The following is a 56,384-nucleotide window of genomic DNA, read 5'->3' on the forward strand; positions in this document are numbered from 1 at the left end:
TCACCTTCCGCAACGGCGCGCCGCTGACGGCGCGCGACGCGGCTTTTACCCACAACCTGTTTCTCGAACAGGGCATCCGGTCTTACGCGCGTTCGGTGGCCGAACGCATCACAGGGGTCGAGGTGATCGACGACCTGACCTTGAAATACACCTTCGCCGACGGGATTTCCCGCCGCTCGCTGATCAGCCAGGTCGGCGGCACGCCGATCTTCTCCGAAGACTGGTACAAGGAAACCGCCGAACGGCTCGACGAGCCGTCCGTCGAAAGCCCGATGGCCTCGGGCCCCTACCAGGTCGGCGATTACGAGTTCAACCGCTACGTCGTCTATGAACGCAACCCCAATTACTGGGGCTGGGATCACCCGGCCAATGTCGGCCGCCACAACTTCGACCGCATCCGGATCGAGTATTTCGCCGACGAAACCGCCGAGTTCGAGGCGTTCAAGGCAGGCATCTTCAACTTCCACACCGAAGGCTCCACCAAACGCTGGGCCACGGGCTATGACTTCCCGGCGCTCAACGAGGGCGACGTGATCAAGGAGGCGATCCCCGATCAGACCGCGCCGAACAATTCCGGCATCATCTTCAACACCGCGCGGGCGCCGCTGGACAACCGCAACATCCGCCATGCGCTGTCGCTGGCCTTCAACTTTGAATGGGTGCGGGAGTCGCTGCAATATTCGCTGACCACCCAGCGCAATTCCTTTGCCGAAGGTCAGACGTGGGAGGCCAAGGGCGTGCCCGAAGGCGCGGAGCTGGAGCTGCTGAAGTCGCTTGGCGACGTGATCCCGCCCGAGATGCTGACCGAAGAGGCCGTGATGGCCCATACCTCGGACCCGTCCACCCCGATCGACCGCCGCAACAAGCGGCAGGCGCTGCGCCTGCTGGCGGACGAGGGCTGGACCATCAACGACCAAGGCCAGATGGTCAACGAGGCGGGCGAGCAGATGTCCTTCGACTTCCTCGTGATCGCGACATGGGACGATGTGCGCCTGTCGACCATCGACACCTACGCCCAGACGCTGCGCGACTGGGGCATCGCGGTCAATGCGGACAAGGTGGACAGCGCGCAGGGCCAGCAGCGCTTCCTCGACAAAGACTATGACATGATCTCCACCCGCATCCTGACCTTCTCCTCGGCGGGAACGGGGCTGAAACAACTGTTCGGCTCGGAAACGGCGGTGGTGTCCTCGTACAACCCCTCGGCGCTGCAAAGCCCGATGGTCGACGCGATCATCGAAGCGGCGCTGGCAACGACCACCCGCGAGGACGAGGTCGTGGCCCTGACCGCGCTGGATCGCGCCCTGCGCTGGGAGCGCGTCATGGCGCATTCCGGCTACGTGCCCGAATACTGGGTCGCCTATTACGACATGTTCGAACGGCCCGAGAACCTGCCGCCGCTGGCGCTGGGTGTGCTCGATTTCTGGTGGATCAACGAAGAAAAGGCCGAGGCCCTCAAGGCAGAGGGTGTGCTGAAATAATATGGGCGCGTATATTCTTCGCCGACTTCTGCTGATCATCCCGACGCTGCTCGGGATCATGATCATCAACTTCGCGCTGGTGCAATTCGTCCCCGGCGGTCCCGTCGAACAGGTTCTGGCCAAGATCCAGGGCGAGGGCGACGTGACCGCGGGCTTTACCGGCGGGTCTCAGGACCTTGGCGAGGAAACCTTTGGCTCCGACAGCGACTATGTCGGGGCCCGCGGCCTGCCCAAGGAATTCATCGAGGAACTGGAACGCGAGTTCGGCTTCGACAAGCCGCCTTTAGAACGGTTCCTGACGATGATGTGGAACTATATCCGCTTCGATTTCGGCGAGAGTTACTTCCGCTCGATTTCCGTCTTCGATCTGGTGCTGGAAAAGATGCCGGTGTCGATTTCGCTCGGACTTTGGTCGACGCTGATCGCCTATATCGTCTCGATCCCGCTGGGCATTCGCAAGGCGGTGCGCGATGGGACGAAGTTCGACACATGGACCTCCGGCATCATCATCGGGGCCTATGCCATCCCCGGCTTTCTCTTTGCCATCCTGCTGCTGGTGCTCTTTGCCGGGGGCAGCTATTGGCAGATATTCCCGCTGCGCGGGCTGACCTCCGACAATTTCGACGACCTCAGCCTGCTGGGCAAGATCGGCGACTATTTCTGGCACATCGCCCTGCCGGTCATCGCCTCGACCATCTCGGGCTTTGCCACGCTGACCCTGCTGACCAAGAACAGCTTCCTCGACGAGATCAAGAAGCAATATGTCATGACCGCCCGCGCCAAGGGCCTTTCGGAATCCGCCGTGCTGTACGGCCACATCTTCCGCAACGCCATGCTGATCGTGATCGCCGGTATGCCCGCCGTTTTCATCGGCGTGTTCTTTGGCGGCTCGATCATCATCGAGACGGTGTTCTCGCTCGATGGTCTGGGGCGCTTGGGGTTTGAGGCGGCGGTGCAGCGCGACTATCCGGTGATGTTCGGCACGCTGTTCTTCTTCAGCCTGATCGGGCTGGTGATCGGCATCATTTCCGACCTGATGTATGTGCTGATCGATCCGCGCATCGACTTTGAAAAGCGGGAGGGCTGAGACCATGGCGCATCCGCAACCGACCCACGAGATCGAACAGCCGACGCAGAACGTGCCCCCCGCCCCGGTGCGGCCCGGCCGCTTTGCCATGTCACCACTGAACAAGCGCCGCTGGCGCAATTTCAAGAAGAACCGTCGGGCTTACTGGTCGCTGTGGATCTTTCTCGTGCTGTTCGTGACCTCGCTCTTTGCCGAGTTCATCGCCAACGACAAACCGATCCTCGTGAACTATCGCGGCAGCTACTACATGCCGATCTTCAACTTCTACGCGGAGACGGAGTTTGGCGGGGATTTCCGGACCGAGGCCGCCTATCGCGACCCCGAAGTCAAATGCCTGATCACCACCGGCGGGCTGGACGCCTGTTTCGACACGCCTGAGGAGCTGGTCGAACAGGCTCAGTCAGGTGCTGTGCTTGAGGGCGATTTCGACAAGGGCTGGATGCTCTGGCCGCCGATCCCCTACAGCTATCGCACGCCCGTCGACCGCCCCGGTGCGGCCCCCCTGCCCCCCAGCCAATACAACTGGCTGGGCACGGATGATGGCAAGCGCGACGTGACCGCGCGGATCATCTACGGCTTCCGCCTGTCGATCCTGTTCACCATCATCGTCACAGGGATCAGCTCCATCGTCGGCATCGTCGCGGGCGCGATCCAAGGCTATTTCGGCGGCTGGATCGACCTGATCTTTCAGCGCATCATCGAAATCTGGTCCTCGACCCCCGGCATCTACGTGATCATCATCATGTTCGCCATCTTCGGGCGAAGTTTCTGGCTGCTGGTCTTCTTCTCGATCCTGTTCGGCTGGATGGGGCTGGTGGGACTGGTCCGGGCAGAGTTCCTGCGCGCCCGCAACCTCGAATATGTGCGCGCGGCCAAGGCCTTGGGCGTGTCGAACTGGACGATCATGTTCCGCCACATGCTGCCCAACGCGATGGTGGCCACGCTGACCTTCCTGCCGTTCATCATCACCGGCACCATCGGCGGGCTGGCGACGCTGGATTACCTCGGCTACGGGTTGCCCGCCTCGGCGCCGTCCCTGGGCGAGTTGACCCTGCAAGCCAAACGCAACCTGCAGGCCCCGTGGCTGGCCTTCACCGCGTTTACGGTGTTCGCTGTGATGCTGTCGCTGCTCGTCTTCATCTTTGAGGGGGTGCGCGACGCGTTCGACCCCAGAAAGACCTTCTCATGACCGCGCCCCTTTTGTCGGTGAACGACCTCAAGGTGTCCTTCCGTCAGGACGGCCAGACCAACCTCGCGGTCAAGGGCGTCTCCTTCGACGTCTATAAGGGCGAGACGGTGGCGCTGGTGGGCGAATCCGGCTCCGGCAAATCCGTCACCGCCCTGTCCACCGTGTCCCTGTTGGGCGATACGGCGACGGTCGAAGGGTCCGTGACCTATGCCGGGCAGGAAATGATCGGCGCGTCGAACGCCCGGCTGCGGCAGGTGCGCGGCAATGACATCTCGTTCATCTTCCAAGAGCCGATGACCTCGCTCAACCCGCTGCACACGCTGGAAAAGCAGCTGGCGGAGTCGATCGAGTTGCATCAGGGCCTGACCGGCGACGCGGTGCGCACCCGGATCATCGAATTGCTGACCAAGGTCGGCATCCGCGACCCCGAAACCCGGCTGGGGGCCTATCCGCACCAGCTGTCGGGCGGACAACGGCAACGTGTGATGATCGCCATGGCGCTGGCCAACGGGCCTGACCTGCTGATCGCGGACGAGCCCACCACGGCGCTGGACGTGACCATTCAGGCGCAGATTCTCGAACTTCTGGCCGGGCTGAAGCAGGAAGAGGATATGAGCCTGCTCTTCATCACCCACGATCTGGGCATCGTGCGCCGCATCGCCGACCGGGTCTGCGTGATGAAGGATGGCGAGATCGTCGAACAGGGCCGGACGACGGAGATCTTCGACAATCCGCAACACCCCTATACGCAAAAGCTGCTGTCGGCCGAAAGCACCGGCAAACCCGACCCCGTCCCCGACGGGGCCGAGGAAATCGCCCGCACCGACCAGTTGCGCATCTGGTTCCCGATCCAGCGCGGGCTACTGAAACGCACGGTCGGCTACGTCAAGGCGGTGAACGAGGCCACCTTGGCGGTGCGTGCCGGGGAAACCATCGGCATCGTCGGCGAAAGCGGATCGGGCAAGACGACGCTAGCGCTGGCGATCATGCGCCTGATCCAGTCCACGGGCGAGGTCCGCTATCGCGGTCAGGACATCCGGGCGTGGTCCACGCGTGAATTGCGCCGGCTCCGGTCCGAGATGCAGATTGTCTTTCAGGACCCGTATGGGTCGCTCAGCCCGCGCATGACCTGCGAACAGATCATCGCCGAGGGGTTGGGCGTGCATGGCTCACCCGATGGCAAACCCGCGCAACAGGCCGTGGCCGAAGTCATGACGGAGGTCGGGCTGGACCCGGCGACGATGCACCGCTACCCGCACGAGTTTTCGGGCGGTCAACGCCAGCGCATCGCCATCGCCCGCGCCATGGTCCTGCGGCCTCGATTGGTGGTGCTGGATGAACCGACATCGGCGCTGGACATGACGGTGCAGGTGCAGATCGTGGAATTGCTGCGCGACCTGCAACGCAAATACGACCTCGCCTACCTGTTCATCAGCCACGACCTGAAGGTGGTGCGGGCCATGAGCCACAAGGTCATGGTGATGAAGCAGGGCGATGTGGTCGAAAGCGGCACCGCCGAAGAGATCTTCGACAATCCTCAGACGGAGTATACGCGCACCCTGCTGGCCGCCGCCTTCGAGCCGGTCTAGGCGCACCACAAAAGGGATGGTGGGCGGGGCGCCTTCGAGCGTCAGCGAGAACAGCGTCCGGGCCAAAGGCCCGGCCCGCCCACATCCCTCAGATCGCGCTGGAATGCCCGGCCTTGTCCAACTCGTAGGCATCGAAGGCCCGCGCGATCAACCGCGTCAAGGGGCGTGCCCGGTCGGGGACGTACAATCCCTCCTCGGTCACCTCCAACAGCCCTTCGAACTGGGCATTGAGCACCCGAAACTGGTCAAAGAGCGCCTCCCGGGTGATCTCGTAGTCGCGCAGGATCTCCGCCGCGTCGATGCGGAAATCGCACATGACCGCTTCGATCAGACGCCCGCGCAGACGATCTTCCCCGGTGAAGGCATGCCCACGGGCGGTCGAAAACCGCCCCTCCCGGATCGCCTGCGTGTGCGCCGATGTGGCCGGAGCATTCTGCGCATAGCCTTGCGGAAAGCGCGATATGGACGACGCCCCGACCCCGATCAACACATCCGCAGTGTCATCCGTGTAGCCTTGGAAATTGCGCCGCAACCGCCCGGCCTTGCGGGCGACGGCCAACCCGTCCGAAGGGATCGCGAAATGGTCGATCCCGATTTCGTCATACCCGTCCCAGGCAAACAGCCGCCGCGCCGTGTCGAACAGATCGAGCCGCTCCTCCGGTGTCGGCAGCGACTCCGACGGGATCATTTGCTGGCGTTTGGCCATCCACGGCACATGCGCATAGCCGTACAGCGCCACCCGGTCCGGGCCGAAACTGAGCAGTTTCTGCACGGTCTCGGTGATCCGCGCGTTGGTCTGATGCGGCAGGCCATAGAGGATATCCGCGTTCAGGCTGGCCACGCCGCGTTCGCGGATCATGTCGACCGCGCGGCGCGTGACCTCGAACCCCTGCTCACGCCCGATGGTCCGCTGGATCTCGTCGTCGAAATCCTGCACGCCGATCGAGGCGCGGTTCATCCCGCCCTGGGCCAGCGCATCCAGCCGCGCCTCGTCGATCTCGTTCGGATCGATCTCGACCGAGAATTCAGCCCCCGGCGCAAACGCCGCCACGTCGCGAATCGCCGCCGTCAGGCGGCGCATCATGTCGGGCGACAGCAGGGTCGGCGTACCGCCCCCCCAATGCAGCCGCGACAGCATGACGCCCCCCGGCAAATGTGCCTTCAAAAGGTTGAGTTCCGCCAGAAGCGTCTCCACATAGGCCTCGACAGGGGATGCGGTGGCCGTGCCTTGCGTGCGGCAGGCGCAGAACCAGCAAAGCCTGCGGCAGAATGGAACATGCAGATACAGCGAAATGCGTCCATTCTCCGGAACAGCCTGTATCCACTCCGCAAATCGCCCCGGCCCGACGCCGCCGGCAAAGTGCGGCGCGGTCGGATACGAGGTATAACGCGGTACTTTGGCGTCAAAGAGCCCCAGCCGGGCGAGTTGTTTTTGGTGTGTCATGCGAGTACACCTAAAGGGGTGGGCGAAATGTACATTGACGCAGATCAACACAAGGCAGGATTCCTATGCTGAACGAAAGAAGCCTGGCAGCGCATCAGGACTGCAAAGACTGCCCGATCCGGCACAAGGCGGTCTGCGCACGCTGCGAATCCGACGAGTTGGAGCGCCTGGAAGAGATCAAGTATTACCGGCGCTTCGAAGCCGGGCAGACGGTTGTCTGGTCCGGGGACCGGATGGATTTCGTGGGCTCGGTCGTCTCCGGTATCGCCACGCTGACCCAGACGATGGAGGATGGCCGCACCCAGATGGTGGGCCTGTTGCTTCCCTCGGATTTCGTCGGGCGACCGGGGCGCAGCACCGCGGCCTATGACGTGGTTGCGACCACCGACCTCGTGATGTGCTGTTTCCGCAAGTCACCGTTCGAGGACATGATGGGGCGCACGCCCCACATCGCGCAGCGGCTCCTTGAAATGACGCTGGACGAACTCGACGCCGCGCGGGAATGGATGCTGGTCCTTGGGCGCAAGACGGCGCGGGAAAAGATCGCCTCGCTGATTTCCATCATCGCCCGCCGCGACGCGTCGCTGCATATGCGGACATCCGACGGGCCGTTGGCGTTCGACCTGCCGCTGACCCGCGAGGCGATGGCGGATTACCTCGGTTTGACCCTCGAAACCGTCAGCCGCCAAATATCGGCGCTGAAAAAGGACGGGGTGATCCATCTGGAGGGCAAGCGCCACGTGACGATCCCTGACATGGATCGCCTGATGGAGGAAGCGGGCGACGATGCAGATGGCGGCATGCTGGTCTGATCTTAAAGATCTGATCCGGTGGATCATCCGCGCTTTCCGGTGTCATGAATTCTGGGTGCTTAGGTTCTCGGAACGTGTGCCACTGCTCGGCCTTTTTGCTCTGGCAACGCTACTGCCATGGGGTTTGCCGCTGATCATCGGTTTGATTGCACTCATCGCATGGAGCCGGCCAATCCTGCCGGGACTGACGCCTCTGTTGGCGATAGGCGGGCTTGCAGCCATCGTTCCTTGGCTGTTTCGATGGTACATTCTCATTTTCGGATTGATGGTTGGCGATACCGCACGCGCCGATACCAAACGGCGGAAACTGCTCGAAACGTCACAGCGCCAAGAGATATAAGACACGGCTAGGTAGATCTGGGGGCAAGCCGCTTCGAAGCGGCTTGAGGCACGCGTTTTCGAAAACGCGTCCGATGCGCCTTGCAAGGCGCATGGAGGAAGGCTTTTCGAAAAGCCTTCCCCCGCCCGGTTCACACGATGGTCGCCTGGGTCGCGGCGCGCAGGTCGTCTTCGGTCACGCCCTCGGCGCATTCGACGATCCGCAGCCCGCCCTCGACCACGTCCAGCACGCCGAGATTGGTGATGATGCGGTCGACCACGCCCTTGCCCGTCAGCGGCAGGGTGCATTCCTTCAGCACCTTGCTCTCACCGTGCTTGTTGGTGTGATCCATCACCACGATCACCCGGCCGACACCGGCCACAAGGTCCATCGCACCGCCCATGCCCTTGACCAGCTTGCCCGGGATCATCCAGTTCGCCAGATCGCCGTTCTCGGCCACCTCCATCGCGCCCAGGATCGCCGCCGCGATCTTGCCGCCGCGGATCATCCCGAAGGACATCGCGCTGTCGAAATACGAGGTCCGCGCCAATTCGGTGATCGTCTGCTTACCCGCATTGATCAGGTCCGGGTCTTCCTCGCCCTCGAAAGGAAAGGGACCCATGCCCAGCATGCCGTTTTCCGACTGCAACGTGATGTCCTTGTCGCCCACATAGTTGGCGACCAGCGTCGGGATGCCGATCCCGAGGTTCACATACATCCCGTCTTCGAGTTCCTGAGCGGCCCGCGCCGCCATCTGGTTTCTGTCCCATGCCATGGTTCAGGCCTCCTCGCGCTTGCGGACGGTGCGCTGTTCGATGCGCTTTTCGTGGCTGCCCTGGATCAGGCGGTGCACGTAGATGCCCGGCAGGTGGATGTGATCGGGGTCGAGCGTGCCGGGTTCGACGATCTCCTCGACCTCCATCACGCAGACCTTGCCGCACATCGCGGCGGGCGGGTTGAAGTTGCGCGCGGTCTTGCGGAAGATGCAATTGCCGGTTGTGTCGGCCTTCCACGCCTTGACGATGGCCAGATCGGCAAAGATCCCCTCTTCGAGGATGTAATCCTCGCCGCCGAACTGCTTGACCTCCTTGCCCTCGGCAATCTGGGTGCCGACGCCGGTCTTGGTGTAGAAGCCGGGAATGCCCGCGCCACCGGCGCGCATCCGCTCGGCCAGGGTGCCCTGCGGGTTGAATTCCAGCTCCAGCTCGCCCGAGAGGTACTGGCGCATGAATTCGGCGTTCTCGCCCACATAGGACGACATCATCTTCTTGATCTGGCGGGTGTCGAGCAGCTTGCCCAAGCCAAACCCGTCGACGCCCGCATTGTTCGAGGCGACGGTCAGGTCCTTGACGCCGCTGTCGACGATGGCATCGATCAGCAATTCCGGAATACCGCAGAGGCCAAAGCCCCCGGCGGCGATCAGCATGCCGTCCTGCAGCAAGCCGTCCAGTGCCTCGGCAGCCGAGCCGTAGACTTTCTTCATGGAAATCTCCCCTGATTTCTGGATCAGGGGAGTTGTCGCCGCAGAGCAGCAAAGAGTCAATGCAAGCGCAACAATGACGGCGCTACCATTGGATCAGATCAGGCGGACCTGCGTGCCGATCTCGGTGATCGCGAACAATTCCGCGATCTTTTCATTGTAAAGGCCGATGCAGCCATCCGAAGACGGACGCCCGATCTTGCGCGTGTCATGGGTGCCGTGGATCAGGTAGGCAGGCCAGTCCAGATACATGGCATGGGTGCCCAGCGGGTTGTCCGGCGCGCCGCCTTCGACCGGTTTCCAGTCGGGGAAACGCTCCATCTGGCTGGCGGTGGGCGTCCAGCTGGGAGCTTCCTTCTTGCGCACGATCTCGCTGTAGCCGCGGCGGGTCAGCTCGTCGGTCTTGGGGACCGAGGTCGGGTAGACGCGGTAATCCGTGCCGTCGCCGGACCAGAAATGCAGCGCGCGGCTGGCGGTGTCGCAGACGATGCACCCTTTGCCCAATTCGCTGAAATGGTCGCGCCAGTCCTGACTGACAAAGGCGGATGCGTTGCGTCGTGCCGGGGCCGCCGTCTGGCGGTCCAGCGTCTGGGCGCGAACGGTGGCGGGCACAAGCAAGGTGGCTCCTGCGGCGCGCAGGAGGGTGCGGCGATTCATCATGGTATTTCCTTTCGCGAGAGGCGATTTGCGGGCAACCAAACATGTCGCCCGCAGGTTTGGAAATCACGCATGCGTGTGACGGCATGTGAGTGCCGATTTGCCACAGCGCGCCTCAGTCCTTCTTCGCCGCCTTCTTGGTCGTCTTCTTGGCGGCGGGTTTCTTGGCCGTGCTCTGCTTGGCGGCGGCCTTCTTCTTGCCGCCCTTCGAGGCCTTCTCGTTGACGAGATCGACCGCCTGCGCCAAGGTCAGGTCATCGGGGCTGACATCCTTGGGCAGGGTCGCGTTGACCTTTTCCCATTTGACATAAGGCCCGTAGCGCCCTTCGAACAGCTCGATCTTGCCGCCTTCGGGATGCTCGCCCACCTCTTTCAAGGCCTTGGCCGCAGCGCCCCTGCCCCGCCCGGGATTGGCGCGCTTTTCGGCCAGCAATTCGACTGAGCGGTTCATGCCGATCTCGAAAACGTCCTGAAATTCCTTCAGGTTGACGTAGACGGGTTTTTCTTCATCGGGCAGCTGGTGCATGATATAGGGGCCAAAGCGCCCCAGATTGGCGCTGACGACGCCGCCATCGGGATGCATCCCCACCTCGCGCGGCATGGTCAAAAGGGTCAGCGCCTTTTCCAGCGTCATGTCCTTCGGGTCCCAGCCGGGCAAGTATTCGCGATTTTTGCGCGGCAGCGAAGCGCGCGGCGGTTTCTTGTTCTCGGGCGTGGGTTCACCGCGCTGCACATAAGGCCCAAAGCGACCGGCCTTGAGCCAGATCTCGTCACCCTGATCCTCGCCCAGCAGTTTTTCCTCGCCCTCGGCACCCTCGCCCGCGATGGGGCGGGTATAGGTGCATTCGGGATAGTTGCCGCAGCCGACGAATCCGCCGGTGCGCGAGGTCTTCAGATGCAGCTGCCCCTGCCCGCATTTCGGGCAGATGCGCGGATCGGACCCGTCCTCGCGCGGGGGGTACAGTTGCGGCGCAAGCGCCTCGTCCAGAACGTCAAGCACCTCGGATATGCGCAGATCGGACGTTTCGGCAATCGCGGCCGAGAAATCACGCCAGAACTTCGCCAGAAGGTCCTTGTAATCCTCCTCGCCCGCGCTGACCTGATCCAACTCGTTTTCCAAAGCGGCGGTGAAATCGTATTCCACGTAGCGTTTGAAGAAATTGAGCAAGAAGATCGTCACGATCCGGCCCTTGTCCTCGGGGAACAGACGGTTCTGTTCCTTGCGGACGTATTCGCGGTCCTGAATCGTGGTGATGACCGAGGCGTAGGTCGAGGGGCGGCCAATGCCCAGCTCTTCCATCTTCTTCACCAAGGTCGCCTCGGTATAGCGCGGCGGCGGCTGGGTGTGGCTTTGCAGGGCCAGCGTCGCGCCATCCTGCGACAGGATCGCAGCCGGGTGACGCCGCGCGCCGCTGTCGATCACGTCGCCGTCACGGTCGGTGGCCTTGTCGAATTGCGCGGTCAGACCGCCCTGATCGAACCCGGCCTGTTCGCCTTCCATGATCTGCGGCAGGCGCTTGTCGTCGTCCTCGACCGGCTCGTCGCGGCCCTCTTCGTAGACCTTGAGGAAGCCGTCGAATGTCACGACCTGCCCGGTGGCGCGCAGGCCGACCTGCTTGTCATCCGATCCGATCTCGACCGTGGTGCGTTCCAGCCGGGCCGAGGACATCTGGCAGGCCAGCGTCCGCTTCCAGATCAGGTCATACAGGCGGCGCTGATCCGCATCGGACAGGCGCAGCGCCTCGACATCCTTGGTCATGTCGGTGGGGCGGATGCATTCATGCGCTTCCTGCGCGTTCTTGGCCTTGTTCTTGTAGATGCGGGGGCTGTCGGGAATGTATTTCGCGCCAAATCGGTCGGTGATCGCATCGCGGCAGGCGCTGACCGCCTCGGGGGCCATGTCGATGCCGTCGGTCCGCATATAGGTGATGTGCCCCGCCTCATAGAGCCGCTGCGCCGCGTTCATGCATTGCCGCGCGCCCATGCCGAATTTACGGCTGGCTTCCTGTTGCAAGGTCGAGGTCATGAAGGGCGCGGAAGGGTTGCGCGTGGCGGGCTTGGCCTCGACACTCGTCACCGTCAGGGCGCGTTTTGCGACCGCTTCCACGGCCATTTCGGCCTGCGTGGCGTTTTCCAGATCGAAGCGGTCGAGCTTTTTCCCGGCAAGGCTGACAAGGCGGGCGTCGTAGCTCTGGCCGCGCGGCGTGGTCAGCTGCGCCTTGACCTGCCAGTATTCGCGGGGCTTGAAAGCCTCGATCTCCATTTCGCGCTCGACGATCAGGCGAAGGCAGACCGACTGCACCCGCCCTGCGGAACGCGCGCCCGGCAGCTTGCGCCACAGAACCGGCGACAGGTTGAAGCCCACCAGATAGTCCAGCGCGCGGCGCGCCAGATAGGCCTCGACCAGCGGCGCGTCGATGTCGCGCGGGTTCTTCATCGCCTCGGTCACGGCCTGCTTGGTGATCGCGTTGAAGGTCACGCGGCTGACATGGGTCGATTTCTTGATCGAGCGGCGCTTGGTCAGCGCCTCTTTCAGGTGCCACGAAATCGCCTCGCCTTCGCGATCGGGGTCAGTCGCGAGGATCAATGCGTCGTCGGTCTTCAGCGCCTCGGCGATGGCGGCGACATGCTTGCGGGAATCATTCGCGATCTCCCATTTCATGTCGAAATCGTTCTCGGTATCGACCGATCCATCCTTTGGCGGTAGGTCGCGCACGTGTCCGTAAGAGGCAAGAACCGTGTAATCGGACCCCAAATACTTGTTGATTGTCTTGGCCTTGGCCGGGGATTCGACGACGACGACGGGCATATGGGCTGCACCTCAGACAGTGTTATTCGGACCTCTCACAGGGTCCGCGTATGGCGTTGAGATGTGGGGTGCAAGGGGGAATTGTCAATCCGCCTGCGCCTGTCCCATCGCCTGTGGCATTGCTTCGGGCCATGGCCAAAGCGACCGCACAAGGGGTTTCGGGCCGCCTGACAAGCGCGTGACATGGCAGAGTCCGACGGTCACGCGGCGTCCCGGATCAGCGCGCCCGGTCCGGGATCAGCGACAGCAGACCGCCGGAATGGCGCTGGATGCGGCCGTCGAGTTCCAGCTCGGTCAGGGCGGGCGACAGCGCGTGCGGCGTGGCCCCGAGGTCGCGGATCAGCTGATCCTCGGCCAGCGGCGAGGGCCCGAGCCGCGACAGGATCTGCGTGTGCAGATTAGCGGTCTGCGCCAGCGTGCGGCGTTGCGGCGGGGCGGGCGGGATCGCCGGGGCCTCGTCCAGTTCCAGTTTCAGTTGGCCGGGGGCGTCGCGTTCAGGCAGAGCCTCGACGATGTCGTCAACATTGCGCACCAGCCGCGCGCCATCGCGGATCAACATGTTGCAACCGCTGGCGCGGGCATCCAGCGGATGCCCCGGCACGGCCAGCACCTCGCGCCCCTGATCGAGCGCGTTCTTCGCGGTGATCAGCGAGCCGGACTTCGCCGCCGCCTCGACCACCACCGTGGCCTCGGACAGGCCCGAGATGATCCGGTTGCGCATCGGAAAATGCCGCGCCATCGGTTGCAGCCCCATCGGCATCTCGGACAGGCGCAGGCCGCCGGTCTCGACGATTTCCTCGGCCAGACGGGTGTTTTCGGAGGGGTAGAGCACATCGACGCCACCGGCCAGCACGGCCACGGTGCCGGTGGTCAGCGCGCTGTGATGGGCGGCGGTGTCGATGCCACGCGCCAGCCCGGAGGCCACAACGTACCCGGCATCGCCCAGCCCCTTCGCCAGCGTCTTGGCCATGCGCGTGCCCAGCGAGGAGGCATTGCGCGCGCCGACCAGCGCGATCATGTCACGGTCAAGGATATCGGTGTTGCCGATGGCCCAAAGCACCGGCGGCGCATCCGCGAGGTCCATCAATTGCTTGGGATAGCCCGGCGCACCAAAGCACAGCATGCGCGCGCCCTTCAACCGTGCCGCCTTCATCTCGGCCAGCACCACGCCCTCGGGGCAGATCTCGTATTTCTCGACCCCGGCTTCGCGGGCCACCTCGGGCAAGGCATCGAGCGCGGCGCGCGCGGTGCCATGTTCCCGGATCAATCTGTGGAAGGTCGTCGCCCCCACGCGACGCGAGCGCAAGAGACGGAGCCAGTCCACACGATGATCTTCCGTGGTGGGTGGGAGTGGGGGGTGAGTGGAAGAGTAGCTTTCGTCGCGCATCCTGTCCCCGTCGTCTTGCAAGGACATGTGTAGCGCGCAGGTGGTTAATCAGAGGTAAACCAAAAAGCGAAAAGCACCCGGAAAATTTGAAGCGCCTGATGTTACAGGATAATCTTCTCAATCTCCGGGTGCAGACTGTGTCACGCGCCAGAGCCGCCCACGGTCAGCCCGCCGATCATGACGGTCGGCTGGCCGACGCCCACCGGCACCCACTGCCCCTGCTTGCCGCAATTGCCAAGGCCGGGGTCCAGCGCCATGTCATTGCCGAGCGCGCGGATGCGGGTCAGCGCGCTGGCGCCATCGCCAATCAGCGTCGCGCCTTTGACCGGAGCGCCGACCTTGCCGTCCTTCACGCGGTAGGCCTCGGTGCAGCTGAACACGAACTTGCCGTTGGTGATGTCCACCTGCCCGCCACCAAAGCCCACGGCCCAGATGCCATCCTTCAGATCGGCGACGATATCGCCGGGGTCGGTCTCGCCGCCCAGCATGTAGGTGTTGGTCATGCGCGGCATCGGGATATGGGCATAGCTTTCGCGACGGCCGTTGCCCGTCGGCTCCACCCCCATCAGGCGCGCGTTCTGGCGGTCCTGCATGAAGCCCACCAGCTTGCCGTCCTCGATCAGCACGTTCCTGCCCGAAGGCGTGCCCTCGTCATCCACCGTCAGCGAGCCGCGCCGGTCGGGGATCGTGCCATCGTCCAGCACTGTGACGCCGGGCGCGGCGACCTGCTGCCCCATCAACCCGGCAAAAGCCGACGATCCCTTGCGGTTGAAATCGCCCTCCAGCCCGTGGCCGATGGCTTCGTGCAGCAGGATGCCGGGCCAGCCCGGCCCCAGCACCACGTCCATCACACCCGCAGGCGCGGCCTCGGCGGACAGGTTGACAAGCGCGATGCGCAGCGCCTCGCGCGCCTTGCCCTGCCAGTCGGACCTGTCCAGCAGCCCGTCCAGCGCAACGCGCCCCCCGCCCCCGGCGGTGCCGGATTCGCGGCGGCCGTTCTCCTCGACGATGACCGACACGTTCACGCGGGTCATCGGGCGCACATCGGTGACCAGCCCGCCCTCGGGGCGCAGGATGGCGACCTCTTGCAAAGACGCGCTGATCGAAGCCGTCACCTGCACCACCCGCTTGTCCAGATCACGGCAGAAGGCGTCGATCTCCCGCAGGGTTTCGACCTTCACCGGGAAGGAGGCGCCGTTGATCGGGTCGGCATCGGTATAAAGCGTGCGATTCGTGCCCGCGGGCGGCGGAGCCATGACGCCCCCGCCATCGCCGATGGCCAGACGCGCGGTTTCCGAGGCGCGTTTCAGCGCCGTCTCGCTGATCTCGGTGGAATGGGCATAGCCCGCCACCTCGCCCTTGACCGCGCGCAGACCGAATCCCTCGGCGGCGTCGTAGCTTGCGGTCTTTACCCGACCGTCATCCAGCACCAGCGATTCCGACCGGCGGCGTTCGAGGAACAATTCCCCGTCTTCCGCCCCGTCGAGGGCCGTTTTCAACGTAGACAGGGCCGCATCACGGTCCAGATGGGTCTCGAAAGGGCGGAAAGCGGCGTCAGACATGGGGGACCTCGGTTTGATCTGGATCAAAAAAGCGGCGCTTTGCCGCAAGGTGGGTTCTTTATTGGTTTGCCAGAATATGGTTTTAAGCACAGTTGAAAGCAATGGGAGGCACGCGCCCGCTCGGACTGTATGCGCAGGGATACAGGGCGAGGGCGACTTTCCCGTTTGCAGGACATTTTGGAATCGCAACCGATCAGGGTGAGACATGAAACTCAAGACGATGCTGACGGGCCTCATGGGCGCCTTCATCGCCGCGCAAGCCAATGCGCAGGAACTTACGATTGTGGGCAAGCCCCATGCCGGCGGTACCGGTTTTCAGCCGGCGGCGACCTCGCTGGCCGAGCGTCTGCAGAACCTTGACGGCATCGTGCTGGTCATCATCACGATCATCACCCTGTTCGTCATGGGCCTGATGGCGTGGTGCATCGTGCGCTTCAACCGCAAGGCCAACCCGACGCCGTCGTCCTTCACCCACAACACCCCGATCGAGGTGGCGTGGACCATCGGGCCGATCGTCATCCTGCTGTTCATCGGCGCCTATTCGCTGCCCGTCCTGTTCGAACAGCAGGAAATCCCCGAGGGTGACGTGACCATCAAGGTCACCGGCTACCAGTGGTACTGGGGCTACGAATACACGGGCGAGGATCTGGCCTATGACGGCAACATGATCGGCGCGCCCTTCACCGGCGGCGACTATCGCCTGAACGACGAGGTCGTGACCCAGCTCGAAGAGGCCGGTTTCACCCGCGACGAATTCCTGCTGGCCACCGACACCGCCGTGGTCGTGCCGACCGGCAAGACCATCGTGATGAACGTCACCGGCGGCGACGTGATCCACTCCTGGACCATCCCGGCCTTCGGCGTGAAGCAGGACGCCGTCCCGGGCCGCATCGCGCAGCTGTGGTTCGAGGTCGACGAGGGCAAGGAAGGTGTGTATTTCGGCCAGTGTTCCGAACTGTGCGGCATTGCCCATGCCTACATGCCGATCACCGTCATCGCGGTCCAGCAGGACACCTATGATGCATGGCTCGCGGCCTCCAAGGACGAGGGCGGCTATGTGGACGTCCGCAGCGTCCTGACCAACTGACCTCGGGCGGTGACGCCCCGTAGGCCGGGCCTTTGGCCCGGCTCCCCTCCTCAAGACCCCAAAGGGATCCGCAATGAGCGACGCAAGCTTCGACAGCCAAGCCTATGAGAACGAGGCACAGTTCGGCGATTATTTCGCCCTGCTGAAACCCCGTGTCATGACGCTGGTGGTCTTTACCGCGTTTGTCGGCCTCTTGGCCGCGCCCGTCGCCGTGCATCCCTTCATCGGCTTTTGTGCCGTGCTCTTCATTGCCGTGGGTGGCGGCGCGTCCGGCGCGCTGAACATGTGGTATGACAGCGATATCGACGCTGTGATGAAGCGCACCGCAAAGCGGCCGATCCCCGCTGGCAAGGTCACCCGGGACGAGGCGCTGGCCATCGGCCTGACCCTGTCGGTCTTTGCCTGCGTCTTCCTTGGTCTGGCGACCAACTGGCTGGCGGCGGGGCTGCTGGCCTTTACCATCTTCTTCTACGTCGTGATCTACACCATGTGGCTGAAGCGGATCACGCCCCAGAACATCGTCATCGGCGGCGCGGCGGGCGCCTTCCCCCCGATGATCGGCTGGGCGGCGGCGACCGGCGACATCTCGACCGCATCGGTGCTGATGTTCTGCCTGACCTTCCTGTGGACGCCCCCGCATTTCTGGGCGCTCGCGCTGTTCGTGCGCATGGATTACGACAACGCGACCGTGCCGATGCTGACCGTGACCCATGGCCGCCGCGCCACCCGCGTGCATATCCTCGTCTACACCGTGCTGCTGGCGCTGTTTGCCATCGGTCTGGGCTTCACCCAGGTCGGCGGGCCGGTCTACCTGACCGTGGCGCTGGTGCTGAACGCGTTGTTCCTGAAAGGTGCCGTGCAGATCTGGCGCCGGGACGAGGACGCGTCGGAGGCGGACAATTTCAAGGTCGAGAAGAGCTTCTTCAAGCTTTCGCTCCTGTATCTCTTCGCCCACTTTGGCGCGATCCTGATCGAGGCCGGTCTTGACCGGATGGGCTGGTAAGATGGGTCTGTCCAACGAACATGAAATGCATCGCCGCAGGCGTTCGCGCAATATCGGCGTCGCCGTGACGCTGGTGGCGTTCGTGGCGCTGGTTCTGGGCCTGACCATGGTCAAGGTCACGCGTGGCGATTTCGAGAAGCGTCCCCCCCAAGCGGAGGTTTCAAATGGCAATTGATCCAAAGACCAAAACCGTCGCCCAGACCTTGGGCGTCGTCATGACGATGGGCGCCTTGGCCTGGGCCTCGGTGCCGTTCTACGACTGGTTCTGCCGTGTCACCGGCTTTGGCGGCGTCACCGGCGTGGCCGAGGCCAGCAGCGGCGATATCCTCGACCAGACCATCAAGGTCGCCTTCGACGCCAATACCGAGCGCGGCATGGCGTGGGAATTCAAGCCCATGCAGCTGGAAATGGAGCTGCGCATCGGCGAAGAGGGCCTTGCCTTCTACGAGGCCTACAACCCGACCGACCGGCCCATCGCCGGTCAGGCATCGTATAACGTCGTGCCCTACGAGGCTGGCGGCTTCTTCGACAAGATCGAGTGCTTCTGCTTTACCGAGCAGGTGCTGATGCCGGGCGAGCGGGTCGAAATGCCGGTGGCCTTCTTCGTCGACCCCGAGATCGTCAATGATCGCGACGCGAAATACACCAAGAAGATCACGCTCTCCTACACCTTTTACGAGATCGACCTGCCCGACGATCAGCAGGCCGGTCTTGCAACCGAAACCGACGCACAAGCGTCTGTGAACTAACGCCTAACGAGGGAACGCCATGGCGCATGCAAAGAACCACGACTATCATATTCTGAACCCCTCTGTCTGGCCCTTCCTGGGCGCGGTCTTCGGCTTCGTCATGCTGTTCGGCGCCGTTGTCTGGATGGCGGGCGAGGTCACCATCCTGTGGCAGGCAATCACTCTGGGCGGCCCTTGGCTGTTCCTGATCGGCTTTGTCGGCGTACTCTACACTATGTTCGGCTGGTGGTCGGAAACCATCGCCGAGAACCAGGTGGGTGACCACACGCCGGTCGTTCTGATCGGCCTGCGCTACGGCTTCATCCTGTTCATCATGTCCGAGGTGATGTTCTTCTTCGCGTGGTTCTGGTCGTTCTTCAAGCACGCCATGTACCCCATGGGCCCGCAGAGCCCGGCGATCGACGGGCAGTTTGCCGCCGGGGTCGAGCTGTTCGACCCGTGGCACCTGCCGCTGATCAACACGCTAATCCTGCTGTGCTCGGGCGCGGCGGCCACTTGGGCGCACCATGCGCTGGTGCATGAGAACAACCGCAAGGACATCAAGTCCGGCCTGACCATCGCGATCCTGCTGGGCCTGATCTTCACCGTGTTTCAGGCGTATGAATACAGCCACGCGGCCTTCGGCTTCTCGGGCAACATCTATGGCGCGAACTTCTTCATGGCGACCGGCTTTCACGGGGCGCACGTGATCATCGGGACGATCTTCCTGTTCATCTGCCTGCTGCGTACCCTGCGCGGCCACTTCACCCCGGAAAACCATCTCGGGTTCGAGGCGGCGGCTTGGTACTGGCACTTCGTGGACGTGGTCTGGCTGTTCCTGTTCGCCGCCGTGTATGTCTGGGGCAACTCGATGGCTGGCTGAATTCGGGTAGGATGGGTGATCACCCATCCTACTTGCCGCAGATCGGGTGTTGCACCTGACAGGCCATAAGGTAAACCAAGGCGCGCCCTGCCCGGGCGCGCCTTTTCCATGACCGGAGTCGCCTTGAAACGTTTGCTTGCCCCCATCGTGATCGGACTGCTCGGCGCCGCGATCCTCGTGGCGCTCGGGGTCTGGCAGGTGCAACGACTGCACTGGAAAGAAGCGATTCTCGCCGAGATCGACGCCACCATCGCGGGCGAGGCCCAACCCTTGCCCCGGCTGATCTCTCCCGCCGACCAACGCTATATGCCGGTCGAGTTGGAGGGCCGCTTTGGCGATGGCGCGCTGTACGTGCTGGTCTCGACCCAAGGCGACGGCCCGGGCTGGCGCGTGATATCGGATTTCACGACCGAGGACGGTCGCCGCGTGCTCGTCGACCGGGGGTTCACCCCGGTTGCCCAGAAGGACGCGACCCGCCCGGAGGCGCAGGCCGCCATCACCGGCAACCTGCACTGGCCCGATGACCGCACCAGCGCGACGCCCGCGAATGACCCGGCTGGCAATATCTGGTACGCCCGCGACATCGCGGACATGGCGGACCGGCTCGACACCGAACCGCTGCTCGTCGTGGCTCGTGCCATCGACCCGGCCGATCCCGGCATCCGGCCCATGCCGGTCGACAGTTCGGGCATCCGCAACGATCACCTGCAATATGCCGGAACGTGGTTCTCGCTCGCCGCGGCCTGGCTTCTCATGACCGGCGTCTGGATCAGGCACCGGCTGCAAGGCAAGGACTGACCCCATGCGCTACATCTCTACCCGCGGGCAGGCCCCTGCCCTGACATTCGAAGAGGCGATGCTGTCCGGCCTCGCCCGCGATGGCGGGCTTTACGTGCCCGAGACCGTGCCGACCATGTCCCACGACGAGATCCGCGCACTGAACGGCCTCAGCTACGAGGACATCGCCTTTCGCGTCATGCGACCCTTCGTCGGCGACGGCTTCACCGACGAGGTGTTCGCCGACCTGATCGCCAAGGCCTATGCCGGGTTCGGCCACGGCGCGCGCGCCCCTCTGGTGCAGCTGGCCCCCAACCACTTCCTGCTGGAGCTGTTCCACGGGCCGACGCTGGCCTTCAAGGACTTCGCCATGCAGCTAATCGGACAGCTGTTCCAAGAGGCTTTGGAGCGGCGGGGCGAGCGTGTGACCATCGTCGGCGCGACCTCGGGCGATACCGGGTCGGCGGCCATCGAGGCTTTCAAGGGGCTCGACAATGTCGACGTCTTCATCCTGTTCCCGCATGGCCGCGTCTCCGAGGTGCAGCGCCGCCAGATGACCACGCCGTCCGAGGCAAACGTCCACGCGCTGGCGCTGGACGGTCATTTCGACGACTGCCAAGCGCGGCTCAAGGACATGTTCAACCATTTCGAGTTCCGCGATACGGTGCGCCTCGCCGGTGTGAACTCGATCAACTGGGCGCGCGTGCTGGCGCAGGTGGTCTATTATTTCTCCTCCGCCATGTCGCTCGGCGCACCGGACCGCAAGGTCAGCTTCACCGTGCCCACCGGCAATTTCGGTGACATCTTCGCGGGCTACATCGCGAAAAAGATGGGCCTGCCCATCGACCGGCTGATCGTGGCCACCAACCAGAACGACATCCTGCACCGCTGCCTGAGCGGCGGCGACTATCACACCTCCGAGGTTCATCCCTCGATCAGCCCCTCGATGGATATTCAGGTCTCGTCCAATTTCGAGCGCGCCCTGTTCGACGCCTACAACCGCGACGGTGGTGCCGTGGCGCAGTTGATGGACGAACTCAAGGCCGGGGGGTTCAGCGTCTCCCAGGGGGCGCTTCAGGCCCTGCGCGAACATTTCGACAGCGGCCGCGTGTCCGAGGACGAAACCCTTGCCACGATCCGGCAGGCCCAGACCACCATGGGCGAGCTGCTGTGCCCGCATTCCGCCGTGGGCGTGCGCGTCGCCGAGGACATGCGCGACCCGGCCACCCCTATGATCACGCTGGCCACCGCCCATCCGGCGAAATTCCCCGACGCGGTGGAAAAGGCGAGCCACATTCGCCCACCTCTTCCCAATCGCATGGCAGACCTGTATGAGCGCCCGGAACGGGTGACGCGGGTCCCGAACGACCTCACCCAACTCGAAGCCCTCATTCAGGAGCGCATCAACACGTGACCGTCCAATTCACCACCCTCTCCAATGGCCTTCGCATCGTCTCCGAGCGCATGCCCGGCCTGCAATCCGCTGCCCTCGGCCTTTGGGTCGGGGCCGGTGGCCGCCATGAGCGGCTGGAACAGAACGGGGTGGCGCATTTCCTCGAACACATGGCGTTCAAGGGGACCAAGACGCGCAGCGCCTTGCAGATCGCCGAGGAAATCGAGGATGTGGGCGGCTATATCAACGCCTACACCTCGCGCGAGGTGACCGCCTATTACGCCCGCGTGCTGGAGGCGGATACCGCCCTTGCGCTGGACGTGATCGCCGACATCCTGCGCAATCCGGTCTTCGACCAGAAGGAAATCGAGACCGAGCGTCACGTGATCCTGCAGGAAATCGGTCAGGCGCATGACACGCCGGATGATGTGATCTTCGACTGGTTGCAGGAAAAGGCCTACCCGGATCAGGCCATCGGCCGCACGATCCTTGGCGAAAGCGCGCGGGTGAAAACCTTTGGCCGCGACGATCTGTATACCTTCATCGAAGAACATTACGGCCCCGACCAGTTGATCCTGTCGGCGGCGGGTGCCGTGGATCACGATACGCTGGTTGCGCAAGCCGAAGGCCTGTTCGGCGACATGACACCGCGCGGGTCGACCGAACCGGACGCAGCCCGCTTTCACGGCGGCGAGGCACGCCGGGTCAAGGATCTCGAACAAGCGCATTTCGCACTGGCCTTTGAATCGCCCGGCTATCGCGACCCCGGTTTCTACACCGCACAGATCTATTCGATGGCACTTGGCGGCGGCATGTCCTCGCGCCTGTTCCAGAAGGTCCGCGAGGAACGCGGATTGTGCTACACGATCTTCGCCCAGAACGGCGCCTATGCCGATACCGGCATGACGACGATCTATGCTGGCACCAGCGGCGAGGAACTGCCGGAACTCGCCCGGATCACCATCGACGAGATGAAGCGCGCCGCCCAAGACATGTCACAGGCCGAAGTCGACCGCGCCCGCGCCCAGATGAAGGCCGGGCTGCTCATGGGGCTCGAAAGCCCGTCCTCGCGGGCAGAGCGCATGGCGCGCATGGTGCAGATCTGGGGCAAGGTGCCGCCGATCGAGGACACCGTGGCCAAGATCGATGCCGTCACCCTTGAAGGGGTCCAGCGTTTCGCCGCGCAACAGGCGCACGAAGCCGCACCGGCGCTGGCGCTCTACGGCCCGGTCGAGACCGCGCCCAACCTCGACCAGTTGCAGGCACAGCGGGCGGCGTGATGCTGGGGTTGCGGCGCAAGCTCAGGCTTGAGACAGAGCGCCTGACGCTCCGCCCCCCCGTGCATTCGGACTACACGCCGTGGGCGGCGCTGCGCCGCGACAGCCGCGACTTCCTGACCCCATGGGAACCCACTTGGTCCGCCGATCACCTGTCGCGCAAGGGGTTTACCAACCGCGTCTACTGGGCGTCGCGCTCGATCAATTCCGGCACGGCGATGCCGCTGTTCCTGATCCGGCGCGAGGATCAGGCGCTGGTGGGTGCGATCACGCTGGACAATATCCGCCGCGGCCCGGCTCAGGCCGGCACGGTGGGCTACTGGACGGGCGAGCCCTTTGCCCGGCACGGCTACATGTCCGAGGCGATTGCCGCCATCGTCCATCACAGCTTTGAAAAGCTGGGCCTCAGCCGGATCGAGGCCGCCTGCCTGCCGGAAAACGTCGCCTCGCGCGGGTTGCTGGAACGGTCGGGTTTCAAATACGAGGGCGTCGCGCAAAGCTATCTGCAGATCAACGGGCGCTGGCGGACGCATGTTTTATATGCAGCCTTGCGCATCGACCGGCGCGGCAGGACCTCGGTGGGCTGACCTCACGGGCTTGCGAGTTGGGCGGGCGCGAATCTGCGCTATCCTCCCCTCAAAAGGGAGAGGTCCATGATCCGACTTGCCGCCGCCGTGTTGATGTTCGCCACCGCCGCCGCCCAGACCCACGCGCAAGAGCAACGCCGCCCCAGCCATTGCATCGCCATCGCCGATGCGGCGCCGGGGCTGGAATATGTGCACAAGGCCAGTTGGCAGGCACCGATCCCCGACTATTCCGTCCGCATCCACTACATCGCGCACGCGGCCTTTCTGATAAAGACCCGCGGTGGGCTTGAGGCCGTCACGGATTTCAACGGCTATATCGGCAACACGACGCTGATCCCCGACATCGTCACCATGAACCACGCCCATGACACCCATTGGACCAATGCCATCGACCCGGCCATCCCGCATGTGCTGCGCGGCTGGGGCGAGGAATTCGGCGCAGGCATCGACCACTATCTCGACCTTGGCGAGATGCTGGTGCGCAATGTCTCGACCGATATCCGCTCGGGCATGGGGACCGAACCCGAGGGCAACTCGATCTTCGTCTTCGAGGTCGAGGGCCTGTGCATCGGCCATCTGGGCCACCTCCACCACGAACCCACGCCCCAGCAATACGCGGCGCTTGGCCGGATCGACGTGTTGATGGTGCCGGTCGATGGCGGCATGACGATCCCGCTCGACACCGTCATCACCATCGTCAACCGGCTGAAATCCTCGGTCGTGATCCCGATGCACTGGTTCTCGGGCTTTGCCCTCGAACGCTTCCTAGATGGCGTCTCGGGCGATTTCGCCATCGACCGCCGCGATGCACCCTCCATCGACGTCTCGCTGCGCGACCTGCCCTCGCGCCCCACCGTCGTGGTGCTGCAACCGGAATGGCTACGCGACGAAACGCCCTGACCTTCTTTGGTCCCCAAATACCTCGGGGAGCGCGAGGGGCAGCGCCCCTCGCACCCGCCCTCGAAACAAGCGCTACCCCTCCGCGTCGCGCGCCGCTAAAACGCGCGCAGGAGGACCGACATGACCCCAGCCGACGACGCCTTTGCCGACTGCCTCGCCCGTGACTTGCCCGCAGACACGCTGCGCCGGGCCGAGCCCCGGTATTCCGAGGAACCCCGTGGCAAATGGCGCGGGACGGCGCAGTGGGTCGCCCTGCCCCGCAGCACGCAAGAGGTTGCGCAGATCGTCACCGCCTGCAATGCCGCCCGCGTCGGCGTGATCCCCTATGGCGGCGGTACGGGGCTGGTCGCCGGGCAGGTCGCGCCCGAGGCGCACCTGATCCTGTCGCTGGAGCGCATGATGGCGATCCGGTCCATCCACCCCGAAGAAAACACCGCAGTGGTCGAGGCAGGCGCGATCCTTGCCGATGTGCAATCCGCCGTCGCCGAGGCCGACCGGCTTTTCCCGCTTTCGCTCGCCTCCGAAGGCTCTGCGCGGATCGGCGGCCTGTTGTCCACCAATGCGGGCGGCGTGAACACGCTGCGCTACGGCAATGCCCGCGATCAGGTGCTGGGGCTGGAAGCGGTGCTGCCGGACGGCCAGATCTGGCACGGGCTGAAACGGCTGCGCAAGGACAATACCGGCTACGACCTGCGCCACCTTCTGATCGGGGCCGAGGGCACTTTGGGCGTCATCACCGCCGCCGCGCTGAAGCTGTCGCCCCGCCCCGCCGCCACGGGCACAGCGCTGCTGACCGTGCCCTCCCCCGAGGCGGCGCTGGACCTGCTGACCCTTGCGCGCAGCCATGTGAGCGACGGGATCAGCGCCTTTGAACTGCTGTCGCGCACCGGCTTCGACTTCCTGCGCGAGAAACTCCCCGACATCCGCCAGCCTTGGGACGTGGCCCCCGACTGGGTGGTTCTGATCGAGCTTGGTTTGGGCCGCGATCAATCCCCGCAAGGCGCGCTGGAAGCGATCTTTGCCGAAGGGTTCGAGGCCGGGCTGGTCAGCGACGGGCTGATCGCGCAGTCCCAGACGCAGGCGCAGGACTTCTGGAACATGCGTGAGCATTTCCCCGAGGCCAACAAGCGCATCGGCTCGATTTCCTCGCAGGATATCTCTCTGCCGCTTGGCCAGATCGGGGCGTTCATCCGGCATGCCACCGACCTGCTGGCCGGGATGGGGGATTTCCGGATCAACTGTTTTGGCCATCTGGGCGACGGCAACTTGCATTTCAACGTCTTCCCCGCCGCCGGAAAGACCCGCGCCGATTACGACTGCGACGAGGCAGTGCAAGACGCGCTACACGGGCTGGTCGTCTCGATGGAGGGGTCGTTCAGCGCCGAGCACGGGCTCGGGCGGCTCAAGGTCGGCGATCTGGAACGCTATGGCGACCCGGTCAAGCTGGCCGCCATGCGCGCCATCAAGTCGGCGCTTGATCCGAATGGCATCATGAACCCCGGCGCGGTGCTGCGCTCAGTTCATCCGTAGCACACACGGGTCCGAGATCAGCTCGGGCCGGGTCATGCACAGGCCCCGCGCCACGTCGAAAGCCGCGAGCACCTTGGGCACGTAATCGCGGGTTTCGGCATAGGGCGGCACGCCGTCATTGGCGCCGATGGAATTCTCGCCCGCATTATAGCCCGCAAGGACAAGGATCGGGTCGCCGTCGAATTTCGTCATCAGGAAATCGAGGAAGGCCACGCCGCCCTTGATGTTCTGCGCCGCATCGAGGCTGTCACTGACGCCGAACCGCGTGGCCGTATCCGGCATCAGCTGCATCAGCCCTTGCGCACCCGCGCCGCTGACCGCATCCGCGCGCCCGGCGCTTTCGACCGCGATCACCGCAAGCGCCAGCGCAGGGGACACCTGCGTGCTGGCGGTTTCCAGCAACAGGCTGCGGCCATGGTTGGCGGCGATTTCCTGCAATAGTTGCAGGCGCGGCGCGGCGACGGCGGCTCCGGCGGGACCATTGCCAAGCGCGACCAGCGCCGGTTGCAGACGGCCCGGCCCGGTATCGGCCAGCTTCGGCGACACCGTGCTCCAGAACCACGTATATTTAGCCGGGGCCGGCAGGGCGGCCGTGGCCCCGGCGGCGACGGGCTGTGGCGCGGCCATCGTGGCCGGGGCGCGCGGCGGCGGTACTGCGGGGTTCGCACGGGGCGCGATCTGCACGGTGATGCGTTTTTCGCCCGTTTTCGGCGGTTTCACCCGCTTGGCCGAGAAATCCGCGAAAGGCGTGGGCGCGCCCTTCTCCTCGGCGATCGCGGGAGCTGCGGCAATCGCAAGTGCCATCAGGCAACTGATGATTCCATTTTTCATAAATTGCTGCTCGTTTCGTCGATCTTTGTTTTACTTGATCTTTGCACAATTTCGGCATTACGGCCAGCACCGTCGCCCAGACGGCGACAGTCGTGCCGCCGACCCGCCCGAAAGGACGTGGACCCATACGAAAGATATATGCGCAAACCATTGGTATCACTCACCAAACGCCGAATGTGCCGGGAAATTTCCGCACCCTCCGGATACGCCAAAAACAAACCATTGCTGCCCCAATGTCGCCACAGGTTCGGGTGATAAATCCTCATACCGACGACGGACAGGGGAAAGAGAGAGCCCCGCGACGATCCCGAGACGGTCAACCTGAGCAACCGAATACCTACCGGAGAGAGACCATGATCAAGTTCATCAAAAACTTCCGCAAAGACGAAGCTGGCGCCGTGACCGTTGACTGGGTGGTTCTGACCGCCGCCGTCGTGGGCCTGGCCATCGCCGCCTACACCACCATCCAGGACAACTCCTTCGCGCTGATCCAGACCGCGGCCGACGCCGTGAACGCAGAAGGCACCCAGTTCGGTCAGTACGGCAACTAAGCTGACCTGATCGGGTTTCCGATCTTTGCGGATGCGGCGGCAAAAGCCGCCGTATCCCGTCCCGCCGGTCCGCTTTTTCAAGGCTGGACATCCCCGGCAGGCTGTCTGGCCCGTCTGAACCTCGCCTGAAACAGCCGGTTCACGACCGTTTTCAAACATTTCTGCTGCGGGTGACCTGAACATGAAACGTTTTTTCAAAGATCAAGTTGGCGCCGTCACCATCGACTGGGTCGTCATCACCGCCGCCGTCGTTGGTTTTGCCATCGCCGCCTACAGCCTGATCTTCGACGAGGCGTTCAGCATCGCCATGATCGTGACCGATGCGCTGATAGCCGAACAGCAATAAGCCCGCCGCGCTCCTCGGATCGCGCCGTGCATGACCCCTTGGGCTGATGCCCGCCCTGTCCACTGACAGTTCGGGCCAGGTCCCACAACGGACAGGAGCAAATCCATGCGACTCGTTTTCGGACTGGTCCTTGTCGCCGGCGTGGCCCTGGCGGGCTTTGCCGTCTACATGGCTCAAAACTATATCGGCGCCTATGAAAGCGCCCTGAACGAGGCCCGGTCAAAAACCGTCGCCGAGGTCCCCACCCAGCAGATCTACGTCACCACGCGCGCCATTGCCTATGGCGAACAGATCCTCGCCGAGGATGTCGCGTTGGCCCCCTGGCCGACCGAAATCCTGCCCGAGGGTTTCTTTGACGAAGAAAATCCCCTGATCGATCCGACGGGCCAGCCCCGTGTCGCCGTGCGCGCCATGGAAAAGTTCGAGGCGCTCATGGATGTGAAGGTGTCGGAGCCGGGCGGCGATGCAGGCCTGACCTCGCGTCTTGAAAAGGGTCAGCGCGCCTTTGCCGTCAAGGTCGACGTGGCCTCGGGCGTGTCCGGCTTCCTGCGTCCGGGCGACCGGGTCGACGTCTACTGGACCGGGCGGCTGCCCGATGACGATCCGAACCTGCCGCGCGGCGACGTGACCAAGTTGATCCAGACCGGCATCCGCCTGATCGCCATCGACCAGAGCGCGCAGGCCGACAGCACCGCCGCCGCGATTGCGCGCACCGTCACCGTGGCCGCCAGCCCGCAAGAGGTCGCCGCCCTCGCCCAGGCACAGAGCACGGGCAAGCTGTCGCTGTCGCTGATGTCGCTGAACGACGACACCGTGGCCGAGGCCATCGAGGTCGACCAGCGCTCGCTCTTGGGGCTCCAGCAGACCGAGCGCAAGGTCGAGGCCAAGTTGAAGCCCTGCGTGATGCGGGTGCGCCGCGGTGCGGAAGTGGTCGAAAAGCCCATCCCCTGCACCAACTGACCACAACGACACGGAAAAACCGTGACAGGCCCCGGACCTCCGGGGCCTGTCGGTTTTGCCCTGTTGCGACTTGTCCACATAAAGGATGCGCAGGAAGCTATTGATTCTTGCAAAAAATCCGAAAATCGCGCAGGCTGAACCCAATGCGGGCAAAAGACCCGCGACAGAGGCGTGATCGAAAGGCAGGTCACATGAAAATTGAGCGTATTCTGAAGGCGGCCCTGCTGGGCCTTGCCTTGGGCGGTCCGGTTGCCGCCCCGATGGCACATGCTGAATCGATCCGCGTGGTCCGGACCGGCACCGAGTCGGTTCTGAACGTCCCCATGAACCGCGCCGTCGTGGTCGAAAGCGACCAAAGCTTTGCCGAACTTTCGATCGCCAACCCGGCCATCGCCGATATCTCGTCGCTGTCGGATCGCACGATCTACGTGCTCGGCAAGGCGCCCGGCACCACCACGCTGACCATCCTCGACGCGCAGGGCCAGCTGATCACCAATGTCGAGGTGCGTGTCGCCTCGGACGTGACCGAGTTCAAGGAACGGCTGCGGCAGATCCTGCCCGACGAGACCATCGAAGTGCGCACCGCCAATGACGGCATCGTGCTGTCGGGCACCGTATCCTCGACGGCGCGGATGCAACGGGCGCTGGACCTTGCCGAACGCTATGCCCCGGAACGGGTGTCGAACCTGATGGTTGTGGGCGGCATCCAGCAGGTCATGCTGAAGGTGCGCTTTGCCGAAATGCAGCGCTCCGTGTCCAAGATGCTGCGCAGTTCCATCGCGACCGGCGGGGCCGTGAACGGTGGCGCGCTTGGTCTGGAACTGGGCACCGGCAACGCCGCATCGGCGGCGAATGTGGACGCGGTCTCCAACAAGCTGTTCCCCAAGGCCACGGGCGTCGAGGGCGCGGTCCTGCTGGGCTTCAACGCGGGCGGGCTCGAAGTGGGCATCCTGCTGGAAGCTCTTGAAAACAAAGGCGTCGTGCGCACGCTCGCTGAACCGAACCTGACCGCCCTCTCGGGTCAGGAGGCCAAGTTCCTTGCCGGTGGCGAATACCCGATCCCGGTCGCGCAGAACGACAACACCGTGACCATCGAATTCAAACCGTTCGGGGTCGAGCTGTCCTTCATCCCGCGCGTAGTCGATGGCGACCTCATCAACCTCGAACTCGAAGCGGCGGTGTCGAGCATCGACACCAGCAACTCGATTTCCCTGTCCGACATCAACATCAACGCCTTCAAGCGGCGCGAGACGCAGACCACCGTGGAACTGCGCGACGGCGAAAGCTTTGCCATCGCGGGGCTGCTGACCGACGACTTCACCGATCTGAACGCGCAGGTGCCGTGGCTGGGTGATGTGCCGGTTCTGGGCGCCCTGTTCCGCAGCGCCGACTACCAGCGCGAACAGTCCGAACTGGTGATCATCGTGACGCCGCATCTCGTGACACCGACGCGTGGCGAGGCCCTTGCCCTGCCGACTGATCGGGTGGTGCCGCCGACCGAGCGCGACCTGTTCCTGCGTGGCAAGGTCAGCGAGAATTTCGAACCCAAAGCCGCCCCGAAAGGCGCGGCAGGCGAAGTGGCCAAGCAGGACTTCAGTTCCTCCTACGGCTACGTGATGGATTGATATGCGGGGGCACGCACAGATGATCAGGGTGACGGCGACAGGCCTTGCAATCGGGCTCTTGCTGGCAGGCTGCGACCAGCGCGCGGGGGAGATGAATTCCTTCAACCGCGAGGCGGGCGCGCTTGTCGATACCGGGTATTTCGGCAACGCGACGATGAACAACCACCAGTACATGACCGGTGAAAAGCAATACGTCTACGACCTGTCGCAACGCTTCGCCACCGAGGTCATGACGACCGTGAACTTTGCCTTCAACTCGGCCGAATTGGATGCAGGCGCGCGCGACACCCTGCGCGAGCAGGCGAACTGGATCCGGCAATTCCCCGAGGTCCGCTTCCGCATCTACGGTCACACCGACAAGGTCGGCTCGGATGCCTATAACAAGTCGCTGGGCCTGCGCCGTGCCAAGGCGGTCGTGGCCTACCTGTCGACCTTGGGCATCTCTTCCAGCCGCCTCGAGGCGATGGTTTCGTACGGCGAGACCCAGCCGCTGATCGTCACCGACGGGCGCGAACGGCGCAATCGCCGCACCGTGACGGAGGTTTCGGGCTTCGTGTCCAGCCATCCTACGGTGATGGACGGCAAATATGCCGAGGTGATCTTCCGTGAATATGTCACGCCCAGCGCCGAGGCCGAGACCATGTTGACCGGCCAGACGGGCAACGATCTGCTGTCGGGCGAATAGGCCCGCGCTGCGAAACACTGCAAGGGGCCCCGACGGGGCCCTTTTCGTTTCAAATCCATGATTTTTCGGCAGATTTTACTGGGCGCCCTGCTCGACCGCGCCGCGCGACCGTCGGGAAATGACGTACAATTTCGGCTTTTTGGCCCAAATGTTGCCGCCTTTCTGGATGACTCTCACGTCAAGGACCAGTGCGCCGACTCGACAAGGCGCCTTGCCTGCCCGGCCCCGACGAACCTTCGGGGACCGGATCGGGGCAAACAGCAAAGGACGTGAGGCATGACGAGTACTTCATCTCAACCGACGGACGCAGCGCCCATCGTGGCCTGCACCATCAGCAGGGATGTTCAAAATTTCGACCTGCTGATCGAGGACATGGAAATTCTGCTGGGCGAGGACTGGGGCGATCTCGGCTTTGACGAGGCTTTGCCCTTCATGTCCCAGGACGAGGCGCAAGATCTGGAATTCGTCGCGCTGGCCATAGATGCCATCGACGAACCGGACCTGCCGCTGCTGACCGGCATCATCAAGGGCGCCAAGGTCCGCGACATCAAGGTGATCCTGATCGCCGATGACGTGACCCCGGCCTCGCTGCACCAGCTGCTGCGCGCGGGCGCCGATGAATTCATCCCCTACCCCCTGCCCGAGGGCGAACTGGCGCAGGCGGTCGAGCGCATCCGCGCCAAGCCCGAACCCGTCGCGCCCGCAGGCGAGGCAGGCGTTCAGGCCGAGCAGCCGCAGCAGGTCAAGCTGAAAGGCGGCGGCGACGGCGTGCTGATCGCCGTTCAGGGGCTGGCCGGCGGTGCGGGCGCGACCACGGTGGCCGTCAATCTCGCCTATGAACTGGCGACCATGGGCAAGGACAAGACGCCCCGCGTCTGCCTGATCGACCTTGGCCTGCAATTCGGCTCGATCGCGACCTATCTCGACCTGCCCCGGCGCGACACTGTCTTTGAACTGCTGTCGGATGTCGAAAGCATGGATGGCGACAGCTTTGGTCAGGCGCTGGTCAGCTTCGAGGGCAAGTTGCAGGTCTTCACCTCGCCCGCCGACATCCTGCCGCTGGACATGATCGGCCCGACCGAGGTCAAGCGCATCCTCGACGTCGCGCGCGAGCATTTCGACTATGTCATCGTCGACATGCCCCCGGCGCTGACCAACTGGACCGAAACCGTGCTGGTCGAGGCGCAAATCTATCTTGCGCTGGTCGAACTGGACATGCGCTCGGCCCAGAACGTGCTGCGCCTGAAACGCGTCTTGCAGGGCGAGGAACTGCCCTTCGACAAGATCCGCTTCGCGCTGAACCGCGCGCCGAAATTCACCGACTTGCAGGGCAAGAGCCGGGTCAAGCGCATGGCTGACAGCCTTGGCATCGCGCTGACGCTGCAATTCCCCGATGGTGGGCGCGCCGTCATGCAGGCCTGCGACCACGGCCTGCCGCTGGCGACCCACGCGGCCAAGAACCCGCTGCGCAAGGAATTGATGAAGCTGGCAGGACAACTGACGCAGATCGGCGCGGACGACGCCGAAGCGGCTTGATCCGAACGAGGTAGTAGATGTTTTCGCGTTACAAGAAACCACAGGTCAAAACGGCGGCCCCGGTCAAGGAGGCCGCCCCCGCGCATTCCACCGAGGCGGAGCCCCCGAAACCCACGGCCATGCGGCGCAAGCAGGTGTCCAGCATGCCTGCGCGCTCGGCCCCTGCCGACAAGGAAAAGAAGCGCAAGGAACGGCTGGGCGAGGTCAAGCTGGAACTGCACCGCGCGCTTCTGGACAACCTGAACCTTGCCGCCATCGATCAGGCCTCCGAGGCGGAACTGCGTGAGGAAATCTCGGAAATCGCCTCCGAGGCATTGCAGGAAAAGGGCATCGTGCTGAACCGCGACGAGCGGCGCGCGATGATCGCGGACCTCTATGACGAGGTCAAAGGGCTGGGCCCGCTCGAAACCCTGCTCAAGGACGACACGGTTTCCGATATCCTCGTCAACGGACCGCACCAGATTTTCGTCGAACAGAACGGCAAGCTGTCGCTGTCGGACGTGACCTTCAAGGATGAAAAGCACCTGATGCGGATCATCGATAAGATCGTGTCCGCCGTTGGCCGCCGTGTCGATGAATCGAACCCCTATGTCGACGCCCGTCTGTCGGATGGCTCGCGTTTCAACGCCATGGTGCCGCCGATCGCCATCGACGGCTCGCTGGTGTCCATTCGTAAGTTCAAAAAGGACAAGCTGGGCATCGACGACCTGGTGAAATTCGGCGCCTTTACCGAGGAAATGGCCGTCTATCTTCAGGCCGCCGTGGCGACCCGTCTGAACATCATCGTCTCGGGCGGTACCGGTTCCGGTAAGACGACCACGCTGAACGCGCTGTCGTCCTTCATCGATGACAGCGAACGCATCCTGACGATCGAGGATACGGCCGAACTTCAGCTGCAACAGACCCATGTGGGCCGGATGGAAAGCCGTCCGCCCAACGTCGAGGGCAAGGGCGCGGTGACGCCGCGCGACTGTCTGAAAAACGCCCTGCGGATGCGTCCCGACCGGATCATCGTCGGCGAGACGCGCGGCGAGGAAGTCATCGACATGTTGCAGGCCATGAACACCGGCCATGACGGCTCGATGACCACGATCCACGCGAACTCTGCCCGTGACGGCGTGGCGCGTCTGGAAAACATGATCGCCATGGCGGGCATCGAAATGCCGCTCAAGGCGATGCGCAGCCAGATCTCTTCGGCTGTGAACCTGATCGTGCAGGCCTCGCGCTTGCAGGACGGCTCTCGCCGGATGACCTCGATCACCGAGATTACCGGCATGGAAGGCGACGTGATCTCCATGCAGGAAATCTTTCGCTTTCAACGGGTTGGCCTGACACCTGAGAACAAGATCATCGGTCACTTCACAGCGACCGGCGTGCGCAGCGCCTATTCAGAGCGCTTCCGCATGTGGGGTTACGACATCCCGCCCTCGATCTACGAACCCTTCCGCCCGGAGTAACGCGCGATGCTGACTGCAGAACCAATTATCTATGGCATGATCTTTGTCGGCGTGCTCGTGCTGGTCAACGGCATCTACCTTGTCGCCTTCGGCAAGTCGATCAGCCTGTCCAACAAGGTCAACCGCCGCCTCGAAATGCTGGAAAAGGGGGGCCGCCGCGAGGACGTGCTGGCGCAGCTCCGCAAGGAGATGGACCAGCATATGGAAAGCCGGTCCCTGCCCTTGTATTCGCTGCTGGCGGACAAGGCCCAGAAGGCCGCCATCGCCTTTACCCCGCAACAGCTGATCATGTTGATGGTCGGCGCGTCGGTCTTTGCCTTTCTCGGCCTGACCGTGGGCACAGAGGCCGGTCTGCCGATCCGGATCATCATGGCCGTGGCCTTTGGCGTGGGCGGCGTGTTCATGTGGGTGTCGAGCAAGGCGAAAAAGCGCCTCAACATGATCGAGGAGCAGCTGCCCGACGCGGTCGAACTGATGGTGCGAAGCCTGCGCGTCGGCCACCCGTTCAGCAGCGCCATCACCATCGTGTCCAAGGAACTCAAGGACCCGCTGGCCACCGAATTCGGCATCATCGCCGACGAAGCCGCCTATGGGCGCGACATGGGCGAGGCGCTCAAACACATGGCCGAACGGCTGGACATGCAGGATTTGCGCTTTCTCGCGGTCGCCGTGGCGATCCAGCAGCAGGCAGGCGGCAACCTAGCCGAGATCCTCGAAGGTCTGGCCAAGGTGATCCGCGCGCGCTTCCGCCTGTTCCGCCGGGTCAAGGCGATCACCGCCGAGGCGCAGTGGTCGGGCAAGTTCCTGTCGAGCTTCCCGGTGGGCGCGCTGATCGTGATCCAGGTGGCCAAGCCTGACTATTATGACGAGGTGCTGGATCACCCGTGGTTCATCCCGGCCTGCTTCGTCGTGGGGATCATGCTGGCGCTGAACATGATCGTCATGCGCATGCTCGTGAATATCAAGGTCTGAGGGGGGACGCCGTTTCATGTTCGACAATCTCAATACGATGATCACCGATCTGCTCGGGCCCGCCGGTCCGCTGATCGTGGTCGCGGGGCTGGCGGTGCTGCTGATCCTTGGCACCATCCCGTTCATGCTGAATTCCAGACCCGACCCGATGGACAAGCTCAAGCAGTCCAGCAAGGAAAAGATGAACGCGGAAACCCGCGCCGTGCTGCGCGACAAACGCCGCAACGAAAAGCTGAACAAATACGCGCAGTTCCTGGAGCCGCAGGACGAAAAGGAACTGTCCGACATCCGTATGAAGCTGCTTCAGGCGGGCTACCGGACCAAGGACGCGGTGCAGCTGTATTACTTTGCCCAGCTGGCGCTGGGTCTGGGTCTGCTCGGCCTTGGCGTGCTGTATTACCTGACCATGGTCGACGCCTCGACCGCGACCATGCAGAAGAAGCTGATGGTCATCCTCGGGCCGGGCATCGTCGGCTACATGGCGCCGAAATACTGGATCAACAAGCGCGTCGGCAAACGTCAGGAGGAAATCCAGCAGGGCTTCCCGGATGCGCTCGACATGATGCTGGTCTGCGTCGAGGCCGGTCAGTCGATGGAACAGTCCATCGTGCGCGTCGCGCGGGAACTGCGCGGCTCTTACCCCGCGCTGGCCGATGAATTCGAGATCATCAGCCACGAGATGAAGGCCGGCAAGGATCGCGGTCAGGTTCTGAACGATATGTCGGAACGCTGCGGCGTGCAGGACGTGTCCAGCTTTACCACGGTGTTGAATCAGGCGCAGACCTTCGGTACGTCGATCGGCGACGCGTTGCGCGTCTATGCCGGGGAAATGCGTGACAAAAGGGTCATGCGTGCGGAAGAAGCTGCAAACAAACTGCCGACAAAGATGACGCTGACCACTATGATGCTGACCGTGCCACCGCTGCTGATCATTCTGGTCGGACCGTCCGTGGTGGGCATCACGAAGATGAGCTCTCTGGGCGTCGGGGGTGGGCCGTAAACCATGAAAAAGGCTCTTTGGGCCATAGCGATGACAGCAACTTTGGCCGCCTGTTCTTCGGGCGGCCTTGGTGCGCGGGACGATGGCAACCCGTTTGCCCCGGAGATCGACCCGCGCAGCGAGGCAGTGGATGGGCTGCTGGTCGGACACCGGCTGATGCAGGCCGGGCAGCACGACCTCGCGCTCAAGAACTTCACCCGCGCCGCCAGCGAACAGGGGCTGACCGGCGAGGTGCTGGTGGCGCTGGGCTCCGCCAATCTGGCGCTCGGCCGTCTGAACCAGTCCGAACAGCTGCTGCGCCGCGCCGTCAAGGTCGAGGAAGACTGGCCCGAGGCGTGGAACAATCTCGGCGTCGTGCTGATGGAACGGGGCAAGGTGGCCGAGGCGTCAGAGATCTTCAAACGCGCCTATGCGCTCGACAATGGCGAAAGTGACGCAATCCGCGACAATCTGCGCTTGGCGCTCGCAAAAGTCGAAAATTCGCTTTATGGTAACGAAACAGAACAAGAATACAAACTCGTGCGCCGTGGAAGCAGCCAATATCTGATCCGCAGGCTCTCGGGATAAGAGGCAGAGCAGCAAGAGGACGCAGGTAACATGCGCCACCCCATCCTTGTGACCGCGTGTATCGTGGCCGTCGCAGGCTTGTCCGCCTGTGACAGGCGCATCGACACCGCTGAAATGGAACGCAAATTTCAGGGCGTCAACGTCATCGATGAAACCAACCTCAACGAGGTCATGCTGACCGTCGGCGACCCGAACGAGGCTGTCAGTTACTTCCAGAGGGCGGCTGCGCAGGACCCGGATCGCATCGACCTGATGCGCGGACTGGCGCAATCGCTGATCCGCGCCAAGCGCATCCCCGAGGGCAAGATCGCATGGGCCAAGGTGGTCGACCACAAGGACGCCACGGACGAGGACAAGGTCCAGCTGGCCGATGCGCTGATCCGTGGCAATGACTGGGACAAGGCGGAAACCGTCCTGAACAGCATCCCGCCCACCTACGAGACCTTCAAACGCTACCGGCTGGAGGCGATGATTGCCGACAGCAACAAGGAATGGAAGAAGGCCGACAGCTTCTATGAAATCGCCGTCGGGCTGACGACTACCCCCGGCAGCGTCATGAACAATTGGGGTTATTCCAAGCTGACCCGCGGCGATCACGCCGAGGCCGAGCGCCTGTTCATCGAGGCGATCCGCCACGACCAGTCGATCTTTACTGCCAAGAACAACCTCGTTCTGGCGCGCGGGGCGCAGGGCAACTATTCGCTGCCCGTGGTGCCGATGACCCAGATCGAACGGGCCGAATTGCTGCACACGCTGGCGCTGGCCGCGATCAAGCGGGGCGATGTCGAGATCGGCAAGGGCCTGCTGCGCGAGGCGATCGAGACGCATCCCCAGCATTTCGACGTCGCCGTGCGCGCCCTGCGCGCGCTCGAGGACCAGGTGTAGGCCCAATGCAGATCGATGCGACACAGGCCCTGCTGTTCGCCCTTCCCGTGGTGCCGATCTGCATCCTGACCTTCTATGTCGACATGCGCGCCAAGCGGATCACCAACGTGACCGTCTGGGCGCTGTTTGCGTCCTTCGTGGCCATCGGCCTGCTGACCATGCCGCTGAACGACTTCCTCTGGCGGTTCGCGCAGTACGGCGTGGTCTTTGCCTATGGGCTGCTGATGTGGTTCATGCGGCAGGTCGGCGCGGGCGACGTGAAATTCGCCGCCGTCCTCGCGCTGTTCGTGCATCCCGGCGATATCCGGCTGATGCTGTTCGTCGGCGTCGCGGCGATGATCGCCGCCACCGTCACCGTGCTGATCGCCAAGGCCACTCCGCTGCACCGCATGGCCCCGCATTGGGCCACATGGGCGGCGCCCGACGGCAATGCCGACAGCGTCGGCAAGGGGCAGCGGTTCACCATCCCGATGGGCACGGGCTTTGCCCTGATGCTGGCCACCTACGTGGTGATGGGCGCGTTTATCGGGCAATAGCCCCAACCCTTCCCGAGACCGGCCCTTAATCCGCCATAAACCGCTGTCACCCTGACCCGGACGAAATCCGGGATACAGGTGGGCTAGGCATGAACATGGAAACCGGCGCCGTGATGGCGCCCCCCTCTCCGAAACGGCTCGAAGATATCAGGCTGTCCAACGTCATGGTGCGGGACATCCTGCTCAAGACGCTGTTCCGCAAGAACACCAACGTGGTCAGCGAGTTGGCCAAGGCCATGTGCCTGCCGGTGCCGATCACGCAGGAAATCATCGACCTGTGCCGGGGTCAGGGTCTGCTCGAGGCGATGGGGACACTGGGCGCCGGCGGGCAGGTCGCCAATGAAATGCCCTACCAGTTGACGGATTCCGGCAAGGCCCGCGCGCTCGACGCGCTGTCGCAGTCGGAATATTACGGCGCGCTGCCTGTCCCGCTCGACGTCTATGCCGAGCAGGTCAAGCGCCAGTCGATCCGCAACATCCAGATCACCCGCGACCAGTTGACCGGTGCCATGGGGCACCTGATCCTGCCGCCCGAGCTGATCTCGAACCTTGGTCCGGCCGTCAGTTCCGGCCGCTCGATCCTGATGTATGGCCCGCCGGGCAACGGCAAATCCTCGATTTCCAACGGTATCCGCGATGCGATGGGGGACAAGATCTATGTTCCGCGCGCCATCGAATATGCCGGGCAGGTGATCACCGTCTACGACCCGATCGTGCATACCCGCGTGGCCGAGGACCCGGGCTTGGAAACCCGGCTGCGCACCACCGCGCGCTATGACAAGCGCTATGTCGTCTGCACCCGTCCCACCGTGATCACCGGCGGCGAGCTGTCGCTGTCGATGCTCGACCTCGTCTACAACCCGACCGCGCGCACCTATCAGGCACCGCTCCAGCTGAAATCCTCGGGCGGCATCTTCATCGTCGACGACCTTGGCCGTCAGGCCGAACCGCCGCAGGCGCTGGTCAACCGCTGGATCGTCCCGCTGGAGGAATCCAAGGACATCCTCGCCCTGCAATCTGGTGAAAAGTTCGAGGTGCCCTTCGACACGCTGGTGATCTTTTCCACCAACTTCCACCCGAACGAGATCTTCGATCAGGCGGCGTTGCGCCGGATCTTCTTCAAGATCAAGATCGATGGCCCAACCCAAGAGGATTTCCTGAAAATCTTCGCCATGGTGGCCCGCAAGAAGAAGATGCAGCTCGACGAGTCCAGCCTCGTTCACCTGCTCAAGAACAAGTATCCGACGATCAACAACATCTACGCCAACTACCAGCCGGTCTTTCTAATCGACCAGATGATGGCGGTCTGCGATTTCGAGGGGCTACCCTACAAGATGACCCCCGAACTGGTGGATCGCGCTTGGGGCAACATGTTCGTCAAGGACGAAAAGATCGTGAAATGAGGGACTTGGCCCGGCCTGCGTGTTTTTCGGATTTTTCCGCTTGACGCCATGGCCGGGCTTACATAGACACCGCCCACGGATTGGCGCGGTAGCTCAGTTGGTTAGAGCGAACGACTCATAATCGTTAGGTCGGGGGTTCGAGTCCCCCCCACGCCACCACCCTTCCCTCCCTCGAAAATGACCTATTTCGCGGCGCTTTCGCGTGCTTTGTCGCGCAATGAGATCGCCCGTGGCGCGTAGCACGCCACGCGCAACCTAGGGCCGGTCGCGGTGAAGCACCTGCCGGTGGACCGCTAGAGCGCGGTCCAGACCCCGTCGGCGCGCGACGACTCGATGCAGGCCTTGATGAAGCGCATCCCGGCCACGCCATCTGCGACCCCCGGCAGGATATCCCCGCCTTGCCCGGTGCGGATCACCTCGGCGGCCTCGGCATAGATCGTGGCGAACCCTTCGAGATAGCCTTCGGGATGGCCCGGCGGCACACGCAGGCCAGCCTGCCCCGCAGGCGTGGACCCGGCCCCGCCGCGCGTCAGAATCTGTTTCGGCTCGCCAAAGCGGGTGAAGGTCATGACGTTGGGATTTTCCTGCGCCCAGTCGATCCCGCCCTTGGTGCCATAGATCCGCAGCCGCAGGGCGTTTTCATTGCCCACGGCCACTTGGCTGGTCCACAGCATGCCCTTGGCCCCGCCCTTGTAGCGCAACATGACGTGGACGTTGTCATCCACCTTGCGACCGGGAACGAAGGCATCGAGATCGGCGGCCAGCTTGTCGACCTCCAGTCCGGTCACAAAAGACGCGAGGTTGAAGGCATGCGTGCCGATATCGCCCACACAGCCGCCCGCGCCGGATTTGCTCGGATCGGTGCGCCAGTCGGCCTGCTTGTTGTGGGTTTCCTCAGCCAGCCAGTCTTGGGCGTATTCGACCTGCACGACGCGGATGTCGCCCAACGCTCCCTGGGCGATCATCTCGCGCGCCTGTCGCATCAGGGGGTAGCCCGTGTAGTTATGCGTCAGGAAAAACCGCGCCCCGCTGGCCTGCGCGGCGCTTGCAATCGCCTCGGCATCTTCCAGCGTGGCGGCCAGCGGCTTGTCGCAGATCACGTTGATCCCGGCGTTCAGAAAGGCAATCGCGGGCGCGGCGTGCATGTGGTTCGGTGTCACGATGGCGACCGCGTCGATGCCATCAGCGCGCGCAGCCTCGGCCTGCGCCATCTCCTCGAACGACCCGTAGCAGCGCGCCGGGTCAAGGCCCAGTTCCGCGCCCGACGCCTTGGCCCGCTCTGGGTTGGACGACAGCGCGCCCGCCACCAGCTCCCATTGGCCGTCGATGCGCGCGGCGATGCGGTGGACGCCGCCGATAAAGGCGCCCTGCCCGCCGCCGACCATGCCCAATTTCAACTTTGTCATGGTCACAGCCCCAACATGGCGCGGATTTGCGCGTGATCGGTTTCGCCCCCGGCGAAGTCGTCAAACGCCTTGTCGGTGGTCTGGATGATGTGGCGCGCGATAAACGGCGCGCCCTCGGCGGCCCCCTGTTCGGGCGATTTCAGGCAGCATTCCCACTCCAGCACGGCCCACGAGTCATACCCGTACTGCGCCAGCTTCGAGAAGATGCCGGAGAAATCCACCTGCCCGTCGCCAAGCGAGCGGAAGCGCCCGGCGCGGTTGACCCAAGATTGATAGCCCGAATAGACGCCCTGACGACCATCCGGGTTGAACTCCGCATCCTTCACGTGGAAGGCGCAGATGCGGTCGTGATAGAGGTCGATGAAGGACAGGTAATCCATCGCTTGCAGCAGGAAATGCGAGGGGTCGTAGTTGATCTGGCAGCGCGCGTGTTCGCCGCAGGCGTCAAGGAACATCTCCCATGTGGCCCCGTCAAACACGTCTTCGCCCGGGTGGATTTCAAAGCCGATATCGACGCCGTTTTCCTCGTAGTGATTGAAGATCGGCACCCAGCGGCGGGCCAGTTCAGCAAAGGCTTCCTCGACCAGACCGGCCGGGCGCTGCGGCCACGGGTAGAGATAGGGGAAGGCCAGCGAGCCGGTAAAGCTGACGGTGGTGTCCAGCCCAAGGCGGCGCGAGGCCACGGCGGCTTTTTTCACCTGATCGACGGCCCATTCCTGCCGCGCCGCCGGGTTGCCCTGCACATGGGCGGGCGCGAAGGCGTCGAAAGACAGGTCATAAGCCGGGTTCACCGCGACCAGCTGGCCTTGCAGGTGGGTCGACAACTCGGTGATCTCGACGCCTGCATCGGCGCAAATCCCCTTGACCTCGTCGCAATAGGTCTGGCTGTCGGCAGCCTTGTCCAGATCGAACAGACGCGCGTCGAATGTCGGGATCTGCACGCCCTTGTAGCCCAGACCAGCCGCCCACTTGGTGATGTTTTCGAGGCTGTTGAACGGCGCCTCATCGCCCGCGAATTGCGCCAGAAACAGCGCCGGTCCCTTGATCAAACCCGCCATCGTCATCCTCCTCCTTCTCGCTTCACGCGTAGCGCATGAAGGCAAATCGTGTCCCGTCCGGCGACCAGCAGGGCACGTTGATCGTGCCTTGCCCGCCGAACAAGGCGACAAGCACGCGCCTGTCGCCGGTTTCCAAATCCATCAGCCGCAGTTCCACGTTCCGCTCGGGCGGGTGGCCCTCTGTGCCCGCCTCATAGGCGAGGTACAGGACGTGCCGCCCGTCAGGGCTGGGGTGCGGGAACCAGTTGACGCGCTTGTCCTCGGTCATCTGTTCCAGATCACGGCCATCGGTCGACATCCGCCACAGCTCCATCGACCCGGAGCGGTCAGAGTTGAACCAGATCCACGCGCCGTCGGGTGTGTAATCCGGGCCGTCATAGTGGTGCGGACTGGTGACAAGTACCGTCTCATCGCCGCCCGTGACCGGGATCGTCGCGATCCCGAACTGCCCATCGCGCAGGCAGGTATAGGCGAGGGTCGCCCCATCGGGCGACCAGCCGTGCCACCAGCTTGGGGCGTTTTCGGTGATCCGGACCGGCTGCCCGCCGCTGGCAGGCAGCGTGTAGATCAGCGAGGTGCCCCGCCCGGGGCTGTCCGACACCACCAGTGTCGCGCCATCGGGCGAGATGCCGTGGTCGTTGTTCAGCCGCGCCAGCCCCGTCACCTCGATCGGGTCAAGGGCAGGCGCATCCAACGCCACCCGGTACAGCCGACCCGCGCCATTGACGATCAGATGATCGCCCGTGGGCGCCCAGTTCGGCGCCTCGATATGGCCGTCATGGGCGAGCAAGGTGTCAGACTTGCCTGCCGCCAGATCGTAGATGTCGAGGTAAGACCTCATCACATGTGTTCCCCCGCTCCGGGCTTGACCCGGAGCCTCCACCTCAATTCACCCAGAGGTCCCGGGTCTTCGCCCGGGACGCGGTGTCGCCTTACACCAGCAGCGCCTGCGCGTCTGCGGGGCTGAGCGCCTCGGGGCGGTCGCAGGTGGTGGACATCACCACCCATGCCCGATCCTCGCCCGCCTTGAGGATCGCGGTCATCACCTCGACCACATGCGTCGCCAGTTCCTGGCTACAGCGATGCGGGCGACCTGCGTCGATGGCCGCGGCCATGTCCGCCAGACCGGCGCAGCGATAGTTGGCCCGCGGCGTGCCGCGCCCATCCTCGATATTGTTGACGCTGAACGGGTGGCCGCGCTCCTCGACCACGTCTACCCCATCCGGCGTCGCGAAACTCACCTCGCCGCCGAAGAAGTTCGGATCGGGCACATAGACAGACCCGTCCAGCCCATACAGCTCCATGTTGGCGTGGCGATGCGCCTTCACGTCCCAGCTGGCGCCCAGCGTGACGATGGCCCCGTTGGCAAACTCCAGCAGCGCATGCACGTTGGTCGGCGTGTCCACCGGGATTTCCTCGCCATCACGCGGCCCGTTCGAGATGGTGCGCGTTGCGCGGCCCTTGCCGGTCATCGCCGCCACCGCCTTGATCGGGCCCAGCAGTTGCACGAGGTTGGTGATGTAATACGGCCCCAGATCCAGCACCGGGCCACCGCCCGGCTGGAAGAAGAAGTCAGGGTTCGGGTGCCAATGCTCCATCCCGAAGGACAGGACGTGGCAGGTGCCGCCGACGATCTGGCCCGCGCGCCCCTCGTCGATCACCGCGCGCGCCAGCTGATGCGCCCCGCCCATGAAGGTGTCGGGGGCAGAACCCACGCGCAGGCCTTTTTCAGCCGCCAGCGCCTTCAGCGCCTCGCCCTCTTCCAAGGACAGGACGAAGGGCTTTTCCGAATAGCTGTGCTTGCCCGCCTCCAAGATGCGCTTGGACACTTCGAAATGCGCCGCTGGCACGGTCAGGTTGACGACGATGTCGATATCGTCGGCGGCCAGCAGTTCATCGACCGTGCAGGCGCGCAGACCGAATTCCTCGGCCCGCGCCTTGGCGGCGTCCATGTTCATGTCGGCGCAGGCCCGCATTTCGAGCCCTTTGAACAGCGGGGCGAGCTTCATATAGGCGGCGGAGATGTTGCCGCAGCCAATCACGCCAATGCCATAGGTTTTCATGGATTACAGTCCCTTGATCGTCTCGATGGTGCGGCTTGCGAACCGGTCGATGTCGTTCGGTTTGTCATGTTCGGCCACGAACAGGTCGACGCCCGCACCGCGCAGCGCGGCCATGATGGCTTTCCAGTCCATGGTGCCATGGCCCACATCGGCCCAGCCATCCTCATCCGCGTTTTCGCCCTCGGGGGCGATGTCCTTGACATGGGCGGTGGTGATGCGGTCCGCGTGATCGGCGATCCATTTCAGCGGGTCCGCGCCGCCGCGCACGACCCAAGCCACGTCCATTTCCCAATCGATCGACGGGGCATGTTCCAGCAGCAAGGACATGGCGATCTCGCCGCCCGGCAGCGGCATGAATTCCCAATGGTGGTTGTGCCAGCCAAAGGCAAAGCCCGCATCGTTGACCTTCTTGCAGGCCTCTTCGAGGCGCTTTGCCAGCGCGATCCAGTTGTCCGCGTCGGTGCCGTTGCGCCACAGGTCCTCGGGCGCGGGGCAGAAGATGCGGCTCATGCCCAGTGTCTTGGCATTGGCCAGCGTCGCGTCCAGCCCGTCCTCGAAGTTGCCGATGGGGAAGAAATGCCCCGACGGCATGGTCAGCCCGTGGCTGTCCAGCAGCGCGCGGAATGCGGCCGCGTCGGTGTAGACCCCGCCAAAGCCTTCGGTCTGCGTGTAGCCGAGCTTGGCGATTTTCGCCACGACATCCTCCCACGGGGTAAAGTCGCGGGCGGAATAGAGTTGAAATGAGACGTCCATGTTTGGTCCTGTCAGTTGAGGGCTTTACAGCCGCTCTTCGGTTGCCTTGTCGAAAAGATGAATCCGGGCCGGTTCAAAGCCCAGCGGCAGCGGGTCGCCGTGATGCACGGAAATCTGCCCGTCCATGCGCACCCACAGGCGGCTGTCGCCGACCGTGACCCGCGCCAAGGTGTCAGAGCCCAGCGGCTCGACCAGATCGACGGTGCTGTCCAGCCGGATCGGCATGGTCTCGGCGGCGGAGCCAGAGGCGATGTGTTCGGGGCGGATGCCCAGCACGGCGGGCGTGGCGTCGGGCGCGTCGCCGTCAAAGGGATAGCCCTCGACCGACATCTCACCCAAGGCCCCGCTGAACATGGTTCCGGCCAGCGCGCCCTCGATCATGTTCATGGTCGGCGAGCCGATGAACTCGGCCACGTAGCGGTTGCGGGGGCGGTTGTAGATCTCGTCCGGGCTGGCCAGTTGCTGGATCAGACCGCCCTTCATGATGGCGATGCGGTCGGCCAGCGTCATGGCCTCGATCTGGTCATGGGTGACGTAGATCATCGTGTTGCCCAACTGCTGGTGCAGCTGCTTGATCTCGACCCGCAGATCGGCGCGCAGTTTCGCATCCAGATTGGACAGCGGCTCATCGAACAGGAAGACCTCGACATCGCGCACAAGGGCGCGCCCGATGGCCACGCGCTGGCGCTGGCCCCCCGACAGGGCGGCGGGCTTGCGTTTCAGCAGAGGTTCGATCTGAAGGACCTCGGCGGCGCGGGCGACGCGCTTGGCGATCTCGTCCTTGGGCAGGCCCGCATTCTTCAGGCCAAAGGACAGGTTCCCCTCGACCGTCATCTGCGGGTACAGCGCGTAGGACTGGAACACCATGCCGATGCCGCGTTCGCTGGGTTCCGCCCATGTGACGTTCTTGCCGTTGATGTGGATCTGCCCGGCGGTCACGTCCAGCAGCCCCGCGATGCAGTTCAGAAGCGTGGACTTGCCGCACCCGGACGACCCAAGCAGGACAAGGAATTCGCCCTTGCCGATGGTCAGGTTGAGGTCCTGCAACACGCGCACGGCACCGAAATACAGGTCGAGGTTCTTGATTTCGACAGAGTGGGTAAGGTCGTTCATTGCATCAGCCCTTAACAGCGCCCGCAGCGATGCCACGCACGAAGAGTTTGCCGGAGACGAAGTAGATGATCAGCGGCACGAGGCCGGTCAGCAGGGTCGCCGCCATGTTGACGTTGTATTCCTTCACCCCCTGCACCGAGTTGACGATGTTGTTCAGCTGAACGGTCATCGGGTAGAGGTCGGGCTTGGTGTAGATCACACCGAACAGGAAATCGTTCCAGATGCCGGTGACTTGCAGGATCATCGCCACGACGAAGATCGGCAGCGACATGGGCAGCATGATCTGGAAATAGATCTGCCAAAAGCCCGCCCCGTCCACGCGCGCCGCCTTGAACAGTTCTTCGGGCAGCGAGGTAAAGTAGTTGCGGAAGAGCAGCGTCAGGATCGGCATGCCAAAGATCGAATGCACGATCACCAGCCCCGTCAGCGATCCATACAGACCCAGTTCGCGCAGGATGATCACCAGCGGGTAGAGCATCACCTGATAGGGGATGAACGCGCCGAAGATCAGGATGGCAAAGAACAGGTCCGCGCCCTTGAAGCGCCAGTTGGCCAGCGCGTAGCCGTTGACGGATGCGATGGCGATGGACAGCACGACCGAGGGCACGGTGATCTGCACCGAGTTCCAGAAGCCGCGCGACAGGCCGTCACAGTTCAGGCCGGTGCAGGCCTCGGACCATGCCTTGACCCAAGGTTCAAAGGTGATCTCGACCGGGGGGGCAAAGATGTTGCCCATGCGGATTTCCGGCATCCCCTTCAGCGAGGTCACGACCATCACGTACAGCGGCAGCAGGTAATACAGCGCCACCACGATCAGCGTGCCGTAGATGATGATGTTGTTGCGGGTGAACCGCTTGCGGGGCTTGGGCCCCTGCGGTCCGTCAAGCATCCCGCCCACGGCGTCGATCGACGCGGCGGCGGTGTTGAGGGTTGCCGGATTAGCCACGCTTCTTCCCTCCGAATTCAAGCATTGCCCATGGGATGACCACGATCAGCACCGCCAGCAGCATCATGGTCGAGGCGGCAAAGCCCTGCCCCAGATTCTGACCGCCGAACATGTAGTCATAGACGTATTTCGCTGGCATCTCGGTGGCGATGCCGGGGCCACCGCCGGTCTGCGCCACGATCAGGTCGTAGACCTTGACGATGCCCGAGGCGACGATCACCAGCGTCGTGATGAAGATCGGGCGCATCATCGGGATGATGATGAAGATATAGGTCTTCCACGCCGGGATGCCGTCGACGCGGGACGCCTTCCAGATGTCCTGATCGATGCCGCGCAGGCCCGCCAGCATCAGGACCATGATCAGCCCGGTGCCCTGCCACAGCCCGGCGATCAACACGCCGTAGATGGCGATTTGCGCATTATAGAGCGGGTCGAAGTCAAAGCTTTCCCAGCCCATGGCCCGGATCACGCTGGCAATCCCCAGATCGGGGTTCAGCAGCCATTGCCAGACCAGACCCGTCACGATGAAGCTGAGCGCGAACGGGTACAGGATGATGGTGCGGAACGTGTTCTCGAACCGGATCTTCTGGTCCATCAGCGCCGCAAGGATGAAGCCGATCACGAAACTGAACACCAGCATGCAGGCGCCGTAGATGAACAGGTTCTCGATCGAGACCATCCACCGTCTACTGCCCCACAGGCGTTCGTATTGATCGAGACCGACGAAATTCCAGCGCGGCAGCAGGCCGGATTTGGTAAAGCTGTAGGCGACGGTCCAGATCGTGCCGCCGGTGAACACCACCAGCGCCGTCAGGATCATCGGGATCGCCGCGATCTTGGCGTTGAGATTGCGCAATAAGGTACTGGGTCGTGAAGCGGCCATGAGCGCCTCCCGGCTGGGTCGATGAAGGATGTCGGGAAAAAGGGGCGAGCGACCTGCGCCCGCCCCGATACAGGTCAGTCAGCGTCGCCGATGATGTCGGCGAAACGCGCCTGCGCGTCTTCCGGCGTGATGCTGCTATCGGCAAAGAACTCGACGAACAGCTCTTCGATCTGGGTCCGGGTGTCGGACGAGATCAGCTGGTTCACATCCGGCAGCGAGTCGCCGGAGGCGAGGATTTCGAGGCCCTTCTTCATGCAGTCATTGGCCGCGTCCAGATCGACATCGCCGCGCACCGGCAGCGAGCCCTTCTTGAGGTTGAAGGCCACCTGCACCTCCGGGGTCAGCAGCAACTGCGCCAGTTCCCCCTGCGCCTCGGTGGCCTCGTCGTCGCTGAGCACCGGGAAGTAGAAGGCGTCGCCGCCTGCCTGAAGCGTCTGGTTCACGCCCAGACCCGGCAAGCAGGTGTAATCCTCACCGGCGGTCATGCCCGCGACCTGGAATTCGCCCTGCGCCCAGTCGCCCATAATCTGGCCACCGGCCTGACCGGTGATGACCATGTTGGTCGCTTGGTTCCAGTCCTGCACGTTCGAATCGGCGCTCATGGCACGGGCATCGGCCGCCGCCTTGAAGATGCGCGCCACCTCGGGGCCAGCGGCCACCTCGGCATCCTTGTCCTGATAGACGGAGAGGTAGATTTCCTTGGGCAGCAGCGAGATGATCATCACGTTGAACGCGCCGGATTGCTGCCAGCCCTGCTGACCCATGGCCATCGGCACCTTGCCCGCCTCTTCCAGCTTCGGCGCGGCGGCGACGAATTCGTCCCAGTTGGTCGGCACGGGGATGCCCGCATCCTCATAAGCCTTGTGGCTCAGCCACAGCCATTGCCACGAATGGATGTTCAGCGGCGCGCAGTAGACCTTGCCATCGACGGTGCAGGCATCCAGCAGCGACGGCGGGTTGATGACCTCGCGCCAGTTGTTCGCCTCGGCAATGTCGGTCAGGTCGCGCATCAGGCCCGCCTCGACCAGTTCCTCGGCTTGCCGTCCGTGGTTGAACTGGGTGGCCGCCATCGGGTCGCCGCCGGTGATGCGGGAAATCATGATCGGGCGCGCCGTGCCGCCGGACCCGGCAATCGCACCGTCGACCCAGTTGTGTTCGGTCTTTTCATTGAGCGCCTTGGCCAGTTCGGCCACCGCCGCCGCCTCGCCACCCGATGTCCACCAATGGGTGACTTCCAGATCGGCGGCATAGGCGCCACCCGCCAGAGTCAGTGCTGTCGTTGCCGACAAGATCGTCAGTTTTTTCATGTTATCCTCCCTGAGGCGCCCTCCCGGCGCATCCTCGTTTCACCAGCGTGCAGCAAGATGAAAACGTTTACAACATATCAATGCACTGGACGTTTGTAAACGTTTTCATTACCTTTTCACGAGCCTTCGTCCCGGACTTCCCCGGCGCAGGCCCAAAGGACTTGCACATCATGGCGCGGAAACCGGCGAAGATTCAGGACGTTGCGAAGGCTGCAGGCGTATCGACCGCAACGGTCAGCCGCGCCCTGTCGCACCCGGATCTTCTGGCGGACAAGACCCGCGTCGCGGTGATGGAGGCGATTCGCGAAACCGGCTACCGGGTCAATCACGCCGCCCGCACCCTGCGCACCCGCCGCGCGGGCGCGGTGCTGGTGCTGACCCCGAATCTGGGCAACCCGTTCTTCTCGCAGATCCTCGCCGGGATCAGCGCCACCTTTGCCGAGACCGAATACAGCGTGCTGATCGCCGACAGCCGTGACTATTCCGACATCACCCGCACCGCGCTGGACTATTTCGCCGATACGCGCATCGACGGGATCATCTCGCTCGATGGCGGGCTGTCGCCTGCGCAACTGGCGGCGCTGGAAGGCAGCGACTATGCCGACCGCATCATCTTTGCCTGCGAATGGGTGCAGGGGATGCACCTGCCCTCGGTGCGCAGCGACAACCCGCAGGGCGCGCGGCTGGCGGTGCAGCACCTCTATGACCTCGGCCACCGCGACATTGCCCATGTGACCGGCCCCGAGGGCAACGTCCTGACCGCCGTCCGCCGCGAAGGCATGCTGGCCGAGCGCAACCGCCTGCACCTGCCCGTGCGCGAGGAATGGATCATTCGCGGCGATTTCAGCCTGCAATCGGGGCAAGAGGCGGCGCGGCGCATCCTCGCCATGCAGCACCGCCCGACGGCGGTGTTTTGTGCCTCCGACATGGTGGCAATCGGGCTGATCTCGACGCTCAGCCAAGGCGGGCTGCGGGTGCCCGAGGATATCTCGGTGATAGGCTTCGACGATATCGAGATGGCCGAGCACACCCTGCCGCCGCTGACCACGATCCGGCAGGATCGGCAGGCGCTTGGCAGCCGCGCCGCTCGCCGCCTGCTGCACCAGATCGAAGAGGAGGGCGACGCCCCTGCGGACAGCATCGAAGTGATCGGTGTCGAACTGGTCGTCCGCGCCAGCACCGCCCGCCCCGTCACGGCCCCCTCCGGGGTTCAGGCCTGATGGCCCGCAACCGCTATTATTCCGGGCCGGTCAGCGATCATTTCGACGGTATCCGGTTCCACAACCTGCATGGCCACCGCACGGACCGCTCGCTGGGGGATCTCTGGCGCTGGCACCGCTCGGGGAACCGCGCTGCGTGGCCGGAAAACGTGCCCGTCACCCCCGCCAAGCCGCCAGAGCGGTCCGAGGCCGCGCGCATCACCATGGTCGGTCATGCCTCGATGCTGATTCAGGTGGCCGGGCTGAACATCCTCACCGATCCGGTCTGGTCCGAACGCGCCAGCCCCGTCGCCTTTGCCGGGCCGCGCCGCGTCACCGCGCCGGGCATCGCCTTCGACGACCTGCCGCCCATCGACGCGGTGCTGCTGACGCACAACCACTACGACCATCTCGATCTGGCAACCCTGCGACGCCTGCACGCGCGCCACGCGCCGCGCTTCATCATGCCGTTGGGCACCGACGCCACGGTGCGCCGCGCCGGGCGCGACCTGCGGATGACCGTCGCCGACTGGCGCGAGGCGGTCCGTCTTGGGCCCGCCACCATCACCCTGACCCCGTCGCATCACTGGTCCTCGCGCGGGTTGCGCGACCGGCGCATGGCGCTGTGGACCGGGTACTGGATCGCCACCGACCACACCCAGATCTGGTTCGCGGGCGATACCGGTTATGGCGATGGCACGCTGTTTCGCGACCTGCGCGCCGATCTTGGTGCCCCCGACATCGCCCTGATCCCGATCGGTGCCTATGAACCGCGCTGGTTCATGGCCCCGCAGCACGTCGCCCCCGAGCAGTCGGTCCAGATCTTCGGCGATATCGGCGCCCGGCAGGCGCTCGGGTTTCACTGGGGCACGTTCCAGCTGACGGATGAGCCGCGCGACGCCCCGGTCGAGCTGTTGCAGCAGGCCCTCGCACAGGCCGGAATCGACCCGACGCGCTTCGTCGCGCTGCATCCGGGTCAGACGCATGTCGGCGATTGAGTGCGGCAATTTCAGGAGAAAGTGGCAGCCCGTAGGGGAATCGAACCCCTCTTTCCAGGTTGAAAACCTGGCGTCCTAACCGATAGACGAACGGGCCACGTGGTCCTCAGACCGTGCCCGGCATGGCAGCCCGTAGGGGAATCGAACCCCTCTTTCCAGGTTGAAAACCTGGCGTCCTAACCGATAGACGAACGGGCCAGCGCCGTGGCGTGAGGCGGTTTCTATGCAAACGCTCGCTTGCGTGCAAGCAAATTCTTGGCGTTTGCCAAGTTTTTTTCCAGCCCGTCCCGCGCCCATTACGCTCCGGAATATACGACTTTAAACAAGGCGTTAGCGAACGCCCTCGGCGGCAGGAGCCGCGTCTTCAAGGCGCAGCTGCGCAGACCGCCTGCCATTCCACTCGTTGATCTCGAGTCGCCCCGCCAAGTGGAATCGTGCGCCGTTATGGCCCTGCAAGGCCGCCCCCAGCGGCCCGTCGAACGCGCCAAAGCAGATGCCGTCCAGCCGCGCGCCCAACCCGTCATCGCAGGACAGTTTCAGGTGGCCCGTGCCGACCTGCTTGGCAAAGGAAATCCGCGCATCGGGGATGGCAAAGCGCGGCCCCGGCGCGCCCTGCCCGAAGGGCCCCGCGCGTTCAAGCTGCTCGATCAGTTCGACGCTGGCCGCACCGGGCATCAACACGCCATCGACCCGCAAATCCGCAGCACCACCCTGCCCCGCGCCCTGCCGTGCCAGCAGTTCCGACAGGCGGGCCATCGCCGCCTCAAGCTGGTCCTTGGCCACGGTCAGCCCGGCGGCCATCCGGTGCCCCCCGCCCTTGATCAGCAGGCCCTCGGAGGCCAGCCGCTGCACGCAAGCGCCCAGATCGACCCCGTTCACCGACCGGCCCGAGCCCTTGCCCTCGGCCCCGTCGAGGCCAATCACGATGGCCGGGCGGTTGGTCTGTTCCTTCAGGCGCGAGGCGACGATGCCCACGACACCCGGATGCCAGCCCTCGCCCGCCGCCCAGACCAAGGGCGCATCCAGCCCGCGCGCCTCGGCCTGCGCCAGCGCCGCCGCGCGCACCTGCCCCTCGATCTCGCGGCGCTCGGTGTTCAGCTGGTCCAGCCGCTCGGCCATGGCCTGCGCCTCGACCGCGTTGTCGGTCGACAGCAGGCGCGCGCCCAGATCGGCTTGCCCGATCCGGCCCCCGGCATTGACGCGCGGCCCCAGAACATAGCCCAGATGATAAGCCGCAGGCGCAGAGTCCAGCCGCGCCACATCGGTCAACGCCACGAGGCCGGGCCGCGCCCGCCGCGCCATGACCTTCAGCCCTTGCTGCACCAGCGCCCGGTTGACGCCCTTCAAGGGCGCCACATCCGCCACCGTCGCCAAGGCCACGAGGTCCAACAGCCCCATCAGGTCCGGCCCCTTGACGCCCGCCTCGCGCAGCTGCCGCCCCGCCTCGACCAGCATCAGGAACACCACCGCCGCCGCGCATAGATGCGCCAGCGCACCATCCTCGTCCTGCCGGTTAGGGTTCACCACAGCTGTGCAATCGGGCAGCGTCTCGCCGCCAAGGTGGTGGTCCAGAACCACCACATCCGCCCCCACAGCCGCCGCGATCGGCCCGTGCGACAGCGTCCCGCAATCGACGCAAACGATCAGGTCATGGCCTTCCGCCAGCGCCGCCATCGCCTCGTCATTGGGGCCATAGCCCTCGTCGATCCGGTCCGGCACATACAGCGTCGCGGGCCGCCCCATCTGCCGCAACCAGTCGATCAGCAGCGCCGCTGAACTGCCGCCATCCACGTCGTAATCGGCAAAGATCGCGATCCGCTCGCGCCCCTTCACCGCCGCCAGAAAGCGCGCCGCCGCCGCCTCCATATCCTTCAACGACCGGGGATCGGGCAACAGGTCCCGCAGCTTCGGCTCCAGATAGCCTTCGGCCTCGGCCACTGGCACGCCAAGGCGCGCCAGCACCCCGCACAAGGCCCGCGGCAGGCCCGTCGCCTGTCCCATCGCCTCGGCCTGCCGTTCGACCTCGATGCCGGGGCCAACCCAGCGCCGCCCTGTCAGGCTGCTTTCAACACCCAGATAGGACACAGGACCCCCGGCTTCTTTTCTTCACAAATACCCGTTTTTTTTCGCGCACCTTTGGTGCGACGGGGAAGGCGCGCCAGCGCCGGGGGGCAAAGCCCCCCTCCCCCGCCCGACATCAATGCGGATTGCGATAGACCATGCGCCGCACCGAACCCGTCCGCGAGCGCATCAGCAGCGTCTGGGTCTCGACCCAGCCCGGCTCGCGCTTCAGACCCGGCAGCAACGACCCGCCGGTCACGCCCGTCGCGGCAAAGATCACATCCGCCGTGACCATCTCGTCGCGGCTGTAGACCTTGTCCAGATCGGTGATCCCGGCCTTGGCCGCGCGTCCGCGTTCGTCATCGTTGCGGAACATCAACCGGCCATAGATCTGTCCGCCCATACATTTCAGCGCCGCTGCCGCCAGCACGCCCTCGGGCGCACCACCCGAGCCCATATACATGTCGATCCCGGTGATATGCGGTTCGGCGCAATGCATGACACCGGCCACGTCGCCATCGGTGATCAGGCGAATGCCCGCCCCGGTGCTGCGCACCTCGGCGATCATTTCCTCGTGGCGGGGGCGTTCGAGGATGCAGACCGTGATGTCGCGCGCCTCACAGCCTTTGGCCGCCGCCAGAGCCGCCACGCGCTCGGCGGGCGACATGTCCAGCGTCACCACACCCTCGGCAAAGCCCGGCCCCACGGCCAGCTTGTCCATATAGACATCCGGCGCGTGCAACATAGAGCCGCGCGGCCCCATGGCGATCACCGTCAACGCGTTCGGCATGTCCTTGGCGGTCAGCGTGGTGCCTTCCAGCGGGTCCAGCGCGATGTCCACACCTGGCCCACCCGAGCCCACCTCTTCGCCGATATACAGCATCGGCGCCTCGTCGCGCTCGCCCTCGCCGATCACCACGACGCCGGAAATCTCCAGCTTGTTCAGTTCGTTGCGCATGGCGTTGACGGCGGCCTGATCGGCCTGCTTTTCGTCGCCACGGCCGATCCAGTCGGCGCTGGCGATGGCCGCCTGCTCGGCCACGCGGGCCAGCCCCAGCGAAAGCATCCGGTCATTGAAATCCTTGGGCGTCGACATGGGTCTTCCTTTTCAAATGCAGCTTGCCATGGCTCTAGCGCAGGCGCTTGACCGGGGGCAAGGCTGCTAGCGCAACCGCCGTTGCCAACCCCGCCCAGCGCGGCTTTTCGCCAACAAGTCGTGCTGCGGGGCGGTGCCCCGTACGCATCTCCGGCTCAGACGTTCTCGATCCGCAGCGCCACCGGCTCCGTCACCATGACACCGGTCGCCGTCATCGCCTCCAACGCCGCCTCCAGCGCGGCGCGCGTCGTCTTGTGGGTCACGATCAGCACCGGCGCCGCATCCGCCACGTGGTCATACTGGCGCATCCGGTTGATCGATACACCCGAATCCCCCAGCGCCGTGGCGATCTTTGCCAGCGCGCCCGGTTTGTCGATCAGTGCCATGCGCAGGTAATAGGGCGCTGGCGTGGCAGAGCGGGCCGGCACGCAGGTCTTCAAGGACGACGCCGCCTGCCCAAAGGTCGACACCCGCAGGCCGCGCGCGACGTCCATCACATCGCCCATCACGGCGCTTGCCGTCGGGCCCTCGCCCGCACCGGCGCCGCGCATCACGATCTGGCCGACCTGATCGCCCTCGATCACCACCATGTTGGTGCCGCCCACCAGCTGGCCCAGCGGCGAGGCCGCCGGGACAAGGCAGGGCGTCATGGTCTGTTCCAGACCCCGCCCGGTCATGCGGGCGACCCCCAGCAGCTTGATCCGATAGCCCATATCGGCGGCCTGCCGGATATCATCGATGGCGACCTTGCCGATGCCTTCCAGCTCGACCGCGTCGAAATCCACCTTGCAGCCAAAGGCGATGGCCGCGAGCAGCGACAGCTTGTGGCCCGCATCGATCCCGCCCACGTCCAGCGTCGGATCGGCCTCCAGATAGCCCAGCCCGTCGGCTTCGGCAAAGGCCTCCTCGTAGGTGAGGCCGCCATCCTCCATCCGGGTCAGGATGTAGTTGCAAGTGCCGTTCATCACGCCCATCACGCGCTGGATGTCATTGCCCGCCAGCCCCTCGGTCAGCGCCTTGATGACCGGGATGCCGCCCGCCACCGCCGCCTCGAAGCGCAGAACCGCGCCGTTTGCCTCCGCCAGTTCCGCCAGCATCTGGCCATGATGCGCCAGCATCGCCTTGTTGGCGGTGACCACATCCTTGCCCGCCTTCAAAGCGGCCTCGACGGCGGCCTTGGCCGGGCCGTCGCTGCCGCCCATCAACTCGACGAAGACATCCACGTCGTCGCGCGTGGCCAGCGCGACGGGGTCGTCCTCCCACGCGTAATGCGACAGGTTCACGCCGCGATCCTTGTCGCGGGTGCGCGCCGATACGGCGGTGATGGTGATCTCGCGCCCCGAACGCTCGGTCAGCAGGGCCGCCTTTTGGCGGACGATCTTGACGACGCCGGCACCGACGGTCCCGAGACCGGCAATACCCAGACGCAGGGGCTGAGACATGGGAGACTCCAACAGGCTAAAGGTTCGGCGCTCCGGTTATCCGCCTTTGACGGATTTCGCAACGGGGGCAAAGGCCGCAGCGCGCCTACTGTGCCCGCAGCGCCGCCGCCTTCTGCCGCAGACGCGCCACGCGAGCCTCGAGGCCGCGCTGAGTCGTGCCCCGCATCCGTTCCAGCCGGGCGGCCCGGGCTCGCAGCGCGCCGACCCGGCCCTCGACCGTGGCGATCTCGGCCACCGTGGCGCGTGGCGCGGGCCCGTCCAGCAACTGGTCCAGCGGCACAAGCGCCGGATAGGGCGCATCCGCGACATCGGCGCGGGCCGCATCCAGTTCGGGAAACTGGGTGCAGGCGCTCAGCACCAGCAGGCAAGGCAGGATCATCACTCGTCTCATGTCTCTCTCATGCCGCACTCCGCGCCTCCGGGCAAGCGGCACGCTTACATCTGAACGCACGTTCAGATACGCTGGTGGCATGGCACGTACCCAAGGAAGTCATTCCGAGATCACCGGCCCGCGCATCCGCGCGGTGGCGCTGGAGTTGTTCGCGACGCACGGCTTTGCCGCCGTTTCCATGCGCCAGATCGCGCGTGAGGTCGGCGTGCAGGCCGGGGCGCTGTACAACTACACCCCGGACAAGCAGGACCTGTTGTTCACCTTGATGAAGGGGCATATGGACGACCTGCTGGACGCCTATGACAACCGCGCCCGGCCCGACGATATCGTGGC

The 56,384-nt window shown here is 64.2% G+C and carries 54 protein-coding genes and 3 tRNA genes (2 of these 57 cut by a window edge); 34 read left to right on the top strand and 23 right to left on the bottom strand.

Features of this window, described 5'->3' with window-relative positions; genetic code table 11:
• From D8Z78_RS14015 to D8Z78_RS14030, 4 genes are all read left to right on the top strand, one after another.
• Positions 1-1,481, top strand: the 3' portion of a protein-coding gene (locus D8Z78_RS14015; protein WP_121630896.1) for an extracellular solute-binding protein. 439 nt of this gene lie to the left of the window's left edge; only the last 1,481 of its 1,920 coding nucleotides appear in the window; its start codon lies beyond the left edge, outside the window; its stop codon occupies positions 1,479-1,481.
• Between the two features lies 1 nt (position 1,482).
• Entirely contained in the window at positions 1,483-2,568 is a 1,086-nt protein-coding gene (locus tag D8Z78_RS14020) for a microcin C ABC transporter permease YejB (RefSeq protein ID WP_121630897.1), read from the top strand.
• 88 nt (positions 2,569-2,656) lie between these two features.
• Positions 2,657-3,757: an ABC transporter permease gene (locus D8Z78_RS14025; protein ID WP_240672130.1), complete on the top strand. Its 1,101-nt coding sequence runs from the start codon at positions 2,657-2,659 to the stop codon at positions 3,755-3,757.
• The gene (locus tag D8Z78_RS14030) at positions 3,754-5,346 is read left to right on the top strand and encodes an ABC transporter ATP-binding protein (RefSeq protein WP_121630899.1); all 1,593 of its coding nucleotides are present in this window, start codon (positions 3,754-3,756) and stop codon (positions 5,344-5,346) included. The genes D8Z78_RS14025 and D8Z78_RS14030 overlap by 4 nt, the downstream gene beginning before the upstream one ends.
• A gap of 88 nt (positions 5,347-5,434) precedes the next feature.
• Here the strand turns inward: D8Z78_RS14030 and hemN are convergent, their stop codons facing one another.
• Complete coding sequence (gene hemN, locus D8Z78_RS14035; protein ID WP_121630900.1) at positions 5,435-6,790, bottom strand: oxygen-independent coproporphyrinogen III oxidase; 1,356 nt, start codon at positions 6,788-6,790, stop codon at positions 5,435-5,437.
• Positions 6,791-6,855: 65 nt separating this feature from the next.
• Here hemN and fnrL point away from each other — a divergent pair, with 65 nt between their 5' ends.
• Positions 6,856-7,602, top strand: a complete 747-nt coding sequence (gene fnrL, locus D8Z78_RS14040; RefSeq protein WP_121630901.1) for a transcriptional regulator FnrL — start codon at positions 6,856-6,858, stop codon at positions 7,600-7,602.
• Positions 7,577-7,942 (top strand): hypothetical protein, encoded by a 366-nt coding sequence (locus tag D8Z78_RS14045; protein ID WP_121630902.1) that lies wholly within the window; start codon positions 7,577-7,579, stop codon positions 7,940-7,942. Before fnrL ends, D8Z78_RS14045 begins: the two co-directional genes overlap by 26 nt.
• Positions 7,943-8,072: 130 nt before the next feature.
• Here the strand turns inward: D8Z78_RS14045 and D8Z78_RS14050 are convergent, their stop codons facing one another.
• From D8Z78_RS14050 to tldD, 6 genes are all read right to left on the bottom strand, one after another.
• A complete protein-coding gene (locus tag D8Z78_RS14050) occupies positions 8,073-8,696 on the bottom strand; it encodes a CoA transferase subunit B (RefSeq protein ID WP_121630903.1) in 624 nt (207 codons plus the stop codon).
• A gap of 3 nt (positions 8,697-8,699) precedes the next feature.
• Positions 8,700-9,404 (bottom strand): CoA transferase subunit A, encoded by a 705-nt coding sequence (locus D8Z78_RS14055; RefSeq protein WP_121630904.1) that lies wholly within the window; start codon positions 9,402-9,404, stop codon positions 8,700-8,702.
• A 93-nt stretch (positions 9,405-9,497) separates the two neighbouring features.
• On the bottom strand, positions 9,498-10,061 hold the full coding sequence (locus tag D8Z78_RS14060; protein ID WP_420824319.1) for a L,D-transpeptidase: 564 nt from the start codon (positions 10,059-10,061) through the stop codon (positions 9,498-9,500).
• Positions 10,062-10,173: 112 nt separating this feature from the next.
• Positions 10,174-12,867 (bottom strand): type I DNA topoisomerase, encoded by a 2,694-nt coding sequence (topA, locus tag D8Z78_RS14065; RefSeq protein WP_121630905.1) that lies wholly within the window; start codon positions 12,865-12,867, stop codon positions 10,174-10,176.
• 217 nt (positions 12,868-13,084) lie between these two features.
• Positions 13,085-14,254: a DNA-processing protein DprA gene (gene dprA, locus D8Z78_RS14070; protein ID WP_121630906.1), complete on the bottom strand. Its 1,170-nt coding sequence runs from the start codon at positions 14,252-14,254 to the stop codon at positions 13,085-13,087.
• A gap of 140 nt (positions 14,255-14,394) precedes the next feature.
• Positions 14,395-15,816 carry a metalloprotease TldD gene (gene tldD / locus D8Z78_RS14075; RefSeq protein ID WP_121630997.1) on the bottom strand — a complete coding sequence of 474 codons (1,422 nt, stop codon included), beginning with the start codon at positions 15,814-15,816 and terminating at the stop codon, positions 14,395-14,397.
• Positions 15,817-16,021: 205 nt separating this feature from the next.
• Here tldD and coxB point away from each other — a divergent pair, with 205 nt between their 5' ends.
• The 11 genes from coxB (at position 16,022) to D8Z78_RS14125 (ending at position 25,981) form a co-directional block, all read left to right on the top strand.
• The gene (coxB, locus tag D8Z78_RS14080) at positions 16,022-16,903 is read left to right on the top strand and encodes a cytochrome c oxidase subunit II (protein WP_121630907.1); all 882 of its coding nucleotides are present in this window, start codon (positions 16,022-16,024) and stop codon (positions 16,901-16,903) included.
• 73 nt (positions 16,904-16,976) lie between these two features.
• Positions 16,977-17,906 (top strand): heme o synthase, encoded by a 930-nt coding sequence (gene cyoE, locus D8Z78_RS14085; protein WP_121630908.1) that lies wholly within the window; start codon positions 16,977-16,979, stop codon positions 17,904-17,906.
• Position 17,907: 1 nt separating this feature from the next.
• Positions 17,908-18,081 (top strand): hypothetical protein, encoded by a 174-nt coding sequence (locus tag D8Z78_RS24625; RefSeq protein ID WP_164932969.1) that lies wholly within the window; start codon positions 17,908-17,910, stop codon positions 18,079-18,081.
• A complete protein-coding gene (locus D8Z78_RS14090) occupies positions 18,071-18,655 on the top strand; it encodes a cytochrome c oxidase assembly protein (protein ID WP_121630909.1) in 585 nt (194 codons plus the stop codon). The genes D8Z78_RS24625 and D8Z78_RS14090 overlap by 11 nt, the downstream gene beginning before the upstream one ends.
• 19 nt (positions 18,656-18,674) lie before the next feature.
• Complete coding sequence (locus tag D8Z78_RS14095) at positions 18,675-19,517, top strand: cytochrome c oxidase subunit 3 (protein WP_121630910.1); 843 nt, start codon at positions 18,675-18,677, stop codon at positions 19,515-19,517.
• A gap of 123 nt (positions 19,518-19,640) precedes the next feature.
• On the top strand, positions 19,641-20,315 hold the full coding sequence (locus D8Z78_RS14100; RefSeq protein ID WP_121630911.1) for an SURF1 family protein: 675 nt from the start codon (positions 19,641-19,643) through the stop codon (positions 20,313-20,315).
• Between the two features lie 4 nt (positions 20,316-20,319).
• Positions 20,320-21,708 (top strand): threonine synthase, encoded by a 1,389-nt coding sequence (gene thrC, locus D8Z78_RS14105; RefSeq protein ID WP_121630912.1) that lies wholly within the window; start codon positions 20,320-20,322, stop codon positions 21,706-21,708.
• Positions 21,705-22,967: a M16 family metallopeptidase gene (locus D8Z78_RS14110; RefSeq protein ID WP_121630913.1), complete on the top strand. Its 1,263-nt coding sequence runs from the start codon at positions 21,705-21,707 to the stop codon at positions 22,965-22,967. The genes thrC and D8Z78_RS14110 overlap by 4 nt, the downstream gene beginning before the upstream one ends.
• Positions 22,967-23,551, top strand: coding sequence for a GNAT family N-acetyltransferase (locus D8Z78_RS14115; protein WP_121630914.1), 585 nt, complete (start codon positions 22,967-22,969; stop codon positions 23,549-23,551). Before D8Z78_RS14110 ends, D8Z78_RS14115 begins: the two co-directional genes overlap by 1 nt.
• Before the next feature lie 66 nt (positions 23,552-23,617).
• Positions 23,618-24,451, top strand: coding sequence for an MBL fold metallo-hydrolase (locus D8Z78_RS14120; RefSeq protein ID WP_121630915.1), 834 nt, complete (start codon positions 23,618-23,620; stop codon positions 24,449-24,451).
• 120 nt (positions 24,452-24,571) lie between these two features.
• Positions 24,572-25,981, top strand: coding sequence for an FAD-binding oxidoreductase (locus D8Z78_RS14125; protein WP_121630916.1), 1,410 nt, complete (start codon positions 24,572-24,574; stop codon positions 25,979-25,981).
• Here D8Z78_RS14125 and D8Z78_RS14130 read toward each other — a convergent pair.
• Positions 25,967-26,785, bottom strand: a complete 819-nt coding sequence (locus D8Z78_RS14130; protein ID WP_121630998.1) for a lytic transglycosylase domain-containing protein — start codon at positions 26,783-26,785, stop codon at positions 25,967-25,969. The two genes, D8Z78_RS14125 and D8Z78_RS14130, sit on opposite strands and share 15 nt — an antisense overlap.
• Positions 26,786-27,165: 380 nt before the next feature.
• On the opposite strand from D8Z78_RS14130, the gene D8Z78_RS14135 reads away from it, so the two are divergent.
• The 14 genes from D8Z78_RS14135 to D8Z78_RS14195 all read left to right on the top strand — a co-directional run bounded on the left by D8Z78_RS14135 (position 27,166) and on the right by D8Z78_RS14195 (position 39,494).
• The gene (locus tag D8Z78_RS14135; protein ID WP_121630917.1) at positions 27,166-27,363 is read left to right on the top strand and encodes a Flp family type IVb pilin; all 198 of its coding nucleotides are present in this window, start codon (positions 27,166-27,168) and stop codon (positions 27,361-27,363) included.
• A 181-nt stretch (positions 27,364-27,544) separates the two neighbouring features.
• Positions 27,545-27,709, top strand: coding sequence for a hypothetical protein (locus D8Z78_RS24630; RefSeq protein ID WP_164932970.1), 165 nt, complete (start codon positions 27,545-27,547; stop codon positions 27,707-27,709).
• A 105-nt stretch (positions 27,710-27,814) separates the two neighbouring features.
• Positions 27,815-28,669, top strand: coding sequence for a Flp pilus assembly protein CpaB (cpaB, locus tag D8Z78_RS14140; RefSeq protein ID WP_121630918.1), 855 nt, complete (start codon positions 27,815-27,817; stop codon positions 28,667-28,669).
• Positions 28,670-28,860: 191 nt separating this feature from the next.
• Positions 28,861-30,294, top strand: a complete 1,434-nt coding sequence (locus D8Z78_RS14145; protein WP_121630919.1) for a type II and III secretion system protein family protein — start codon at positions 28,861-28,863, stop codon at positions 30,292-30,294.
• A 19-nt stretch (positions 30,295-30,313) separates the two neighbouring features.
• Positions 30,314-30,979 (top strand): OmpA family protein, encoded by a 666-nt coding sequence (locus D8Z78_RS14150; protein ID WP_240672126.1) that lies wholly within the window; start codon positions 30,314-30,316, stop codon positions 30,977-30,979.
• 276 nt (positions 30,980-31,255) lie between these two features.
• Complete coding sequence (locus D8Z78_RS14155) at positions 31,256-32,515, top strand: CpaE/TadZ family protein (RefSeq protein WP_121630921.1); 1,260 nt, start codon at positions 31,256-31,258, stop codon at positions 32,513-32,515.
• Between the two features lie 17 nt (positions 32,516-32,532).
• Positions 32,533-33,972, top strand: a complete 1,440-nt coding sequence (locus D8Z78_RS14160) for a TadA family conjugal transfer-associated ATPase (protein WP_121630922.1) — start codon at positions 32,533-32,535, stop codon at positions 33,970-33,972.
• Between the two features lie 6 nt (positions 33,973-33,978).
• Complete coding sequence (locus D8Z78_RS14165; RefSeq protein ID WP_121630923.1) at positions 33,979-34,944, top strand: type II secretion system F family protein; 966 nt, start codon at positions 33,979-33,981, stop codon at positions 34,942-34,944.
• 16 nt (positions 34,945-34,960) lie between these two features.
• Positions 34,961-35,944 (top strand): type II secretion system F family protein, encoded by a 984-nt coding sequence (locus D8Z78_RS14170; protein ID WP_121630924.1) that lies wholly within the window; start codon positions 34,961-34,963, stop codon positions 35,942-35,944.
• A 30-nt stretch (positions 35,945-35,974) separates the two neighbouring features.
• Positions 35,975-36,511 carry a tetratricopeptide repeat protein gene (locus D8Z78_RS14175; RefSeq protein ID WP_240672127.1) on the top strand — a complete coding sequence of 179 codons (537 nt, stop codon included), beginning with the start codon at positions 35,975-35,977 and terminating at the stop codon, positions 36,509-36,511.
• Between the two features lie 30 nt (positions 36,512-36,541).
• Positions 36,542-37,396, top strand: a complete 855-nt coding sequence (locus tag D8Z78_RS14180; protein ID WP_121630926.1) for a tetratricopeptide repeat protein — start codon at positions 36,542-36,544, stop codon at positions 37,394-37,396.
• Positions 37,397-37,401: 5 nt separating this feature from the next.
• Positions 37,402-37,932, top strand: a complete 531-nt coding sequence (locus tag D8Z78_RS14185; RefSeq protein ID WP_121630927.1) for a prepilin peptidase — start codon at positions 37,402-37,404, stop codon at positions 37,930-37,932.
• 89 nt (positions 37,933-38,021) lie between these two features.
• A complete protein-coding gene (locus tag D8Z78_RS14190) occupies positions 38,022-39,335 on the top strand; it encodes an ATPase (RefSeq protein WP_121630928.1) in 1,314 nt (437 codons plus the stop codon).
• 82 nt (positions 39,336-39,417) lie between these two features.
• Positions 39,418-39,494 (top strand) — tRNA-Met (locus D8Z78_RS14195).
• A gap of 134 nt (positions 39,495-39,628) precedes the next feature.
• On the opposite strand, the gene D8Z78_RS14200 is transcribed toward D8Z78_RS14195, so the two are convergent.
• The 9 genes from D8Z78_RS14200 to D8Z78_RS14240 all read right to left on the bottom strand — a co-directional run bounded on the left by D8Z78_RS14200 (position 39,629) and on the right by D8Z78_RS14240 (position 48,864).
• On the bottom strand, positions 39,629-40,741 hold the full coding sequence (locus tag D8Z78_RS14200) for a Gfo/Idh/MocA family protein (RefSeq protein WP_121630929.1): 1,113 nt from the start codon (positions 40,739-40,741) through the stop codon (positions 39,629-39,631).
• Between the two features lie 2 nt (positions 40,742-40,743).
• Positions 40,744-41,799, bottom strand: a complete 1,056-nt coding sequence (locus D8Z78_RS14205; RefSeq protein ID WP_121630999.1) for a sugar phosphate isomerase/epimerase family protein — start codon at positions 41,797-41,799, stop codon at positions 40,744-40,746.
• A 22-nt stretch (positions 41,800-41,821) separates the two neighbouring features.
• On the bottom strand, positions 41,822-42,640 hold the full coding sequence (locus D8Z78_RS14210; protein WP_121630930.1) for a TolB family protein: 819 nt from the start codon (positions 42,638-42,640) through the stop codon (positions 41,822-41,824).
• Between the two features lie 91 nt (positions 42,641-42,731).
• A complete protein-coding gene (locus D8Z78_RS14215) occupies positions 42,732-43,862 on the bottom strand; it encodes a Gfo/Idh/MocA family protein (protein WP_121630931.1) in 1,131 nt (376 codons plus the stop codon).
• A 3-nt stretch (positions 43,863-43,865) separates the two neighbouring features.
• Positions 43,866-44,615: a sugar phosphate isomerase/epimerase family protein gene (locus D8Z78_RS14220; RefSeq protein WP_121630932.1), complete on the bottom strand. Its 750-nt coding sequence runs from the start codon at positions 44,613-44,615 to the stop codon at positions 43,866-43,868.
• Between the two features lie 24 nt (positions 44,616-44,639).
• On the bottom strand, positions 44,640-45,728 hold the full coding sequence (locus D8Z78_RS14225; RefSeq protein WP_121630933.1) for an ABC transporter ATP-binding protein: 1,089 nt from the start codon (positions 45,726-45,728) through the stop codon (positions 44,640-44,642).
• 4 nt (positions 45,729-45,732) lie between these two features.
• Positions 45,733-46,617 carry a carbohydrate ABC transporter permease gene (locus tag D8Z78_RS14230; RefSeq protein ID WP_206169690.1) on the bottom strand — a complete coding sequence of 295 codons (885 nt, stop codon included), beginning with the start codon at positions 46,615-46,617 and terminating at the stop codon, positions 45,733-45,735.
• 49 nt (positions 46,618-46,666) lie between these two features.
• Positions 46,667-47,557 carry a carbohydrate ABC transporter permease gene (locus tag D8Z78_RS14235; protein ID WP_121630935.1) on the bottom strand — a complete coding sequence of 297 codons (891 nt, stop codon included), beginning with the start codon at positions 47,555-47,557 and terminating at the stop codon, positions 46,667-46,669.
• 74 nt (positions 47,558-47,631) lie between these two features.
• Positions 47,632-48,864: an ABC transporter substrate-binding protein gene (locus D8Z78_RS14240; RefSeq protein WP_121630936.1), complete on the bottom strand. Its 1,233-nt coding sequence runs from the start codon at positions 48,862-48,864 to the stop codon at positions 47,632-47,634.
• A gap of 170 nt (positions 48,865-49,034) precedes the next feature.
• On the opposite strand from D8Z78_RS14240, the gene D8Z78_RS14245 reads away from it, so the two are divergent.
• Positions 49,035-50,084, top strand: a complete 1,050-nt coding sequence (locus tag D8Z78_RS14245; protein WP_121630937.1) for a LacI family DNA-binding transcriptional regulator — start codon at positions 49,035-49,037, stop codon at positions 50,082-50,084.
• On the top strand, positions 50,084-51,061 hold the full coding sequence (locus D8Z78_RS14250; protein ID WP_121630938.1) for an MBL fold metallo-hydrolase: 978 nt from the start codon (positions 50,084-50,086) through the stop codon (positions 51,059-51,061). Before D8Z78_RS14245 ends, D8Z78_RS14250 begins: the two co-directional genes overlap by 1 nt.
• 22 nt (positions 51,062-51,083) lie before the next feature.
• Here the strand turns inward: D8Z78_RS14250 and D8Z78_RS14255 are convergent.
• From D8Z78_RS14255 to D8Z78_RS14280, 6 genes are all read right to left on the bottom strand, one after another.
• Positions 51,084-51,158, bottom strand: a tRNA-Glu gene (locus D8Z78_RS14255).
• 26 nt (positions 51,159-51,184) lie between these two features.
• A tRNA-Glu gene (locus D8Z78_RS14260) sits at positions 51,185-51,259 on the bottom strand.
• A gap of 132 nt (positions 51,260-51,391) precedes the next feature.
• Positions 51,392-53,146 (bottom strand): single-stranded-DNA-specific exonuclease RecJ, encoded by a 1,755-nt coding sequence (gene recJ / locus D8Z78_RS14265; RefSeq protein WP_121630939.1) that lies wholly within the window; start codon positions 53,144-53,146, stop codon positions 51,392-51,394.
• A gap of 112 nt (positions 53,147-53,258) precedes the next feature.
• The gene (glpX, locus tag D8Z78_RS14270; RefSeq protein WP_121630940.1) at positions 53,259-54,218 is read right to left on the bottom strand and encodes a class II fructose-bisphosphatase; all 960 of its coding nucleotides are present in this window, start codon (positions 54,216-54,218) and stop codon (positions 53,259-53,261) included.
• 155 nt (positions 54,219-54,373) lie between these two features.
• Entirely contained in the window at positions 54,374-55,660 is a 1,287-nt protein-coding gene (locus tag D8Z78_RS14275) for a homoserine dehydrogenase (protein ID WP_121630941.1), read from the bottom strand.
• 85 nt (positions 55,661-55,745) lie between these two features.
• On the bottom strand, positions 55,746-56,051 hold the full coding sequence (locus D8Z78_RS14280) for a hypothetical protein (protein ID WP_206169686.1): 306 nt from the start codon (positions 56,049-56,051) through the stop codon (positions 55,746-55,748).
• A 79-nt stretch (positions 56,052-56,130) separates the two neighbouring features.
• Here D8Z78_RS14280 and D8Z78_RS14285 point away from each other — a divergent pair, with 79 nt between their 5' ends.
• On the top strand, positions 56,131-56,384 hold the 5' portion of the coding sequence (locus D8Z78_RS14285; RefSeq protein WP_121630942.1) for a TetR/AcrR family transcriptional regulator. Its footprint extends 334 nt past the window's final position; only the first 254 of its 588 coding nucleotides appear in the window; its start codon is at positions 56,131-56,133; its stop codon lies beyond the right edge, outside the window.

Origin of the sequence: Tropicibacter alexandrii, from assembly GCF_003667315.2 — a bacterium.
Taxonomy (GTDB): domain Bacteria; phylum Pseudomonadota; class Alphaproteobacteria; order Rhodobacterales; family Rhodobacteraceae; genus Tropicibacter; species Tropicibacter alexandrii.

Excerpts from the sequence above, each read along its gene's own strand:
- D8Z78_RS24630 (WP_164932970.1), top strand. The coding sequence starts at position 27,545 with ATGAAACGTTTTTTCAAAGATCAAGTTGGCGCCGTCACCATCGACTGG.
- D8Z78_RS14180 (WP_121630926.1), top strand. The coding sequence starts at position 36,542 with ATGCGCCACCCCATCCTTGTGACCGCGTGTATCGTGGCCGTCGCAGGC.
- dprA (WP_121630906.1), bottom strand. The coding sequence starts at position 14,254 with ATGCGCGACGAAAGCTACTCTTCCACTCACCCCCCACTCCCACCCACC.
- D8Z78_RS14125 (WP_121630916.1), top strand. The coding sequence starts at position 24,572 with ATGACCCCAGCCGACGACGCCTTTGCCGACTGCCTCGCCCGTGACTTG.
- D8Z78_RS14145 (WP_121630919.1), top strand. The coding sequence starts at position 28,861 with ATGAAAATTGAGCGTATTCTGAAGGCGGCCCTGCTGGGCCTTGCCTTG.
- D8Z78_RS14055 (WP_121630904.1), bottom strand. The coding sequence starts at position 9,404 with ATGAAGAAAGTCTACGGCTCGGCTGCCGAGGCACTGGACGGCTTGCTG.
- D8Z78_RS14090 (WP_121630909.1), top strand. The coding sequence starts at position 18,071 with ATGGCAATTGATCCAAAGACCAAAACCGTCGCCCAGACCTTGGGCGTC.
- D8Z78_RS14245 (WP_121630937.1), top strand. The coding sequence starts at position 49,035 with ATGGCGCGGAAACCGGCGAAGATTCAGGACGTTGCGAAGGCTGCAGGC.
- D8Z78_RS14115 (WP_121630914.1), top strand. The coding sequence starts at position 22,967 with ATGCTGGGGTTGCGGCGCAAGCTCAGGCTTGAGACAGAGCGCCTGACG.
- fnrL (WP_121630901.1), top strand. The coding sequence starts at position 6,856 with ATGCTGAACGAAAGAAGCCTGGCAGCGCATCAGGACTGCAAAGACTGC.
- D8Z78_RS14150 (WP_240672126.1), top strand. The coding sequence starts at position 30,314 with ATGATCAGGGTGACGGCGACAGGCCTTGCAATCGGGCTCTTGCTGGCA.
- D8Z78_RS14095 (WP_121630910.1), top strand. The coding sequence starts at position 18,675 with ATGGCGCATGCAAAGAACCACGACTATCATATTCTGAACCCCTCTGTC.
- topA (WP_121630905.1), bottom strand. The coding sequence starts at position 12,867 with ATGCCCGTCGTCGTCGTCGAATCCCCGGCCAAGGCCAAGACAATCAAC.
- D8Z78_RS14135 (WP_121630917.1), top strand. The coding sequence starts at position 27,166 with ATGATCAAGTTCATCAAAAACTTCCGCAAAGACGAAGCTGGCGCCGTG.
- D8Z78_RS14050 (WP_121630903.1), bottom strand. The coding sequence starts at position 8,696 with ATGGCATGGGACAGAAACCAGATGGCGGCGCGGGCCGCTCAGGAACTC.
- D8Z78_RS14200 (WP_121630929.1), bottom strand. The coding sequence starts at position 40,741 with ATGACAAAGTTGAAATTGGGCATGGTCGGCGGCGGGCAGGGCGCCTTT.
- thrC (WP_121630912.1), top strand. The coding sequence starts at position 20,320 with ATGCGCTACATCTCTACCCGCGGGCAGGCCCCTGCCCTGACATTCGAA.
- D8Z78_RS14190 (WP_121630928.1), top strand. The coding sequence starts at position 38,022 with ATGAACATGGAAACCGGCGCCGTGATGGCGCCCCCCTCTCCGAAACGG.
- D8Z78_RS14165 (WP_121630923.1), top strand. The coding sequence starts at position 33,979 with ATGCTGACTGCAGAACCAATTATCTATGGCATGATCTTTGTCGGCGTG.
- D8Z78_RS14025 (WP_240672130.1), top strand. The coding sequence starts at position 2,657 with ATGTCACCACTGAACAAGCGCCGCTGGCGCAATTTCAAGAAGAACCGT.
- hemN (WP_121630900.1), bottom strand. The coding sequence starts at position 6,790 with ATGACACACCAAAAACAACTCGCCCGGCTGGGGCTCTTTGACGCCAAA.
- D8Z78_RS14240 (WP_121630936.1), bottom strand. The coding sequence starts at position 48,864 with ATGAAAAAACTGACGATCTTGTCGGCAACGACAGCACTGACTCTGGCG.
- D8Z78_RS14130 (WP_121630998.1), bottom strand. The coding sequence starts at position 26,785 with ATGGCACTTGCGATTGCCGCAGCTCCCGCGATCGCCGAGGAGAAGGGC.
- D8Z78_RS14045 (WP_121630902.1), top strand. The coding sequence starts at position 7,577 with ATGCAGATGGCGGCATGCTGGTCTGATCTTAAAGATCTGATCCGGTGG.
- D8Z78_RS14250 (WP_121630938.1), top strand. The coding sequence starts at position 50,084 with ATGGCCCGCAACCGCTATTATTCCGGGCCGGTCAGCGATCATTTCGAC.
- D8Z78_RS24625 (WP_164932969.1), top strand. The coding sequence starts at position 17,908 with ATGGGTCTGTCCAACGAACATGAAATGCATCGCCGCAGGCGTTCGCGC.
- D8Z78_RS14205 (WP_121630999.1), bottom strand. The coding sequence starts at position 41,799 with ATGGCGGGTTTGATCAAGGGACCGGCGCTGTTTCTGGCGCAATTCGCG.
- cyoE (WP_121630908.1), top strand. The coding sequence starts at position 16,977 with ATGAGCGACGCAAGCTTCGACAGCCAAGCCTATGAGAACGAGGCACAG.
- D8Z78_RS14160 (WP_121630922.1), top strand. The coding sequence starts at position 32,533 with ATGTTTTCGCGTTACAAGAAACCACAGGTCAAAACGGCGGCCCCGGTC.
- D8Z78_RS14275 (WP_121630941.1), bottom strand. The coding sequence starts at position 55,660 with ATGTCTCAGCCCCTGCGTCTGGGTATTGCCGGTCTCGGGACCGTCGGT.
- D8Z78_RS14060 (WP_420824319.1), bottom strand. The coding sequence starts at position 10,061 with ATGATGAATCGCCGCACCCTCCTGCGCGCCGCAGGAGCCACCTTGCTT.
- D8Z78_RS14120 (WP_121630915.1), top strand. The coding sequence starts at position 23,618 with ATGATCCGACTTGCCGCCGCCGTGTTGATGTTCGCCACCGCCGCCGCC.
- D8Z78_RS14170 (WP_121630924.1), top strand. The coding sequence starts at position 34,961 with ATGTTCGACAATCTCAATACGATGATCACCGATCTGCTCGGGCCCGCC.
- glpX (WP_121630940.1), bottom strand. The coding sequence starts at position 54,218 with ATGTCGACGCCCAAGGATTTCAATGACCGGATGCTTTCGCTGGGGCTG.
- coxB (WP_121630907.1), top strand. The coding sequence starts at position 16,022 with ATGAAACTCAAGACGATGCTGACGGGCCTCATGGGCGCCTTCATCGCC.
- D8Z78_RS14185 (WP_121630927.1), top strand. The coding sequence starts at position 37,402 with ATGCAGATCGATGCGACACAGGCCCTGCTGTTCGCCCTTCCCGTGGTG.
- tldD (WP_121630997.1), bottom strand. The coding sequence starts at position 15,816 with ATGTCTGACGCCGCTTTCCGCCCTTTCGAGACCCATCTGGACCGTGAT.
- D8Z78_RS14030 (WP_121630899.1), top strand. The coding sequence starts at position 3,754 with ATGACCGCGCCCCTTTTGTCGGTGAACGACCTCAAGGTGTCCTTCCGT.
- cpaB (WP_121630918.1), top strand. The coding sequence starts at position 27,815 with ATGCGACTCGTTTTCGGACTGGTCCTTGTCGCCGGCGTGGCCCTGGCG.
- D8Z78_RS14210 (WP_121630930.1), bottom strand. The coding sequence starts at position 42,640 with ATGAGGTCTTACCTCGACATCTACGATCTGGCGGCAGGCAAGTCTGAC.
- D8Z78_RS14215 (WP_121630931.1), bottom strand. The coding sequence starts at position 43,862 with ATGAAAACCTATGGCATTGGCGTGATTGGCTGCGGCAACATCTCCGCC.
- D8Z78_RS14020 (WP_121630897.1), top strand. The coding sequence starts at position 1,483 with ATGGGCGCGTATATTCTTCGCCGACTTCTGCTGATCATCCCGACGCTG.
- D8Z78_RS14280 (WP_206169686.1), bottom strand. The coding sequence starts at position 56,051 with ATGAGACGAGTGATGATCCTGCCTTGCCTGCTGGTGCTGAGCGCCTGC.
- D8Z78_RS14225 (WP_121630933.1), bottom strand. The coding sequence starts at position 45,728 with ATGAACGACCTTACCCACTCTGTCGAAATCAAGAACCTCGACCTGTAT.
- D8Z78_RS14220 (WP_121630932.1), bottom strand. The coding sequence starts at position 44,615 with ATGGACGTCTCATTTCAACTCTATTCCGCCCGCGACTTTACCCCGTGG.
- D8Z78_RS14230 (WP_206169690.1), bottom strand. The coding sequence starts at position 46,617 with ATGCTTGACGGACCGCAGGGGCCCAAGCCCCGCAAGCGGTTCACCCGC.
- D8Z78_RS14235 (WP_121630935.1), bottom strand. The coding sequence starts at position 47,557 with ATGGCCGCTTCACGACCCAGTACCTTATTGCGCAATCTCAACGCCAAG.
- D8Z78_RS14155 (WP_121630921.1), top strand. The coding sequence starts at position 31,256 with ATGACGAGTACTTCATCTCAACCGACGGACGCAGCGCCCATCGTGGCC.
- D8Z78_RS14175 (WP_240672127.1), top strand. The coding sequence starts at position 35,975 with ATGACAGCAACTTTGGCCGCCTGTTCTTCGGGCGGCCTTGGTGCGCGG.